This is a genomic window from Nonomuraea sp. NPDC049421, assembly GCF_040677005.1.
Taxonomy (GTDB): Bacteria; Actinomycetota; Actinomycetes; order Streptosporangiales; family Streptosporangiaceae; genus Nonomuraea; species Nonomuraea salmonea.
The window spans coordinates 55,550-112,600 of sequence record NZ_JBFAQA010000030.1 but is presented as its reverse complement, the minus strand read 5'-3'; the positions used below and the strand labels follow the sequence as shown (position 1 = coordinate 112,600).

General features: G+C 72.5%; 49 protein-coding genes and 1 riboswitch (2 of these 50 only partly in view). Of the genes, 32 read left to right on the top strand and 17 right to left on the bottom strand.

From position 1 onward, the window contains the following. Together AB0K18_RS39025 and AB0K18_RS39020 are read left to right on the top strand one after the other, a co-directional pair. Positions 1-1,807, top strand: the 3' portion of a protein-coding gene (locus AB0K18_RS39025) for a glycoside hydrolase family 15 protein (RefSeq protein ID WP_364925266.1). It extends 11 nt beyond the left edge of the window; only the last 1,807 of its 1,818 coding nucleotides appear in the window; its start codon lies beyond the left edge, outside the window; the stop codon is at positions 1,805-1,807. A gap of 110 nt (positions 1,808-1,917) precedes the next feature. Then, positions 1,918-3,942, top strand: coding sequence for a SpoIIE family protein phosphatase (locus AB0K18_RS39020; protein WP_364925263.1), 2,025 nt, complete (start codon positions 1,918-1,920; stop codon positions 3,940-3,942). 48 nt (positions 3,943-3,990) lie between these two features. On the opposite strand, the gene AB0K18_RS39015 is transcribed toward AB0K18_RS39020, so the two are convergent. Further along, complete coding sequence (locus tag AB0K18_RS39015; protein WP_364925261.1) at positions 3,991-4,605, bottom strand: PadR family transcriptional regulator; 615 nt, start codon at positions 4,603-4,605, stop codon at positions 3,991-3,993. A 207-nt stretch (positions 4,606-4,812) separates the two neighbouring features. Between AB0K18_RS39015 and AB0K18_RS39010 the strand changes: the two genes are divergently transcribed. From AB0K18_RS39010 to AB0K18_RS38970, 9 genes are all read left to right on the top strand, one after another. Next, a complete protein-coding gene (locus AB0K18_RS39010; protein WP_364925259.1) occupies positions 4,813-5,955 on the top strand; it encodes an inositol-3-phosphate synthase in 1,143 nt (380 codons plus the stop codon). A gap of 128 nt (positions 5,956-6,083) precedes the next feature. Continuing rightward, positions 6,084-7,031 carry an SCO3242 family prenyltransferase gene (locus tag AB0K18_RS39005; protein ID WP_364925256.1) on the top strand — a complete coding sequence of 316 codons (948 nt, stop codon included), beginning with the start codon at positions 6,084-6,086 and terminating at the stop codon, positions 7,029-7,031. Beyond that, positions 7,028-7,885: a sugar phosphate isomerase/epimerase family protein gene (locus AB0K18_RS39000; protein WP_364925253.1), complete on the top strand. Its 858-nt coding sequence runs from the start codon at positions 7,028-7,030 to the stop codon at positions 7,883-7,885. Before AB0K18_RS39005 ends, AB0K18_RS39000 begins: the two co-directional genes overlap by 4 nt. Next, entirely contained in the window at positions 7,882-8,475 is a 594-nt protein-coding gene (locus AB0K18_RS38995; protein WP_364925250.1) for an EboA domain-containing protein, read from the top strand. The genes AB0K18_RS39000 and AB0K18_RS38995 overlap by 4 nt, the downstream gene beginning before the upstream one ends. After that, positions 8,475-9,329, top strand: coding sequence for a TatD family hydrolase (locus AB0K18_RS38990; RefSeq protein ID WP_364925247.1), 855 nt, complete (start codon positions 8,475-8,477; stop codon positions 9,327-9,329). Before AB0K18_RS38995 ends, AB0K18_RS38990 begins: the two co-directional genes overlap by 1 nt. Then, complete coding sequence (gene eboE, locus AB0K18_RS38985; RefSeq protein WP_364925244.1) at positions 9,329-10,456, top strand: metabolite traffic protein EboE; 1,128 nt, start codon at positions 9,329-9,331, stop codon at positions 10,454-10,456. The genes AB0K18_RS38990 and eboE overlap by 1 nt, the downstream gene beginning before the upstream one ends. Then, a complete protein-coding gene (locus AB0K18_RS38980) occupies positions 10,453-11,820 on the top strand; it encodes a nucleotide pyrophosphatase/phosphodiesterase family protein (RefSeq protein ID WP_364925241.1) in 1,368 nt (455 codons plus the stop codon). The genes eboE and AB0K18_RS38980 overlap by 4 nt, the downstream gene beginning before the upstream one ends. 134 nt (positions 11,821-11,954) lie before the next feature. Continuing rightward, positions 11,955-12,407 carry a hypothetical protein gene (locus AB0K18_RS38975; protein WP_364925239.1) on the top strand — a complete coding sequence of 151 codons (453 nt, stop codon included), beginning with the start codon at positions 11,955-11,957 and terminating at the stop codon, positions 12,405-12,407. After that, complete coding sequence (locus AB0K18_RS38970; protein WP_364925236.1) at positions 12,404-12,979, top strand: TetR family transcriptional regulator; 576 nt, start codon at positions 12,404-12,406, stop codon at positions 12,977-12,979. The genes AB0K18_RS38975 and AB0K18_RS38970 overlap by 4 nt, the downstream gene beginning before the upstream one ends. A gap of 12 nt (positions 12,980-12,991) precedes the next feature. On the opposite strand, the gene AB0K18_RS38965 is transcribed toward AB0K18_RS38970, so the two are convergent. From AB0K18_RS38965 to AB0K18_RS38950, 4 genes are read right to left on the bottom strand one after another with little or no spacing between them, the layout of a single operon-like run. Further along, positions 12,992-13,996, bottom strand: coding sequence for a phosphotransferase family protein (locus AB0K18_RS38965; RefSeq protein ID WP_364925233.1), 1,005 nt, complete (start codon positions 13,994-13,996; stop codon positions 12,992-12,994). Then, a complete protein-coding gene (locus tag AB0K18_RS38960) occupies positions 13,993-14,727 on the bottom strand; it encodes an acyl-CoA dehydrogenase family protein (RefSeq protein WP_364925230.1) in 735 nt (244 codons plus the stop codon). The genes AB0K18_RS38965 and AB0K18_RS38960 overlap by 4 nt, the downstream gene beginning before the upstream one ends. Continuing rightward, positions 14,724-15,182: an acyl-CoA dehydrogenase family protein gene (locus tag AB0K18_RS38955; RefSeq protein ID WP_364925227.1), complete on the bottom strand. Its 459-nt coding sequence runs from the start codon at positions 15,180-15,182 to the stop codon at positions 14,724-14,726. The genes AB0K18_RS38960 and AB0K18_RS38955 overlap by 4 nt, the downstream gene beginning before the upstream one ends. A 40-nt stretch (positions 15,183-15,222) precedes the next feature. Beyond that, a complete protein-coding gene (locus AB0K18_RS38950) occupies positions 15,223-16,005 on the bottom strand; it encodes a CPBP family intramembrane glutamic endopeptidase (protein WP_364925223.1) in 783 nt (260 codons plus the stop codon). 314 nt (positions 16,006-16,319) lie between these two features. Here AB0K18_RS38950 and AB0K18_RS38945 point away from each other — a divergent pair, with 314 nt between their 5' ends. Then, complete coding sequence (locus AB0K18_RS38945; RefSeq protein ID WP_364925220.1) at positions 16,320-16,670, top strand: DUF6285 domain-containing protein; 351 nt, start codon at positions 16,320-16,322, stop codon at positions 16,668-16,670. A 50-nt stretch (positions 16,671-16,720) separates the two neighbouring features. Here the strand turns inward: AB0K18_RS38945 and mctP are convergent, their stop codons facing one another. The 7 genes from mctP to AB0K18_RS38910 form a co-directional block, all read right to left on the bottom strand. Next, positions 16,721-18,328 (bottom strand): monocarboxylate uptake permease MctP, encoded by a 1,608-nt coding sequence (mctP, locus tag AB0K18_RS38940; RefSeq protein ID WP_364925217.1) that lies wholly within the window; start codon positions 18,326-18,328, stop codon positions 16,721-16,723. Further along, positions 18,325-18,534 (bottom strand): DUF3311 domain-containing protein, encoded by a 210-nt coding sequence (locus tag AB0K18_RS38935; protein ID WP_345403479.1) that lies wholly within the window; start codon positions 18,532-18,534, stop codon positions 18,325-18,327. Before AB0K18_RS38935 ends, mctP begins: the two co-directional genes overlap by 4 nt. Positions 18,535-18,812: 278 nt before the next feature. Continuing rightward, a complete protein-coding gene (locus AB0K18_RS38930; RefSeq protein WP_364925214.1) occupies positions 18,813-19,769 on the bottom strand; it encodes a WYL domain-containing protein in 957 nt (318 codons plus the stop codon). Next, positions 19,751-21,340: a CocE/NonD family hydrolase gene (locus tag AB0K18_RS38925; protein ID WP_364925211.1), complete on the bottom strand. Its 1,590-nt coding sequence runs from the start codon at positions 21,338-21,340 to the stop codon at positions 19,751-19,753. The genes AB0K18_RS38930 and AB0K18_RS38925 overlap by 19 nt, the downstream gene beginning before the upstream one ends. Before the next feature lie 78 nt (positions 21,341-21,418). Continuing rightward, positions 21,419-24,916 carry a S8 family serine peptidase gene (locus tag AB0K18_RS38920; RefSeq protein ID WP_364925209.1) on the bottom strand — a complete coding sequence of 1,166 codons (3,498 nt, stop codon included), beginning with the start codon at positions 24,914-24,916 and terminating at the stop codon, positions 21,419-21,421. Positions 24,917-25,070: 154 nt separating this feature from the next. Beyond that, positions 25,071-25,670 (bottom strand): TetR/AcrR family transcriptional regulator, encoded by a 600-nt coding sequence (locus AB0K18_RS38915; protein WP_364925206.1) that lies wholly within the window; start codon positions 25,668-25,670, stop codon positions 25,071-25,073. Between the two features lie 36 nt (positions 25,671-25,706). Further along, the gene (locus AB0K18_RS38910) at positions 25,707-26,885 is read right to left on the bottom strand and encodes a cytochrome P450 (RefSeq protein ID WP_364925203.1); all 1,179 of its coding nucleotides are present in this window, start codon (positions 26,883-26,885) and stop codon (positions 25,707-25,709) included. Positions 26,886-27,169: 284 nt separating this feature from the next. Between AB0K18_RS38910 and AB0K18_RS38905 the strand changes: the two genes are divergently transcribed. The 4 genes from AB0K18_RS38905 (at position 27,170) to thyX (ending at position 34,717) form a co-directional block, all read left to right on the top strand. Next, a complete protein-coding gene (locus tag AB0K18_RS38905) occupies positions 27,170-29,296 on the top strand; it encodes an anthranilate synthase component I (RefSeq protein WP_364925200.1) in 2,127 nt (708 codons plus the stop codon). 45 nt (positions 29,297-29,341) lie between these two features. Next, positions 29,342-30,712 carry an amidohydrolase gene (locus AB0K18_RS38900; protein ID WP_364925197.1) on the top strand — a complete coding sequence of 457 codons (1,371 nt, stop codon included), beginning with the start codon at positions 29,342-29,344 and terminating at the stop codon, positions 30,710-30,712. A 455-nt stretch (positions 30,713-31,167) separates the two neighbouring features. After that, the gene (locus AB0K18_RS38895) at positions 31,168-33,795 is read left to right on the top strand and encodes a M4 family metallopeptidase (protein ID WP_364925195.1); all 2,628 of its coding nucleotides are present in this window, start codon (positions 31,168-31,170) and stop codon (positions 33,793-33,795) included. Between the two features lie 139 nt (positions 33,796-33,934). Then, positions 33,935-34,717: an FAD-dependent thymidylate synthase gene (thyX, locus tag AB0K18_RS38890; protein WP_364925192.1), complete on the top strand. Its 783-nt coding sequence runs from the start codon at positions 33,935-33,937 to the stop codon at positions 34,715-34,717. Positions 34,718-34,725: 8 nt separating this feature from the next. Here thyX and AB0K18_RS38885 read toward each other — a convergent pair whose 3' ends face one another. Beyond that, positions 34,726-35,034 (bottom strand): molybdopterin synthase sulfur carrier subunit, encoded by a 309-nt coding sequence (locus tag AB0K18_RS38885; protein WP_345403508.1) that lies wholly within the window; start codon positions 35,032-35,034, stop codon positions 34,726-34,728. Positions 35,035-35,037: 3 nt separating this feature from the next. Beyond that, the gene (locus AB0K18_RS38880; protein WP_364925190.1) at positions 35,038-36,117 is read right to left on the bottom strand and encodes an exo-alpha-sialidase; all 1,080 of its coding nucleotides are present in this window, start codon (positions 36,115-36,117) and stop codon (positions 35,038-35,040) included. 141 nt (positions 36,118-36,258) lie between these two features. On the opposite strand from AB0K18_RS38880, the gene AB0K18_RS38875 reads away from it, so the two are divergent. Then, complete coding sequence (locus AB0K18_RS38875; protein WP_364925188.1) at positions 36,259-37,071, top strand: helix-turn-helix transcriptional regulator; 813 nt, start codon at positions 36,259-36,261, stop codon at positions 37,069-37,071. Here AB0K18_RS38875 and AB0K18_RS38870 read toward each other — a convergent pair. Both AB0K18_RS38870 and AB0K18_RS38865 read right to left on the bottom strand, forming a co-directional pair. After that, on the bottom strand, positions 37,058-38,515 hold the full coding sequence (locus AB0K18_RS38870; protein ID WP_364925186.1) for a sialidase family protein: 1,458 nt from the start codon (positions 38,513-38,515) through the stop codon (positions 37,058-37,060). The genes AB0K18_RS38875 and AB0K18_RS38870 overlap by 14 nt on opposite strands. 76 nt (positions 38,516-38,591) lie before the next feature. Continuing rightward, positions 38,592-39,710: a globin domain-containing protein gene (locus AB0K18_RS38865; protein WP_364925184.1), complete on the bottom strand. Its 1,119-nt coding sequence runs from the start codon at positions 39,708-39,710 to the stop codon at positions 38,592-38,594. 497 nt (positions 39,711-40,207) lie between these two features. Between AB0K18_RS38865 and AB0K18_RS38860 the strand changes: the two genes are divergently transcribed. Genes AB0K18_RS38860 through AB0K18_RS38850 form a run of 3 tightly spaced genes read left to right on the top strand, consistent with a single transcriptional unit; the run spans position 40,208 to position 42,604 of the window. Beyond that, entirely contained in the window at positions 40,208-40,894 is a 687-nt protein-coding gene (locus AB0K18_RS38860; RefSeq protein WP_364925181.1) for a gamma-glutamyl-gamma-aminobutyrate hydrolase family protein, read from the top strand. A 10-nt stretch (positions 40,895-40,904) separates the two neighbouring features. Beyond that, a complete protein-coding gene (locus tag AB0K18_RS38855) occupies positions 40,905-41,822 on the top strand; it encodes an alpha/beta hydrolase (RefSeq protein ID WP_364925178.1) in 918 nt (305 codons plus the stop codon). Then, entirely contained in the window at positions 41,819-42,604 is a 786-nt protein-coding gene (locus tag AB0K18_RS38850; protein ID WP_364925175.1) for an enoyl-CoA hydratase/isomerase family protein, read from the top strand. The genes AB0K18_RS38855 and AB0K18_RS38850 overlap by 4 nt, the downstream gene beginning before the upstream one ends. A 495-nt stretch (positions 42,605-43,099) precedes the next feature. Here the strand turns inward: AB0K18_RS38850 and AB0K18_RS38845 are convergent, their stop codons facing one another. Further along, complete coding sequence (locus AB0K18_RS38845) at positions 43,100-43,687, bottom strand: SAM-dependent methyltransferase (RefSeq protein WP_364925173.1); 588 nt, start codon at positions 43,685-43,687, stop codon at positions 43,100-43,102. 128 nt (positions 43,688-43,815) lie between these two features. Here AB0K18_RS38845 and AB0K18_RS38840 point away from each other — a divergent pair, with 128 nt between their 5' ends. The 12 genes from AB0K18_RS38840 to gcvP all read left to right on the top strand — a co-directional run. Continuing rightward, complete coding sequence (locus AB0K18_RS38840; RefSeq protein WP_364925169.1) at positions 43,816-45,420, top strand: histidine kinase; 1,605 nt, start codon at positions 43,816-43,818, stop codon at positions 45,418-45,420. Continuing rightward, the gene (locus tag AB0K18_RS38835; protein WP_355422561.1) at positions 45,417-46,091 is read left to right on the top strand and encodes a response regulator transcription factor; all 675 of its coding nucleotides are present in this window, start codon (positions 45,417-45,419) and stop codon (positions 46,089-46,091) included. The genes AB0K18_RS38840 and AB0K18_RS38835 overlap by 4 nt, the downstream gene beginning before the upstream one ends. A gap of 127 nt (positions 46,092-46,218) precedes the next feature. Further along, positions 46,219-46,638 carry a hypothetical protein gene (locus tag AB0K18_RS38830; protein WP_364925166.1) on the top strand — a complete coding sequence of 140 codons (420 nt, stop codon included), beginning with the start codon at positions 46,219-46,221 and terminating at the stop codon, positions 46,636-46,638. A gap of 10 nt (positions 46,639-46,648) precedes the next feature. Further along, positions 46,649-47,245 (top strand): phosphoribosylanthranilate isomerase, encoded by a 597-nt coding sequence (locus AB0K18_RS38825; RefSeq protein ID WP_364925164.1) that lies wholly within the window; start codon positions 46,649-46,651, stop codon positions 47,243-47,245. Beyond that, the gene (locus AB0K18_RS38820) at positions 47,238-48,203 is read left to right on the top strand and encodes a hypothetical protein (protein ID WP_364925162.1); all 966 of its coding nucleotides are present in this window, start codon (positions 47,238-47,240) and stop codon (positions 48,201-48,203) included. The genes AB0K18_RS38825 and AB0K18_RS38820 overlap by 8 nt, the downstream gene beginning before the upstream one ends. Positions 48,204-48,287: 84 nt before the next feature. Further along, on the top strand, positions 48,288-48,869 hold the full coding sequence (locus AB0K18_RS38815) for a CDP-alcohol phosphatidyltransferase family protein (protein ID WP_364375929.1): 582 nt from the start codon (positions 48,288-48,290) through the stop codon (positions 48,867-48,869). A 4-nt stretch (positions 48,870-48,873) separates the two neighbouring features. Then, positions 48,874-51,378 (top strand): mannose-1-phosphate guanyltransferase, encoded by a 2,505-nt coding sequence (locus tag AB0K18_RS38810; RefSeq protein ID WP_364925159.1) that lies wholly within the window; start codon positions 48,874-48,876, stop codon positions 51,376-51,378. Positions 51,379-51,645: 267 nt separating this feature from the next. Continuing rightward, entirely contained in the window at positions 51,646-52,158 is a 513-nt protein-coding gene (locus tag AB0K18_RS38805; RefSeq protein ID WP_345403567.1) for an FHA domain-containing protein, read from the top strand. 23 nt (positions 52,159-52,181) lie between these two features. Beyond that, entirely contained in the window at positions 52,182-52,808 is a 627-nt protein-coding gene (locus AB0K18_RS38800) for a MerR family transcriptional regulator (protein ID WP_364925157.1), read from the top strand. Between the two features lie 128 nt (positions 52,809-52,936). Then, positions 52,937-53,407 (top strand): bifunctional nuclease family protein, encoded by a 471-nt coding sequence (locus AB0K18_RS38795; RefSeq protein WP_090771501.1) that lies wholly within the window; start codon positions 52,937-52,939, stop codon positions 53,405-53,407. Between the two features lie 147 nt (positions 53,408-53,554). After that, positions 53,555-54,175 (top strand): MerR family transcriptional regulator, encoded by a 621-nt coding sequence (locus AB0K18_RS38790; RefSeq protein ID WP_345403573.1) that lies wholly within the window; start codon positions 53,555-53,557, stop codon positions 54,173-54,175. A gap of 194 nt (positions 54,176-54,369) precedes the next feature. Next, a riboswitch (glycine riboswitch) is annotated at positions 54,370-54,467 on the top strand. Between the two features lie 176 nt (positions 54,468-54,643). Continuing rightward, on the top strand, positions 54,644-57,051 hold the 5' portion of the coding sequence (gene gcvP / locus AB0K18_RS38785; RefSeq protein WP_364925155.1) for an aminomethyl-transferring glycine dehydrogenase. Its footprint extends 421 nt past the window's final position; only the first 2,408 of its 2,829 coding nucleotides appear in the window; its start codon is at positions 54,644-54,646; the stop codon falls past the right edge of the window.

Sequence of the window (57,051 nt, the reverse complement as noted above, 5' to 3'; positions counted from 1 at the left end):
CGGCGGCGACGCCCGCTACCTGCCGATCGGTGAGCACGGGCTGATCGGCGACCTGCGGACGGTCGCGCTCGTGGGCACCGACGGCACGATCGACTGGTACTGCTGCCCCAGCTTCGACGCCCCCAGCGTCTTCGCCTCGATCCTGGACGCCGACCGGGGCGGCTCCTTCGACCTGTGCGCCGACGTGCGGGCCACGACCAAGCAGTTCTACTTCCCCGACACCAACGTGCTGATCACCCGGTTCTTCGCCGACGACGGCGTGGGGGAGATCCAGGACTTCATGCCCGTGGCCGACGGCTCGGGCGAGGCCGACCGGCACCGGCTGATCCGCCGGGTCTCCTGCGTACGCGGCCGCATCCCGTTCCGCGCCCGGGTGTCGCCCCGCTTCGACTACGCCAGGCAGCCCCACGTCGTCACCCGCGAGGCGGGCGTCGTCACGTTCGCCGCGCCGTCGCTGGCGCTCTCGCTGACCTCCAGCGTGCCGCTCGAGACCGACGAGCGCGACGCCTGGGCGGCCTTCGAGCTGAGCGAGGGCGAGCACGCCGTCTTCGCCCTCGACAACATGACGCCGGGGGTCGCGCCGCGCGGCTGCCCGCTCAGTGAGGCGGAGGCCGAGTTCACCGCCACCGTGCGGTTCTGGCGCCGCTGGCTGTCGGCCTCGCGCTACCGTGGCCGCTGGCGCGAGGTGGTGCACCGCTCGGCGCTGACGCTCAAGCTCCTCACGTACGCGCCGACCGGCGGCATCGTCGCCGCCCCCACGACCAGCCTGCCGGAGCGCATCGGCGGCGGGCGCAACTGGGACTACCGCTACGTGTGGATCCGCGACGCGGCGTTCTGCGTCTACGCCCTGCTCAGGCTCGGTTTCACCGAGGAGGCGGAGGCGTTCATGAGCTTCCTGTCCGAGCACATAAAGGCGAGCCCCGACCGCCGCACGGGCCCCCTGCAGATCATGTACGGCATCGACGGCCGCGCCGACCTGCCCGAGGAGGAGCTGCACCACCTGGAGGGCCACCGCGGCTCGGCCCCCGTGCGCATCGGCAACGCCGCCGCCGAGCAGCTCCAGCTCGACATCTACGGCGCCCTCATCGACTCCGTCTACCTCTACAACAAGTGGGGCGACCCGATCTCCAGCGACCGCTGGGAGGAGGTGTGCAGGCTCGTCGACTGGGTGTGCGACAACTGGGACCAGCCGGACGAGGGCATCTGGGAGACGCGCGGCGGGCGCAAGAACTTCGTCTACTCGCGGCTCATGTGCTGGGTGGCGATCGAGCGGGCGATGCGCATGGCCGCCCAGCGCGGCCTGCCCGCCGACACGCCGCGCTGGCGACGCACCCGCGACACCATCTACCGCGACATCATGCGGCACGGCTGGCGGCCCGACCTGGGCGCCTTCGTGCAGCACTTCGACGAGGACGTGCTGGACGCCTCGATCCTGATGATGCCGCTGGCCAAGTTCGTCTCGCCGACCGACCCCAAGTGGCTGTCCACGCTCGACGCGCTCGGCAGCGGGCTGGTCTCCGACTCGCTGGTCTACCGCTACGACCCCGAGGTCAGCCCCGACGGGCTGGAAGGGCCCGAGGGCACGTTCTCGATCTGCTCGTTCTGGTACGTCGAGGCGCTGTCGCGGGCCGGCCGCCTCGACGAGGCCAGGCTGGCGTTCGAGAAGATGCTCACCTACGCCAACCACCTGGGCCTGTACGCCGAGGAGATCGGCCACAACGGCGAGCAGCTCGGCAACTTCCCGCAGGCCATCACCCATCTCGCGCTCATCAGCGCGGCCTTCAACCTCGACCACGCGCTCGGCTGACCCAGGGTGCGCAAAGCGTCGGCCAAGAACGCGTCATCCCAGGTCAGCGTGGCTATGCTGGGCGTTTGGGGCGTTTTGGGCGGTTCACGGCGGGCCGGACGGGGAGGGACATGGCGGCATCGGGCACCATCCTGGGAGCGGGCGCGAAGAAGTCGCCGGCCCTGTTCGTGGTCGACGTCGCGGGCACCGTGATCGGATGGACGGCGGCCGCCGAGGAGCTCACCGGCTACCGGGCGGAGGAGATCGTGGGCCGGTCGGGCCGGTCGCTGCTGATGCCCGGCAGGGACAACCTGTGGAGCGGCCGGCTCCACGACAAGGAGCGCTGGCACGGCCTGGCGGAGCTGCGCCACCGCGACGGCGACCGGCTGCTCGTCCGGGTCGAGGGCGCGCGGCTGGCGACCAGGCTGGCCGGGCAGGCGTGGCTGCTGTCGGCGGTGCCGGCCGACCAGGACCTGTCGGGCAAGACGGGTTCGCTGCTGGAGTCACTGATCAACAGCTTCCCCGTGGCGATGGCCATCTGGGACCGCGACCTGCGCTGCGTGTGGCGCAACGCCGAGGCGGAGCGGCTCACCGAGGGCTTTCCCTACTACCGCATCGGCCAGTCGATGGCCGACCCGGTCCCGGGGGCGGACGCCAGCAACCTCCTGGAGGTCATGCGCCGGGTGCTCAAGGACGGGGTGCCCGTCATCGATCGCGAGTCCCGCTGGACCTCGGTCGACCGGAGCGAGGAACGGACGCTGTCGTCGTCCATCTCCCGGATCGACGGCGTCGACGGCCGGCCGCTCGGCGTGTGCACGCTGGTGCTCGACATCACCAACAGCCGCGCCCGCGACCGCCTGCACCTGCTGCGCGAGGCGAGCATCAGGGTCGGCACCACGCTCGACGTGCGCAGGACCGCTCAGGAGCTGGCCGAGCTGGCCGTACCCGCGCTGGCCGACTTCGTCGCCGTGGACCTCGGCGAGTCGGTGCTGCCCGACACCATGCCGCTGCAGCGGCTGGCCGCCGAGCCGGAGCCGGTGCGGATCCCCGCCTTCCGCCGCGCCGGCCTCGCCTCGGTGCACGAAGACCTCCCCGAGGCGCGGTGGCTCCTGAACGACGCGGTCTTCATCCGGCCGGCGTCGCCGTTCTCGCACGTCGTGGCCACGGGCCGGACGCACTACGAGCCCGTCATCGACTTCTCGCCCGGCTCCTGGCTCGACCACGACCCCGAGCGGGCCGGGCTCATGCGCGCGACGGGCATGCACACGCTGCTCATCGTGCCGCTCAAGGCGCGCGGCGACGTCCTGGGCGTGACCGTGTTCGCCCGCACCGACAACAAGCAGCCGTTCATCAGGGACGACCTCGTGCTCGCCGAGGAACTGGCCGCCAGGGCGGCGCTCAGCCTCGACAACGCCCGCCGGTACACCCGCGAGCGCAACACCGCGCTCGCGCTGCAGCGCGACCTGCTGCCGCGCGTGCTGAGCGGCGGCGACGCGCTGGACGTGGCCTCCCGCTACCTGCCGTCCGACGTGCACGAGGGCGTCGGCGGCGACTGGTTCGACGTCATCCGGCTGCCGGACGGCCGCGTCGCGCTGGTCGTCGGCGACGTGACGGGGCACGGCATCAACGCCGCCGCCACCATGGGCCGCATGCGGACGGCCGTGCGCACGCTGGCGTACGTGGGGCTGCGCCCGCACGAGGTGCTCACGCACCTCGACCAGCTCATCGTCCGGCTGACCGAGGAGGACGACAGCCCCACCGACCCCACGGGCGCCACCTGCCTGTACGCCGTGTACGACCCGGCCACCCGCCGCTGCCTCATCTCCCGGGCCGGGCATCCGCCGCCCGCGCTGCTGCTCCCGTCGGGCGAGGTGACCTTTCCCGACATTCCTGGCGGCACCCCGATCGGCGTCGGGCTCGGCTCCTTCGAGTCGCTGGAGCTGGAGCTGGAGCCGGGCACCGTGCTCGCCCTCTACACCGACGGCCTCATCGAGACGCGCGACGACGACCTGGAGGCGGGCATGCACCGGCTCGGCGCCGCGCTGGCCGCCGCGCCGCCGCCGCTGGAGCGGCTGTGCGCGTCGGTGATCTCCTCGACGCTCGGCGACACCCCGGCCGAGGACGACATCGCCCTGCTGGTGGCTCGGACCCGCTGACCCCGCCGCCCGGCCCCAGGCCCCGCCGCCCGGCCCCGCCGCTCGGCCTCAGGCCGCGCCGCCCTGCTCGTCGAGCACGTCGGCGAGCAGGTCCTGATTGAGGGTGGCAGACCAGGTCAGCTCGCCCGACTCCAGCCGGGCGACGAGCCGCCTGACCCAGGCCAGCTCGGCCTCGCTGAGCGTGCGCTCGTAATCGAGCTCGACGCTCAGGACCTCGGGCAGGCCGGACGCTCGCAGCGCGTCGAGGTGGGCGTTGAGACCGGCCAGCGCGCCCTCCAGGGACGCCGCTCGCGTCCGCAGGGACTGCAGCGCGTCGGGCACCGGTAGCACGCCCATGAGGGAGACGGCCGCGGTGAAGGTGCGGCGTTCGGCGCCCGGGCTCTCCAGCAGGGCGCGCAGCCGGGTGGCCAGCTCGCGGCGGCCCTCGCCGGTGATCTGGTAGACCGTGCGCTCGGGGCGGCGGCCCTGCCTGCTGGTCTCGACGGGGACGATCAGCTCCTGGCCGGCCAGCTTCTCGACCGCGTGGTAGAGGCTTCTCGGCAGGCCCGTCACATAGTCCTTGTGCGTGTCGACGATGAAGCGGTGAAGCTCGTAGGGGTGGGCGGGGCGCAGTGAGAGCATGGCCAGCACGGTCAGGCCGACCAGGTCGGGACGTCGTGCCATGCTTCCCCCTCGCTTCCCCCTCGCGTCATCATGCGATGAGCACTTTAGCCGAGGCCCCACCTGATACTGCGCGTTGCCATATGGGATGACCGCAGGAAAACTGAACAAGCTTCGGTTTCTGCTTGATCGGCGGCGCATTACGGCGCATTCTCATCACGGGAGCCCGATCATCCCCACGCGAACCGATGCCACGCCGGAGGAGAGCGCATGAGAACGGGAGCATGGCTGATCGGAGCACGCGGCTCGGTCGCCGTCACCAGCATGATCGGCGCCCTGGGCGTCAGGGCGGGCCTGACCGGGCCCACCGGATGCGTCCTCGAATCGCCCGCGCTGCGCGACCGGATCCGCCCGGGGATCGGCGACCTGGTGTTCGGCGGGCACGACGTCACCTCGGTGCCGCTCGACAAGAAGGCCGCCGAGCTGGCCGCCGCGGGCGTGGTGCCCGCGGCGCTCGTCGCGGCCGTGCAGGAGGAGCTGTCGGTCATCGAGCAGCAGGTACGGCCGCTGCCCACGGCCGCCACCCAGGCCGAGACCGCCGCCGCCATCGGCGCCGACCTCGACCGCTTCCGCCGCCGCCACGACCTCGACCGGGTCGTCGTCGTCAACGTCTCCACCACCGAGCCCGCCCCGCCGCCGCACCCCGCGCACGCCGGCCTGCCGGAGTTGCGCGCCGCGCTCGGACAGCCCGGCGCCGTCCTGCCGCCCAGCGCGCTGGCCGCCTACGCCGCCTTCCAGGCCGGCAGCCCGTACGTCGACTTCACCCCGTCCACCGGGGCCCGCCTGCCCGCGCTCGACGCCCTCGCCCGCGAGCGCGGCCTGCCGTACGGCGGGCACGACGGCAAGACGGGGGAGACGCTCGTCAAGTCCGTGCTGGCGCCCATGTTCGCCCAGCGCAACCTGAAGGTGCGCACCTGGTCCGGCGTCAACCTGCTGGGCGGCGGCGACGGGGCCAACCTCGCCCGCCCCGGCGCCAACGCCGCGAAGGCCGCGAGCAAGCAGCGCGTCCTCGCCGAGACCCTCGGCTACCAGCCGCAGGGCGAGACCCGCATCGACTACCTGGAGGACCTGGGCGACTTCAAGACCGCCTGGGACCTCGTCACGTTCGAGGGCTTCCTCGGGACCGCCATGCGGATGGAGTTCACCTGGCACGGCTGCGACTCCGCGCTCGCCGCGCCGCTCATCCTCGACCTGACCCGGCTCACCGCCGCCGCCCACCGGAGCGGGCGGACGGGCGCGCTGCCCGAGCTGGCCTTCTTCTTCAAGGATCCGCTGGGTGACGTCCCGCACGGGCTGGCCGAGCAGTGGCAGGCCCTGTGCGCCTTCATCGACGCCCTGGACTCCGGCCGGTGACCTTGCCTCGGCGGGGAGGCGGGTGTGAGCCTGGCGTATCGGCGGGGCCGGTGAAAGGGCCGGTGAAAGGGCCGGTGGAAGGGCCGGTGGAAGGGCCGGTGAAAGGGGCCGGCGAAAGGGGCTTGACGATGGTGAGACTCCGGGACCTGGCCGAGCTCGTCCGCGCGCCCGCCGCGCTGTCGGTGCCGGGCGACGTGATCGCCGGAGCCGCCGCCGGCCGGGCGCTGGGCCCCGGCACGGCCGGGCTGGCCTGCTCGTCGGTCTGCCTGTACTGGGCGGGGATGGCGGCCAACGACTGGGCCGACCGTGACCTCGACGCGGCCGAGCGCCCCGAGCGGCCGATCCCGTCCGGCCGGGTGCGTCCGGGGGAGGCGCTGGCCGTCGCCGCCGGCCTCACGGCCGCGGGCCTCGCCGTGGCGGGTCTCACCGGCGGCCGCCGCGCGCTGGCGATCGCCGCCCCGCTGGCGGCAGCGGTCTGGACGTACGACCTCGCCGCCAAGAACACCCGCGCGGGCCCCCTGCTGATGGCCGTGTGCCGCGGCCTGGACGTCCTCCTGGGCGCCACATCGAGCCCCGTACCGGCCCGTGCGCCCGCGCCACCGGGCCGCTCACCCACCATCCCGGCCCGTGCGCCCGCGCCGCCGGGCGGCTCGCCCGCGCTGCCGGGGCGTTCGCTGGTCGGGGCGCTGCCGGCCGCTTTGACGATCGCCGCGCACACGTACCTGCTCACCGAGTTGTCGCGCGCCGAGACCACCGGCACCACCCCCGCCCGCCCCGCGACCACCCTGGCCGCCACCCTCGCCCTGGCCACCACGGTCGCCGTCCCGCCGGCGTCGGGGCCGGCGCAGGGGGCGCTGGCGGGCTGGTACGCCGTGCAGTTCGGCAGGTCGCAGGCCCGGGCGGTGGCGGAGCCGTCGGCGGCGCGGGTGCGGGACGCCGTGGCGGCCGGGATCGTCAGCCTGCCCGCGCTCCAGGGCGCGCTGGCCGCGCGGTCAGGGGCGCCGCGCGCCGGGGTCGTGCTCGCCGCGCTGGTGCCGCTGGCCCGCCGCCTGGCCAGGAAGGTGTCACCCACATGATCAGGTTCGGCTACGGCACGAACGGCTTCGCCAACCACCGTCTCACCGACGCGCTCGACGTCATCGCCGAGCTGGGTTACGAAGGCGTCGCCCTCACCCTCGACCATCACCACCTCGACCCCTACGCCGACGGCCTCGCGCACCGGGTGGCCAAGGCCGCCGACCGCCTCCGTACGCTGAATCTGGCCGTCGTGATCGAGACCGGCGCCCGCTACCTGCTCGACCCGCGCCGCAAGCACGCGCCCACCCTCCTCGACGACGACCGGGACAAGCGCGTCGACTTCCTGCGCCGCGCCGTCGCGGTGGGCGATGACCTGGGGGCGGAGGCGGTGTCGTTCTGGTCGGGGGTGCGCCCGGCGCACGTCCCGCCCGCCCTCGCCCGGGACCGCCTGGTGGACGGCTGCGCGCAGGTCCTGGAGAGCACGCAGACCATGAGGCTGGGGTTCGAGCCGGAGCCCGGCATGCTGGTGGACACGATCGCCGGCTGGCGCGGGCTGCGCGAGGCCCTGGGCGCGCCCGAGCGGTTCGGCCTCACGCTCGACATCGGGCACTGCCGCTGCAACGAGCCCGGCCCGGTGCCCGGCTGCGTGACGTCCGTGGCGGGTCACGTGGTGAACGTCCAGATCGACGACATGCGGCGAGGGACGCACGAGCACCTGGAGTTCGGCGAGGGGGAGATCGACTTCCCGCCGGTGCTGCGCGCGCTGGCCGCCTCCGGCTACCGGGGCCTGGTCGCCGTCGAGCTGCCCAGGCACTCGCACGCCGCCCCGGAGGTGGCGGCCCGTTCCCTCGCCTTCCTGCGCCGCGCCGAAGAAGAGTCTCGCCGCCTCGCCTCTGAGGGAGGGAGCACGTGATCACCACCGACCGGCTGCGCAAGGCGCTCGCCGCCACCCCCGCATGGCCCTGGCTGGAGGAGGCGCTGGCCGCCGCCGCGGACCGCCCGGACAGCGCCGTGCGGTCGTTCGCCGCCGCCGGGAGAAGGGCGGGACGCGCGGAGCTGGCCGACGCCCCCGGCTGGACGGCCGACGAGGCCGCCAGGGCGCTGCTGCTCGCCGCGCTGCCACCCGGCCAGGTCAGCGCCTACTACGAGCACGGCGACGCCGACGAGAAACGCGCGGTGCTCAAGGCCCTGCCGCTGCTGAACGCCGGCACGGACGCGATCCCGCTGCTGCAGGACGCCATCCGCACGAACGACGCCCGCCTGCTGGCCGCCGCGCTCGGCCCGTACGCCCGCCACCTCGACCAGCCATCCTGGCGGCAGGCGGTGCTGAAGTGCGTGTTCATGGGCGTGCCGCTCGACGCCGTGCACGACCTCGACCGGCGCGCGGACGCCGAGCTGGCGGCGATGCTGGCCGCGTTCGCCGAGGAACGGGCCGCGGCCGGCCGCCCCATGCCCGCCGACGCCGCGGCCCTGCTGCACCGGCTCACCAGCGAGGAGACCTGATGCGCATCTTCGACCCCCACATCCACATGACCTCGCGCACCACCGACGACTACGCCAGGATGGCTGCCTCGGGGGTGCTGGCCGTGGTCGAGCCGGCCTTCTGGCTCGGCCAGCCGCGTACGAACCCCGGCTCGTTCAGCGACTACTTCGACTCGCTGCTGGGCTGGGAGCCGTACCGGGCGGCGCAGTTCGGCGTGGTGCACCACGCCACGATCGCGCTCAACCCCAAGGAGGCGAACGACCCGCGCTGCCGTCCCGTCCTCGACCTGCTGCCCCGCTACCTCGACAAGGACCGGGTGGTCGCGGTCGGCGAGATCGGCTACGACTCGATGACCCCGGAGGAGGACGACGCGTTCGAACGCCAGCTCGCCCTCGCCGTCGAGCACGACCTGCCCGCGCTCGTGCACACCCCGCACCGCGACAAGGCCCGCGGCACCAGGCGCACGCTGGAGGTCGTGGCGGCCTCCGGCATCGCGCCCGAGCGGGTCGCGATCGACCATCTGAACGAGGTGACGATCGAGGTGGTGCACGGCTCGGGCTGCTGGGCCGGGTTCTCGATCTACCCGGAGACGAAGATGTCGCCGCCGCGCATGGTGGCGATCCTGCGCGAGTACGGCCTGGAGCGCATGCTGGTCAACTCGGCCGCCGACTGGGGGGTCTCCGACCCGCTGCTCACGCTGGCGACGGCCGAGGCGATGCTGGCCGACGGGTTCGATGAGGACGACGTGGAGCAGGTGTTCTGGCGCAACCCGATCGCGTTCTACAGCCAGTCGGGGCGGCTCGACCTGACGGCGGTCACCGGCGCGGCCGAGCCGACGTTCGCCGGCAGCTCGATCAAGCGCGGCGGCGAGTGATGCGGCTGCGGCATCCGTCGGGCACGCCGCTGCACCTCGGCTACTGCACCAACGTGCACCCCGCCGAGGACGTCGCCGGCATCGTGGCCCAGCTCGACGCGTACGCGGTCCCCATCCGCGACCGCCTCGGCACCGGCGTGCTCGGGCTCGGCCTCTGGCTGGCCGCGCCCGCCGCCGCCGAGCTGGCCGCCGACCCGGCCGCGCTCGGGCGGCTGCGCGGAGAGCTGGACGCGCGGGGGCTGGAGGTGGTGACGCTCAACGGCTTCCCGTACGCGGCCTTCCAGGACCCGGTCGTCAAGCACGCCGTCTACCGGCCGGACTGGACCACGCGGGAGCGGCTGGCGTACACGCTGGACCTGGCGCGCGTCCTGGCCGGGCTGCTGCCCGGCGACGCGGCGCGCGGCTCGATCTCCACGCTGCCGCTCGGCTGGCGCGACCCCTGGGACGCCGCCATGGCCGGCGCCGCCGCCCGCCACCTCGACGAGCTGGCCGCCGGGCTGGCGGAGGTGGAGGCGGCGACCGGGCGGACGATCCGGGTCGGGTTCGAGCCCGAGCCGGGCTGCGTCGTGGAGACCACCGAGCAGGCCGTCGCGCACCTGTCCGGCGTGGACACCGACCGGCTCGGCGTCTGCCTCGACCTCGCGCACCTCGCCTGCGCCTGGGAGCAGCCCGCCGCCGCGCTCAAGGCGCTGGCCGCGGCCGGGCTGCCGATCGTCAAGGTGCAGCTGTCGGCCGCGCTGGAGACGGCGGAGCCGCGGGCGCTGCGCGAGTACGCCGAGCCGCGCTTCCTCCACCAGACCCGCACCAGGGCGGGCGAGCAGGCCGACGACCTGGACGAGGCGCTCGCCCGCGGGCTGCCCGGCACGTGGCGGGTCCACTACCACGTGCCGCTGCACGCCGCCCCCGCCGCGCCGCTGGCCACCACGGCGCCCGTGCTGCGGGACGCGCTCGCCGAGCTGGTGGGCGGGCCCGAGCCTCTGTGCGACCACTTCGACGTCGAGACCTACACCTGGAACGTGCTGCCCGCCGCGCTCCGCCCCGGCACCCCCGCCGAGCTGGCCGCGGGCATCGCGGGGGAGCTGGACTTCGCCCGTACGCAAATGCTCGAGGCAGGAGTGACGGCATGACTTCGCTACTGGTCCTGGACGTGGTGGGGCTGACCCCCCGGCTGCTGGCCCACATGCCGCGCCTGCGCGCCGTCGGCGAGCGCGGGTTCCAGGCCGGGCTCGGCACCGTGCTGCCGGCCGTGACGTGCAGCGTGCAGTCCACGTTCCTCACCGGCCTGCCGCCGTCGGGGCACGGGATCGTCGGCAACGGCTGGTACTTCCGCGACCTCGGCGAGGTGCTGCTGTGGCGCCAGCACAACGCCCTGGTCGAGGGGGAGAAGCTGTGGCAGGCCGCGCGCCGCGAGCGCCCCGGCTACACGGTCGCCAACGTCTGCTGGTGGTACGCCATGGGCGCCGACGTCGACTGGACGGTCACCCCCAGGCCGATCTACCGCGCCGACGGCCGCAAGGACCCCGACTGCTACACCGACCCGCCCGGCCTGCACGACGAGCTGACGGCGGAGCTGGGGACGTTCCCGCTGTTCACCTACTGGGGCCCGGGCGCCGGCATCGCATCGTCCCGCTGGATCGCCCGCGCCACCCGGCACGTCATGACCGCGCACAACCCCGACCTCACCCTCGCCTACCTGCCGCACCTCGACTACGACCTGCAGCGTTTCGGCCCCGGCCACCCGCAGGCCGCCGCGGCCGCCGCCGAGCTGGACGCCGAGCTGGGGCCGCTGCTCGACGCGGCCGGCGACAGGACCGTGGTGGTGCTGTCGGAGTACGGCATCACCGACGTCGCCCGCCCCGTGGACGTCAACCGGCTGCTGCGGTCCGAAGGGCTGCTGCGCGTGCACACCCAGGACGGCATGGAGTACCTCGACCCGTGGACGTCCAGGGCGTTCGCCGTCGCCGACCACCAGGTGGCGCACATCTACGTCCGCGACCCCGCCGACGTGCCCGCCGTGGCCAAGCTCTGCGCCGCGCTGCCCGGCGTCGGAGCCGTGCTCGACCAGGACGGCAAGGCCGCCCACGGCCTCGACCACCCCCGCTCGGGCGAGCTGGTCCTGCTCGCCGAGCCCGACGCCTGGTTCACCTACTACTACTGGCTGGACGACGCCCGCGCCCCCGACTTCGCCCGCCTGGTCGAGATCCACCGCAAGCCCGGCTACGACCCGGCCGAGCTGTTCTTCGACCCGGCCGCGCCGGGCGCCGCCAAGCGGCGGGCGGGCCTCGCGCTGCTGCGCAAGAAGCTGGGGATGCGCTACCTCATGAGCGTCGTGGGGCTGGACGCGGGCGCGCGCGCCGTACGGGGCTCGCACGGGCTGCTGCCCGCCGACCCCGCCGACGCGCCCGTCCTGCTCTGCTCGGACCCGGCGCAGGCGAGGGACCGGTACGCGGCCACCGAGGTCAAGGACCTGCTGCTGCGCCTGGCCCGCTGACGCTAACTCCGCCGGGCACACCGTGCCGGGCCCTGACGGGCGGCGCGAAGGCAGGTCTGTTTTCGCAGGTGGGCAGCGCGAAGGGGCGTGCGGCGGCTAGGGTTGCCACGACCGTGACGGGGGAGGGGTGGCACGTGGGGCGAGGCGGGCACGCACTGGCTGCCGTCGCAGGGCTGGCCGCCGCGATCCCCGTCTACTACCTCACCGACGCCGCCGCCAGGGCGCTGCGCGGCGGCACCGTGGCCTTCGCCCCCGCTCCGGCCGCGCTCGCGTACGTGGCGGGCGTCGCCGTCCTCATCAGGGTCCTGACGGTGTGGCCGGCCGCCGCCCTGGCCTGCGGCGTGCCGCTGACGGCGGCCGGCGTGCTGTTCGCCCTCGACCTCGACGCCGCCGTCGGCGTGGCCGCCACGCTGCCGTGGGCGCGGGCCGGCGGCCTGCCGTGGCCGACCGGCCCGGTCCCGTGGGCGGCGCCGGGCGAGCCGCCCGGCACGCTGGCCGGGATGACCGGCCTGTACGCGCTCACCGGCGCCTTCCTCGTGCTCTCCGCGCTGCTCCCGGCCCGCAGGCGATCTATCCTGGGCGGGTGAGCGGGCGGGATCCTGATCGGCGCAGGGCGCTGCTCGACGCCGCCGACCGCGCCATCGCCGCCGAGGGCCCCGGCGTCTCGATGGCCGCCATCGCCGCCGCGGCCGGCATCACCAAGCCCGTCCTCTACCGCCACTTCGGCGACCGTCACGGCCTCTACCAGGCGCTGGCCGACCGCCACGCCGGCACGGTCGTCGCGCAGCTCAAGCCCCGGTTCGCCGAGGCCGGCACGGACCTGCGCGGCCGCGCCACGGCGGCAATCGACCTCTACTTCGACCTGGTCTCGGCCAACCTCAACCTCTACCGCTTCCTGTTCCACCGTGCGGGCGCCGAGGACAGCCGGGTGCGCTCGCAGATGACCTCCCTGGTCCGCAGCCTGGGCGAGGAGCTGGGCGCGGTGCTGGCCGCGGAACGGGTGGTGCCCGACCCGGTGCGGGCGCAGGTGCTCGGGCACGCGTTCGTCGGCATGGTGCAGTCCACCTGCGACTGGTGGCTGGACCACCCCGAGGTCCCGCGCGACCGCGTCGTCCAGAGCCTCGTGGACGCCGTCACCGCCGCGGTGACCCCGCCTTGAGCACGCGGGCGGTCACTTCTCGCGGAGCAGGCCCAGCAGGTCCCACTCCGTCTCGCACACGCGCCGGCCGATCGCGGCCAGTTCCACCGAACGGGCGCCGCCGCGCAGGTGCCGCATCGTCTGCATGACGCAGATGACGCCCCACTTCAGCACCCCGAACGTCTCCCACCACCGCAGCGACTCCCGGTCCACCGGCCGCCCGCCGGCCTCCTCGTACGCGCGGATCAGCTCGTCGTACCCGCCGAACCCGCCCACCGGCAGTGGCGAGCCGAACCGCCACGCCTTGACGCACAGCCACCCCAGGTCCTCAAGGGGGTCGCCGGCATGGGCCAGCTCCCAGTCGAGCACCGCCCTGATGCCCTCGGGACCGACGATGAGGTTGCCGTTGCGGAAGTCGCCGTGCACCAGCGCGGGCGGGCGCGCGGGCGGCCGGCCCGCCGCCAGCCGGCGCAGCGCCAGCTCGAACACCGGATGCGGCTCCCCCAGCTGATCAAGCACCGCCCGCCAGCGCACCAACGGATCCTCCGGCCCGGCGGGAGGCCCGGTGGGAGGCCCGGCAGGAGGCCCGGCGGGCGGCACGTCGGGTGGCGCCACCGACAGCGGCATGCGGTGGATCGCCGCCAGCGCCTGCCCGCACTGCCGGGCCAGCAGCGGCCGGGCCGCCGCGAAGGCGTCGTCCCGGAGGATCCTGCGCGGGATCGTCTCGCCCGCCACGCGCGTCATCAGGATGTACGACGGCCCGCACGCGACGATCTCCGGCACCGGCACCCCGGCCTCGGCGGCCGCCCGCATCAACCGCGCCTCCACCGCCAGCCCCAGCCCCACACCCCCCGCTGAGTCGTGTGCGGGCAGGCCGGGGGAGTCGAGGCGGAGGATCAGGTCGTGTCGTTCGCCGGTCCCCGTGACCACGTCGAGGGCCCAGGTCTCGCGGGACGCGCCGCCGGGCAGGCGGGTGCACGTCACCACCTCGGCCCCCGCCCCGAACGCCGCCTCGACGATCGCGTACGGGTCGCTCATCGCAGGCCGAACTCCCAGGTGCCGCCCGCCGCGTACACGCCCAGGATGCGCCGCCCCACCGAGTCGGCGTGCACCTCGTCAGGCCCGTCGTAGACCCGCCCGGCGCGCGCGTGCCGGTACATCCGCTCCAGCGGCGTGTCCGGGGTGAGGCCCGCCGCCCCGTACACCTGGATGGCCCGGTCGATGACGTTGTGCAGCATCCGCGCCCCTACCACCTTGATCGCCCCGATCTCGACCCGCGCCTGCGAGCCGGCGTCGATCGCCTCGGCGGCGTGCAGCGTGAGCAGCCGCGCCGACTGGATCTCGGTGTAGGAGTCGAACACGTGCTGCCGCATGAGCTGCTTGGCCGCCAGCGGCTCGCCGAACGCGCGCCGCTCGTGCAGCCGCCGGCACATCAGGTCGAAGGCCCGCTGCGCCTGGCCGAGCCAGCGCATGCAGTGGAAGATCCGCCCGGGGCCGAGCCGCTTCTGGGCGATGACGAAGCCCTGCCCGCGCGGCCCGAGCAGGTTGGCGGCCGGTACGCGGACGTCCTCGTACCGCACCTCGCAGTGCGCCCCGTCGAGCCCCAGCACCGGCGTCTCGCGCACGATCGTGTACCCCGGCGTGTCCGTCGGCACCAGGATCATGGAGAAGGCGAGGTGCGGCGGCGCGCCGGGTTCGGTGCGGCACATCACGGTCGTGTACGCCGCCCGCGACGCCCCCGTCGTGAACCACTTGTGCCCGTTGATCACCCATTCGTCCCGTCGAGCACGGCGGTGGTGGCGAGCTGGATGGGGTCACTGCTGGAGACGGCCGGCTCGGTCATCGCGAAGCTCGGCGAGATGTCGCCGCGCACCAGCGGCTCCAGGTAGCGTTCGCGCTGCTCGGGCGAGGCGTGCTCGTGCAGCATCAGCGAGTCCTGCAGCGTGTACGTCCCCAGCGCGAGCTGCCCGTACTCGCTGCGCCCCTGCACCTCGTTGACGTACACGTAGTCGAGGAACGGCAGCCCGCCCCCGCCCAGCTCGCGCGGATGGCCGAGCGCCCACAGGCCCTCCTTCCCGGCCTGTTCGCGCAGCTCGCCGAGCACCGCCGCCGCCTCGGGCCCGCCCCGGTGGAGCACGGGCTCGGCGGGTTCGACCCGCTCGGTCATGAACGCGTGCACCGCCTCACGCACCGGCCGGACACTGTCGGGCACCGCGAAGGTCATGCACCGACCCAACAACAGAACGTCGTTCTGGTCAACGGTCTCAGGGCAGCCAGCTCACCTTGTCGCGCAGGAACGCGTACCCGACGAAGGCGACCGCGTCGATCAGCGTGTGGGCCACGATCAGCGGCATCGCACGTCCCCACCGCTGGTAGAGCCGCCCGAACACCAGCCCCATCACCACGTTCCCGACGAACCCCCCGAAACCCTGATACAGGTGGTACGACCCGCGCAGCAGGGACGACACCACGACCGCCTTCCACGGCGTCCACCCGGCCTGCCCCAGCCGGTGCAGCAGGTACCCGGCGACCACGACCTCCTCCAGCACTCCGTTCTGCGCGGCGGCCAGCAGCAGCACCGGCACCTGCCACCACACCTCCGGCAGCGCTCCCGGCACGACGGTCAGGTTCACCCCCGCCGCCCAGACCGCGAGGTAGAACGCCAGCCCCGACCCGCCGATCGCCGCCGCGAGCGCCGCGCCGCGCAGCAGGTCGCCGCCCGGACGGCGGAAGTCGGCGCCGATCGTCCGCAGCGACTCGTTCGAGCGCACCATCAGGTACGCCACCAGCCCCACCGGCGCCACCGCCACCGCGATCTGCACCAGCTGCAGCGTCAGGTCCAGCCACGGCCGGCCGGGCGCCATCGACCCGACCAGCACGGCCTGCTGCCCCTTCAGCTCCCGAGGCGCGGTCAGCGCCCCGACCAGCCGGACGAACGCCACCAGCGCACTCGCCCCGAGCGACACCGACAACACGACGAAGATCTCGGCCCGGATGAGCCTCGGCGTGAGCAAGGGGGATGGAGCAAGGGGGGACTGTGTCTGCATGGCCGCAGACTAACCCCAACATGATCGGACCCTGATAAAGGGAGATATTTCCGGTATGTCGGGCGGCGTCCAGGGATCGGGCACGCGGTATGCAAGAGCCCGCCTTGAGATCCATGTGTGCGCCGGGCCAGGCAGCCCTCCGGGCGGTGCGGTCTCGTGCCGACCACCCGACACCCGCGATCCCGACACCTGCATCACCACCACACCCAGCCGATCCCGGGGCCTGTGTGCTGGTGATGTGGATGTGGGGGCGGGTGGCCGTCGTGGTGGAGCGGGGCTTGGGATCGGGCCGGGGACGTGTTAGGCAAGAGAGTGTGACAGGCACTGATCCGCATGACGTCCCGAGCGCGGCGCAGCTGGTGGCGGCCGTCCGCGAGTTCCTTCAGGCCGACGTGCTTCCGGCCGCCGAGGGCCGGGTCCGGTTCCACACCCGGGTGGCCGTCAACGTGCTGGCCATGGTCGAGCGGGAGATCGAGCTGGGCCCCGCCCAGGCCGATCGGCACGCGGCCCGCCTGGCAGGGCTGGGCGTCGCGGACGAAGCCGAGCTGGCGGAAGCCATCCGCGCGGGCCGCCTCCCGGACGACGAGCGCCTGCTCGCCGCCCTGGAGGAGTCCGTACGCGCGAAGCTGGAGGTCGCCAACCCCGCCTACCTCCAGACGCAATGAGTAGCGGCCCGCCCCCCGTACGGGAAGCGGGCCGCGAAAAACCCCTGGGATCAGTGGGAGCCGGTGAGGTCCAGGTCCTTGACCTTCGGGTCGCCCTCGTCGGCGAAGTAGTCGTCCTGCTTGGTGGCGTCGCCGCCGTCGGCGACCTTGGCCGCCTTCAGGATGACCGTGCCGAGCACCGCCACCACCAGGTTGACGATCAGCGCCAGGAACCCGGCGTAGATCGTCATCTTGGTGTCGAAGCCGAAGTTCGCCAGCGGGAACGCCGACCCGCCGAAGTGCGCCTTGCCGTTGGCCGGGTTGGGGATGAGGTACAGCATCCACATGCCGGCCCCGAGGCCGAGCGCCCAGCCGGCGATGAGCCCGCCCTTGTGGAACCAGCGCGTGTAGAGGCCGAGCGCCACCGACGGCAGCGTCTGCAGGATGATCACGCCGCCGATGAGCTGCAGGTCGATCGAGAACTGCGGGTCGAGCAGCAGGATGCACAGCACCGCGCCCACCTTGACCAGCAGCGACACGATTTTGGAGACGTTGGCCTCCTGGGCGTCGGTGGCGGTCTTGTTGATGTACTCGCGGTAGATGTTGCGGGTGAACAGATTGGCCGCCGCGATCGACATGATGGCGGCCGGCACGAGCGCGCCGATGCCGACGGCGGCGTACGCGACGCCCGCGAACCAGTCGGGGAACATGTCGTTGAACAGCTGCGGCACGATCGTGTTGGCGTCGGCCTTGCCGTCGGTGACGACCGGCTTGGTGCCGGCCGCGATGGCCATGAAGCCGAGCAGCGCGATCAGGCCGAGCACGAAGCTGTAGGCGGGCAGCGCCGACATGTTCCGCTTGATGACGTTGCGGTTCTTGGAGGCGAGCACGCCGGTGAGGCTGTGCGGGTAGAGGAACAGCGCCAGCGCCGAGCCGAAGGCCAGCGTCACGTACTGGAGCTGGTTGTTGGCGTTGAGGATGAACCCGTCGCCGGGAGCCGGGGTGGCGTCGAACTTGGCCTTGGCCGCGTCGAAGATCGAGTCCCAGCCGCCCAGCCTGGCCGGGATGTAGATGACCGCGGCCAGGATCACGATGTAGATGAGCGAGTCCTTGACGAACGCGATCAGCGCGGGCGCCCGCAGGCCGGACTGATAGGTGTAGGCGGCCAGGATCGCGAACGCGATGATGATCGGCAGGTGCCCGGTGATGCCCATCGTCTTCAGCACGGCCTCGATGCCGACGAGCTGCAGCGCGATGTACGGCATCGTGGCGATGAGCCCGGTGATCGCGATGGCCAGCGCCAGCGTGGGCGAGCCGAAGCGGGCCCTGACGAAGTCGGCGGGCGTGACGAACCCGTGCACGTGCGAGACCGACCACATGCGGGCCAGCACCAGGAACACCAGCGGGTAGACGACCACGGTGTACGGCAGCGCGTAGAACCCGAGCGCGCCGGAGCTGAACACCAGCGCGGGCACCGCGACGAAGGTGTAGGCGGTGTAGAGGTCGCCGCCGACGAGGAACCAGGTGACCCAGGAGCCGAAGCTGCGCCCGCCGAGCCCCCACTCGTTGAGGCTGGCGAGGTCGGTGGGGCGGCGCCAGCGGGCGGCGACGAAGCCCATGCCGCTGACGATGAGGAACAGCAGGATGAAGACGACCAGCTCGGTCGTGTGAGCGCTCACTTCGTCATCCTGTAGACGAGAGTGGTGGTGCCCACGCCGACGATGATGAAGGCGATCTGCAGCCAGTAGAACAACGGGAAGCCGAACAGGCGCGGCTCGTCGAAGTTGTACAGGAATGTCAGCAACGGCAGCACGATGGGCACGATCAGCAGCCAGTTCCAGGGGCTGCGGTCGGTGCGTGGCTGCCCGGGATCCCCGGTAGTCATCCGGCCCTCCGATGGGTAGATCAGGCGCTGGCGGTGACCATGCTCCTGACTTTGCGTCAACGGAGGGAGATTAGCTTTTCATGGGGATTAATCCCAATGAACGGCATGTTACGGTTTGGCCTAAATGCCGAATTGATATCTCGGCATATGAGACGACCACGCGGGCGCGACGTTCAGCACCATAACTCCGCCCCGGTGGGGAGTGCCGCCATTGATCGGCGAGTGGTCGGTTGCCCGCGACGAGCGGTCATCCGTCCACACCGGACAGTGAGGTCCTGTCAGGACGGATGGTCAGGGTCGTACAGACGGGCCATGCGCGCGGCGGCGTCGGCGACCATCGCCCGCAACTCGGGCGGCCCGAGCACCTCCGCCTCCGGCCCGAACCGCAGCACCTGCGAGAACGCCACCGGCAGCGACTCCACCGCCAGCCGCACGGTCCCGTCCTCCCGCAGCGAGGCCATCGCGTCCTCGACCGCCGCCGGGTCGGCCACGTGCCGCAGCATCCGCAAGCCGCGCCCGGTCAGCCGCAGCGTGATCTCCTCCCGCAGCAGCGACCTGGCGAACAGCGCCGCCTGCCCCGCCCAGAAGGCCGCGAGATCGAAGTCCTGGTCCCGGTCGAACGTCTCCCCCAGCACCGACACCTCGCCGAACCGGTGCAATCGGAAGATCAGGAACCGGCCCCTGTGCCGCGCCGCCAGGTACCAGACCCCGGCCTTGAGCACCAGCCCGTACGGCTCGAGCACCCGCAGCACGTCCTTGTAGACCGCCGAGACCCGCCGGTCCCGCCACACCGCCCTGGCCAGCGGCGCCAGCGCGGCGGGCGGCGGGTCACCGCCCGCGAACCAGCCCGGCGCGTCGAGGTGGAAGCGCTGCGCGGCCGTCGCGGGCGCGTCGCGCAGCGCGGGGGACAGCGCCGCCGCCGCCTTCAGCCGGGCCGCCGCCGCGACGTCCTGCAACCCCATCTCGCGCAGCGCCGCCGGCACGCCCGACAGGAACAGCGCCTCGGCCTCGGCCCTGTCCAGCCCGGTCAGCCGGGTACGGTACCCGTCGAGCAGCCGGTACCCCCCGCCGCGCCCCCGATCGGCGTAGACCGGCACGCCCGCCTCCGACAGCGCCAGCACGTCGCGGTGCACCGTGCGCTCGGAGACCTCCAGCTCCTTGGCCAGCTCGGCCGCCGTCATCCCGCCCCTGGCCTGCAGCAGCAGGACCAGCGACATCAGCCGCGCGGCGCGCACAGCGGCAGCACCACGGCCGACGGCCGCTCGGGCGAACGGAACACCTCGACGTCGGCCGGCACCATCCGGCCGCCCCCTGAGCCGAGCGGCTCGCCGGTGCCGGGGTTGCGGGCGATCGTCGGGTACGCCCCCGCCGCCACGTGCACCCGGATCCGGTGCTCGCGCCGGAACCGGTGCCCGATCGGCCACAGGTCCACCTCGACCCGCCGCACGCCGTCCTCGTCGGTGGCCCCAGGTCCCAGCCGCCTGACCCCCTCGCACACGTTGTACGACCGCCCGTCCGGATGCACGTCGCACATCCGCACCACCACGTCCACGTACGGCGTGCTGGAGCGGACGTACAGCTCGGCGCGCACCGGCCCGATCGCCTCCACGGCCGAGCGCAGCGCGGGGGAGCTGTAGACCAGCACGTCGCGCCGCTCCTCCAGCCGCCGCTGGTCGCGCGGCCTGGAGTCGCCCAGCAGCACGGGCCCGCCGATGCGCGGCGTCGGGTGGTCCGGGTGGTAGCGGAACCGGTCGGGCCCGCCCTCCAGCGGCCCGTCCGGCCCGAGTCCGAACCCCTCACGCAGGTGCCAGCGCGTCTCCCGCATGCCGGGCACCGGCCAGTCGGGGTAGTCGCGCCACTCGCCCGCCCCCGTCACGTGGATCCGCACCGGGTCGGGCCGCAGCCGCGACCGGTCGCCGAGCAGGTGGGCGCGGAACCAGGCCGACGCCTCCTCCATGGTGGCGCGGCCGTGCCTGGCGTCGATGTGGTACCAGGGGCCGATCGTCAGGTAGGGCCGCCGCCCGGCCGCCCGCAGCGCCGCGTAGTCCTTGAGCTGCCACGGCAGGAACACGTCGTACCAGCCGCCGAGCATCGTCACCGCCGCCTCCACCTCGCCCACCTTGGCGGAGAAATCCCGCTTGTGCCAATACGGGACCGCCGGGTCGGCGTGGTGGGCGAGCAGGTCCTGGTAGAAGCGGAGCGGCCGGCCCGCCGAGACCAGGTCGAGCTCCGCCACCGGCCGCCCCGACAGCACCGCGCGGCGGGTCAGGCGGGGCGCGGTCAGCACCGAGGCGCCGCCGAACCTGCGCGCCATGCCGTCGGTGAGCGTGGTCCAGCTCAGCGTCGACTCCAGCGCGAACGCGCCGCCCACGTACGCGGCGTCCCTGAACTGGGAGGCGGTGATCTGCGTGGCCATCGCCTTCAGCTCGGGTCCCGCGAAGGGCGCGACGGCCCACTGCGTGTAGCCGAGGTAGGAGGGGCCGAACATGGCGAACGAGCCGCCGTACCAGGGCTGCTCGCGCAACCAGGCGATGGTGGCCAGGCCGTCGTCGTGCTCGTCGCCGAGCGGGTCGAGCAGGCCGCCCGAGCCGAAGCCGCCGCGGCAGCTCTGGATGACGACGTGCAGGCCCTGCCGGGCGAAGCCGCGCCCGTAGTACCAGCCGAGCATGCCGCGCCGCCCGTACGGGGAGCGCATGAGCACGACGGGGGCGGGACCGCCGTGCGGCGGCGCGTAGTGGTCGGCGAGCAGGGTCACGCCGTCGGGCATCGGCACGGGAAGGTCGCGTCTGATCCGCACGCGTCTCATATACCAACCAGTAACATACGCCGCCCCGGGCGAGTAGCCCGGGGCGGCGCACATCAGGGTCATCTCAGGGCTGCACCACTAGGGCGTCGTCCTGTCGGGACGCTCCGAGATGCGCAGCCCGTTGACGAGCGTCGAGCCCTGCCGGGCCGCGAACCGCACGTTGAGCTGCCCGTCGGTCACCCGCACCGTGTACTGCCTGCTCACCGCCGTGTACGTGCCCGCCTCCAGGGCCAGGTCGAGCGCCGGGATCGCCAGCTCTCCCTCGACCAGCACGTCGAACACCCGCCTGCCCATCTGCGTGCGCTCGAGGTCGGCGAAGTTCAGCTCGACGGTGTACGTCCCGTTCGGCACGTTGTCGAAGCGGTACTCCAGCATGTCCTCCCGCGCCGTCTTGAACAGCGTCTGGTCGGTGGTGCCGGAGATGCTCTTGGACGTGCTCAGCGTCTTGTTCTTGCCGGCCACGTAGCCGTGAGCGCCGGTGCTGTACTTCCTGTCGGGCGTCCAGGTGTCACCCGCGGCGTCCACCGTGTTCTTCTTCGCGCCGACGTCCACGGCGACCTGCAGCTTGGGCACCACGACGGTCACCGCGACCTCGATGGTCGGCTGCCGCCCGCTGGCCGACTTCACCAGCAGCGTGCCCGAGCGGTACGTGCCCGCGGCCACCCCGGCGCTCGACACCTCCACGGTCAGCTTCGCCTTCTGCCCCTTGGCGAGCTGCCCGGACGCCGGCGACACCGTGAACCACGAGTCGCCGGTCACCGTGTACGGCGTCGCCGCCCCGAGGTTGGTCAGCTCGATCGTGCGCTTGCGGGTGGTGTTGGCCGGCTGCACCACGGTCAGCTCCGCCGACGACGCGCTCACCCGGCCGGTGACCAGCGCCGTGTCCACCCGCGTCACCGTGGTCGGCGCCAGCGTGACGGGCTGGGTGAAGGTGCCGTAGTGCTCCTTGGACACCTCGACGTCGTAGTCGCCGGCCAGCACCTGCCCGTAGAACGTGCCGTTCTCGCCGGTCGTGAACGTGGCCACGTCGCCCACCTTCACCGTCGCCCCGGCGATGGGCTCGCCGTCGTTGGCGTCGGTGACGGCGCCGGTGACCAGGCCGTGCCGGCTGGCCGTGAAGGTCAGGCCCTGCCCGGTCGCGACCACCGGCTCCTGGTAGGAGTACTGCAGCGCGTCGTCACCCGCGGCGTTCTCGACGCCGATGGTGGCGCTCAGGCCCTTGTCGCGCTCGCTCTCGATGTCCTTGTACCGGAACGCGATCGAGCCGTCCTCACCGAGCAGCGCCTCGAACGACACCCGCTGCGCGGTCTCGTTGTAGAAGGTGACGTTGCGCCACTCGACCACGAACTGCCGGTGCGGCGCCGTGCCCGTCACACCCGTGTAGACGCCGCCTTGGGCGTCCACGATGAGGTCGTCCCAGTACGGGTAGACCGCGTTGTTCGGCGTGCCGCTCGCCGGCAGCCGGACGTTGCCCGCGGCGGTGGCCCGGTCGGTGGCGAAGGTGAGGAAGCCGTTGGTGGCGACCCACGCCCGGCTCTGGCCGGTTCCGTAGAACGGCACCTGGAACGGCAGCGTGACCTGCACGGCCTCGTCGTCACCGGTCAGCGCCAGCTTCTCGGTGCCCTCGACGTACGCCTGCGCCCCGTAGGCGCAGGTGTAGCCGAAGTTGTCGCCGCGCAGCGGCAGCTCGATGTCCTCGGTCAGGTCACCGTCCAGGGTGATCTCCGCGGTCGCGGTGCTGGAGCAGCGCGAGGAGGGCGTGACGGTCAGCTCGTACGAGCCGTGCGGCAGCGTCAGGCTGTAGCGGCCCGCCTCGTCGGTCACCGTGCTCACCGGCGTGCCCGCGGCCGCGACGGTCGCGCCCGCCTCGGGCGCGCCCGCCGTGCTGACCGTGCCCGACACCACGGCGTTAGCCTGGGCCGTCATGGTCAGGTCGGAGGTGGTCGCCTGCTCGGCGGTGATCGTCACGTCCGCCTCGGCCTCGGCGTAGCCGAACTTGGCGGCGGTCAGCCGGTAGTCGCCGGGCAGCAGGCGGGGCAGCGCGTACGTGCCGTCGGCGCCGGTCGTGACCGTGCGGGTCAGCGGGCCCGTGACGGTGACCGTCACGCCGGACAGCGGCTCGCCGCCGGCCGTGATCGTGCCGGACAGGTCGCCGAGGCCCTCCTTGGGCGCGGCCTGGACGGCGGCGTAGGAGTCGAGCTTGCCCTCGCCCCACACGTTGTTGTCGGCCGCGGTGCCGCCGCAGCTGGTGTCGGCGGTGTCCACGGCGGTGCCGTCGAGCAGCGACCTGGTGGTCTCGATCTCGCCGGTCAGGCCCGGCGCCGCCGACCAGATCAGCGCCACCGTGGCGGCCACGTGCGGCGATGCCATCGAGGTGCCGGTGTAGGAGTCGTAGCCGTTGCCGGGCACCGAGGAGCGCACGTTGACGCCGGGGGCGGCGATGTTCGGCTTGATCTCGCCGTTCTCGCCCTCGCCCTTGCTGGAGCGGGCGTACAGCGCGTTGTTCACGTCGAAGGCGCCGGCGCTGTAGGCGCTCACGTACTGGCCGGGCGAGCCGCTGGTGCGGCAGGACGGGCCCTCGTTGCCGTTGGAGAAGGCGGGGAAGATGCCCGCGGCGATCCAGGAGTCGACGACCTCCTTGTACCAGGGGTCGAAGCCGTCACCGCCCCAGGAGTTGTTGACGATGTCCGGCGCGAGGTCGGGGCGCGGGTTGTCGCCGTTCAGGTCGGTCGGCCGCACGATCCACTGGCCGGCCGCGAGCAGCGAGGCGTCGGTGCAGGTGTTGAGCTCGCAGCCCTTGGCCGCGATCCACTGCGCGCCCGGAGCCACGCCGATGCCGTTCGCGCCGACCATCGTGCCCATCGTGTGGGTGCCGTGGCCGTTGTTGTCGCACGGCGCGGTCGAGGGGCACACGCGGGCCGGGTCGAACCAGTTGTAGTCGTGCGTGTGGCTGCCGTCGGGGTTCCTGCCCCGGTAGGTGGCGGCCAGGTCGGGGTGGTCGAACTGCACGCCGGTGTCGATGTTGGCCACCACGATGCCCTCACCGCGGTCGCCCAGCTCCTCCCAGACACGCGGGGCGTTCACCCGGTCGATGTTCCACTCGACGGCGTTCACCCGGTTCTGCGCCTGGCCTTCGTCCGGCTTCGGCACGTTCAGCACGCGGATCGGCTGGATGCGCTCGACCTCGGGCAGCTTGGCGATCTCGCCGGCCAGCTTCTCGTCGGCGGTCACCTTGACCGCGTTGACGATCCAGTAGGGGGTGTACTCGGCCTTGCGGGCGTCGAGTAACTTGCGTAAGCCCTCCTGGGAGGACTTCGCCCGCTCGCTCTTGGCCTCGTAGACGGCTTCGGCCTTCAGCTCCTTGGTCGCGGCCCTGCGGGCGCCGCTGAGGTCGGCGGAGCCCTTCATCCTGACCCAGAAGGTGGCCTTGTCGTCCTGCGCCAGCCGCGCCTGCACGGCGGCGTCTATCTTGTCGGACTCTGGCGCCGCCTGTGCCGCGGTCTGCGGGACCAGCAGACCGGTGGCGGCCACGACGATCCCCGTGAGGATCATCCGCCAGCGGGGGGTTTGGGGCACGTGCTCTCCTTCTCGACGGGCGAAGGCGTGATCTTTACGCCTCTGTCGAGAAGAGTGAATTGATCATGTCGGGAAAGCAATAGGTGTCGCAAAAAGTTACTTTGCGGACAGAAATGTAATCTGGTCAGGCGAACTGCCCATAGCCCCAGCCGTCTCACGCGGAACGGTGGCCGAACTGCGCCATGATGGCCATGAAGTGCGCCGCGATCCGCTCCGGGTCCTCGTCGTCCGGGCCCAGGCCCACGTGCAGCATGACCGCCGCGGTCAGCACCTCCTGCACGACGTCCACGTCCAGGGTGGCCGGCAGGCGGCCGCGGTCGCGGGCGCGCGTCAGCACCTCGCGCACCGCCGCCGCCCGCCGCCCGCCGTTGACCTTCCTGTAGGTGTCCAGCAGCTCCGGGTAGTCGTCGCGGCTGCCGTACAGGCGGCGCAGCAGCCGCCTGTTACGGGGGACCGCGAGGTAGCGGCCCCAGTCGGCGAACATCGCCTCAAGGCCGGGCCAGCCGGTCAGCGCCGGGTCGTCGTCGTGGTTGGCCCACTCCAGCGTGCGCACCAGCAGCGCCGTCTTGTCGGCGAACCTGCGGTAGACCGTCGCCCTGGTCACCCCGGCCCGCCGCGCCACCTGCTCGATGCTGGTCTGCTGGGCGCCCTGCTCGATCAGCAGGTCGAGCGCGGCCGCCAGGATGGCCAGGTCGGCCTCCTGGCTGCGCGGCCGGCCCGCCGCCCGCACCCGCGGCGCCTGGTCGTCGATCATGCTCCTCCGGTCAGCGTCCCGTCGTCCCGCAGGAGTCTATTGAGGCGCGTCCCAGGCGACGGGCAGCCGGTGCACGCCGTAGATCGCCATGTCCGTACGCAGGGGCACCTCCGCCGCCGGCACCGCGAGCCGCAGCGAGGGGAACCTGGCGAACAGCGCGGGGAAGGCCACCCGCATCTCCACCCGCGCCAGCTGCTGGCCCAGGCACTGGTGCACGCCGTGCCCGAAGGCCACGTGACTCCCGGAGCGCCGGGCCAGGTCGAGCAGATCAGGGGAGTGGAAGCGGCCGGGGTCGCGGTCGGCCGCCGCCAGCGAGACGGTCACCGACTCGCCCTTGGCGACCCGTACGCCGCCCAGGTCGACGTCCTCCAGCGGGGTGCGGACGAGGAACGGCACGATGCTGAGGTAGCGCAGCAGCTCCTCCACCGCCTGGTCCACGTCGCCGAGCAGCGCGGCCGCCGCGCCCGGATGCTCCAGCAGCGCGAACGTGCCGAGCGCCAGCATGTTCGCGGTGGTGTCCAGGCCCGCGCCCAGCAGCATGAACCCGATCGTGGCCAGCTCGTCGTCGTCGAGGTCGCCGCGGGTCAGCCCGCTCAGCAGGTCGTCGGAGGGCGCCGCCCGCTTGGCCGTCACCAGCTCCTTGATCTGCCCCTGGACGGCGGCGAACGCGGCGTACTTCTCCTCGACCGTCAGCTCAGGACCGCTCAACCTGGTCATCTGCGCGATGAAGGCAGGCCGGTCGGCCTCGGGCACGCCGAGCAGCTCGCAGATCACCACCGCGGGGATCGGCGCGGCGAAGGCCGCCACCAGGTCGGCCGGTGGCCCCTGCCGCTCCATCGCGTCGAGGCACGTCCGCGTGACCTCCTCGATCCGCTCGGTCAGCCGGCGCATCCTGCGTACGGTGAACTCGCCGGTGAGCAGGTGGCGGTAGCGGGTGTGCTCCGGCGGATCCATCGCGACGAACAGCCCGGGCGGCGCGGGCCGCCCCCGCGGCGCCTCCGACGCGGTGGGCAGGTGCCGCAGCTCGGAACGGGCGCTGAAACGCGGGTCGGCCAGCACCTCGCGGGCCAGGGCGTGGCCGGTGACCAGCCACCCCTGGTGCCCGTCGGGATAGGCGAGGGGAACGATGGGGCCGCGCTCGCGCAGCAGGGCCAGCTCGGCCGGCGGGTCGAACGGCGTGGGCCGCCCGATGGGCATGGTGATCGTCTCGGTCATGGGGTCTCCCTTCACCGAGAAACGATACAGTACTGCTCTGTATTGAAATAGGGGGCCGTCCAGTGGGAGAGGGTAGTGTGCCCAGGTGCGCCACACCGGTAGTGGGCGCGTTGCGCGATCATGGTCGGGGGGTTAACCTTGACCACATGCGAAATCACGCTCAGCTCCAGTGGTGGCGCCGCTTCTAGGCGGCGCGTGTTTCGCATTCCACAACGGACGGCCGCCCCGGATGGCGGCCTTTCTCGTGTCCGCCCCCGGGGCTCGATCATTTGAAGGGGCAGGAAGTGGAGAAGAGCGGATATACCACTGCCGGGGGCATCGGTGTCGAGCGCGAGACACGCGAGGTGGACGAGGCCGCACTAGAAGAGATCGTGACGGCCCTGTCGGAGCGGCGCGGCGGCGCCTTCTCCTCCGGCATGGACTACCCGGGCCGCTACAGCCGATGGGCGTTCGGTTACGTCGATCCGTGCCTCGAGATCGTCGCCAAGGGCCGGACGATCTCGGCGACCGCGCTCAACGAGCGTGGCCGCGTCGTGCTGCCCGCGATCACCACGTGCCTGCTGGCCGCCGGCAAGCCCGTCACCGAGCCCACCGCCGACCGGGTCGAGGTCCACGTCCCCGAGTCCGAGGACCTGCTGCCCGAGGAGATGCGCAGCCGCAGGCCCACCGTGTTCACCGCCATCCGCGAGGTGATCGCCGCCTTCAAGGGCGACGACCCGCACCTCGGCCTCTACGGCGCCTTCGGCTACGACCTGGCCTTCCAGTTCGAGCCCATCAGGCAGGAGCTCGTCCGCCCCGACGACCAGCGCGACCTCGTGCTGCACCTGCCCGACCGGCTCGTGGTCATCGACCGGCAGCGCGAGACCAGCGTCGAGCACCGCTACGAGTTCACCGTCGACGGCGCCACCACCCGCGGCCTCGAGCGCACCGGCGACACCGCGCCGCCCGTCACGCCCGCCGAGGTGCCGCCCAACCCGCCGAAGGGCGAATACGCCAAGGTCGTGGCCGCCGCCAAGGAGAAGTTCAAGCGCGGCGACCTGTTCGAGGTCGTGCCAGGCCAGGTCTTCCACGCCACCTGCACCGACCCGTCCGCCTTCTACCGCGGCCTGCGCACCAGCAACCCCGCCCCGTACGAGTTCATCATCAGCCTCGGCGAGGGCGAGCACCTCGTCGGCGCCTCACCCGAGATGTACGTCCGCGTCACCGGCGACCGCGTCGAGACCTGCCCCATCTCCGGCACCATCGCCCGCGGCCGCAACCCGGTCGAGGACGCCGAGGCCATCCGCACCCTCCTGTCCAGCGTGAAGGAGGAGTCGGAGCTGACCATGTGCACCGACGTCGACCGCAACGACAAGTCGCGCATCTGCGTCCCCGGCACGGTCAAGGTCATCGGCCGCCGCCAGATCGAGCTCTACTCCCGGCTCATCCACACCGTCGACCACATCGAGGGCCGGCTGCGCCCCGAGTTCGACGCCCTCGACGCCTTCCTCACCCACATGTGGGCCGTCACCGTCACCGGCGCCCCCAAGACGTGGGCCATGCAGTTCATCGAGGACCACGAGGCCACCACCCGCCGCTGGTACGGCGGCGCCATCGGCTTCATCGGCTTCGACGGGTCCATGAACACCGGGCTCACCCTGCGTACCGCGCAGGTCAAGAACGGCGTCGCCGCCGTCAGGGCAGGGGCGACGCTGCTGTTCGACTCCGACCCCGAGTCCGAGGAGCGCGAGACCGAGCTCAAGGCCAGCGCCCTGCTCGGCGCGCTCGCCACCGTCAACCAGCCCGGCGCCGTGCCGGTCGCCGAGACCAGGGAGCAGCCTGGCCTCGGCATGAAGGTGCTGCTCGTCGACCACGAGGACTCCTTCGTCAACACCCTGGCCGACTACTTCCGCCAGGAGGGCGCCGACGTCGTCACGCTGCGCCACGGCTTCCCGACCCACATGATGGACGAGATCGCGCCCGACCTGGTCGTGCTCTCGCCCGGCCCCGGCTGGCCGACCGACTTCGGCATGTCGGCGCTGCTCGACGAGGTCTACGCCCGCGACCTGCCCGTCTTCGGCGTCTGCCTGGGCCTGCAGGCCATGGTCGAGCAGGCCGGCGGCACCCTCGAACTGCTCGACTACCCCGAGCACGGCAAGCGCGGCCGGGTCTCCAGGGTGTCCGGGAGCGCGCTGCTGGAGGGGCTGCCCGACGAGTTCACCGCGGCCCGCTACCACTCGCTGCACGCCAAGCGGCCCGGCGTGGTCGGCTTCACCCCGACCGCGCTCACGCCCGACGGCAACGTCATGGCCATCGAGGACACCGCGCGGCGGCGCTTCGCCGTGCAGTTCCACCCCGAGTCGATCCTCACCCAGGAGGGCAACGCGGGTGCCAAGATCATCTCGAACGTCCTGCGGCTCGCCCGCAGATGAGTAAAACCCGGGCGGGGGCGTGCGGGGCTCCCCTAGAGTCTCCGCATGCTCCCCGTAGACCTGCCCGGCACGGTGCGTGACGCGCTGCTCGCCCCGCTCGTCGACCACCACTGCCACGGGGTGCGGCGCGACGACCTCGGCAGGGCCGGCTTCGAGCTGCTCATCAGCGGGGCCGGCAGCCCGGCGCCGCCCGGCACCACCCACTTCGACACGCCGCTCGGCGTCGCCGTACGGCGGTGGTGCGGGCCGCTGCTCGGCCTGGAGCCGCACGCGCCGCCCGCCGTCTACCTGGCCCGCCGCGAGGAGCTGGGCGCCGGCGAGGTCAACCGGCGGCTGCTGGCCGGGGCCGGGGTGGTGGCGTTCCTCGTCGACTCCGCCTCGCAGGACGGCGAGCTGCTGAGCGCCACCGAGATGGGCCGCCACGGCGGGGCCGCCGCCGACGAGCTGGTCCGCGTCGAGCACATCGAACGCGACGTCGCCGCCTCCGCCCAGCTCGCCGTCGACTACCTCGACGACCTGGGCGAGCAGCTCACCGCCAGGGCGGCGCGCGCGGTCGGGCTCAAGACCGTCGCGGGCGCGCTGTGCGGCCTCGACCTGGAGCCGTCCAGGCCCGCCCGGGGCGCCGTGATCGCCGCCGCCAACCGCCGCCTCGCCGACCCCAAGCCCCCGCTCACCGACCCGGTCCTGCTCCACTACCTGGTCTTGAGCGCCGTGGACGTGGCCAGAGAACGCGGCCTCCCCCTGCAGTTCCACTGCGGCCTCGGAAGCGGCCCCGGAAACGGCTTCGGAAGCGGTCCCGGATACGGCCCTGGAAGCGGCTTCGGAAGCGGCTTCGGAAGCGGCTTCGGAAGCGGCTTCGGAAGCGGCCTCGCCGGAGGTTACGAGAGCGGCCTCGGCGGCGTCCTCACCGGTGAGCCTGGAGGCGGCCTCGAATCCTGGCCCGGGGGCGGGCTCGGGGGCGGGCCCAGCGGTGGGTTTAGTGGTGGGCTCGGCGGACCGCTCGGCGAGCCGCATCGGGCGGACCCGGCCAGGCTGAGCGCGTTCGCGGCCGCGCTGCAGCCGCTCGGCGTCCCGATGATCCTGCTGCACACCTACCCGTTCCACCGCCAGGCCGCCTACCTGGCGGCGGCCTTCCCGCACGTGTACGTGGACGTCGGCCTCGCCCCGCCGCACACCGCCGCCGCGGCCCGCGTCATCGACGAGCTGCTGGAGCTGGCCCCGTTCCACAAGCAGCTGTTCAGCTCCGGCGCCTGCGGCCTGGCCGAAACCGCCTACCTGGGCGCGCTCACTTACCGCCGGGCCCTGTCCCGAGCCCTGGCCACCCGAATCGACTCAGGCGAGTGGAGCACCGCCGACGCCGCCAGAATCGCCCACATGATCGGCTCAGGTAACGCCCGCCGTATCTACCGCCTCTAACGGCTGCGCACGCACCACCCACCCCCCGCCCCCTGAGCAGCTTCCACCGCACGTCATCCGGCGCTCAGCGAAGCCACGTTCCGCAGCACTTCGCGCTGTCAGGCGCATTGCCGCATGGCGGTCTCTTCGCCGGCTTCCGCCGTGCGCCGCCTGGCGCTCGGCGAGGTAGCGTTTCGCAGTGCCTCTGACTCTCGTTTCGGGGCATTCCTGCACGGCCGTATCTCCGTTGGCCCTGCCGCGCCCCGGCGGGCGCCTGTGCGGCCTTGTCCTCAGCCCCGCCGATCGTTTGAGCAGGTCGTCGGCCTTCTTCGTGCGCGGTGCCGGCTCTAGGGGTGAAATACCCGAATAAAAATCCAAATTTCCCGTTTTTCAAACAGCCCGATCGTTTCTTGTCGATTTGTCAATATCGCTGTCATGATCGGTGGCGCCAGACAAACCTACCCCTTGGAGGTGCCGTGTCCTGGCGTCCCATCACCCTCGTGGCCGCGTTATGCCTCGCGCTCACCGTGCCCGGCACCGCGGCGGCCGACGACCCGCCGCCCGAGGTGGAGCAGCGGGCGGGCACCCGCGCCCCGGCAGAGGTGCACGGCCTCTCCGAGCCCGCGCAGGCGGGCGACCCGGTGGCCGCCGCCAAGGCGCACCTGGCCGACCCCCGCTACCACCTCGACCCCGCCGACCTGGCCCCGCTCAGGACGGTCGTGGACGGCGCCGACGAGACGGTCAGGTTCGCCCAGCGCCACCGAGGCGTGCCCGTCTTCGGCGCCCACTACCTGGTGCACTTCCGTAAGGACGGCGACCGGCGCGAGGTGGTCGGCGCGGGCGGCCGGTTCCTCACCGAGCTGACCGTCTCCACCACCCCCACCGTCACCGAAAAGACCGCCGCGCGGATCGCCCACGCCACCATGATCCGCGACCACCGGTCCCGCGAGCGCGTCACCGCCCAGGCCGCGGGGCTCGTCGTGGTGCCGGGCGGCACCGGCCAGCTGGCCTGGCACGTGGTGCTCACCGGCCGCGACGCGGTCGCCAAGAAGCCGCTGCTGCTCGACGCGTACGTGGACGCACACTCAGGCCGCCCCCTGTTCGCCGTGGACCGCCTGCGCATGGAGGGCCCGGTGACCGGCAGCGGGCAGACCGCGCACGGCCGTACCGTGGAGCTGAACGCCTACGAGCGCCCCGACGGCGGCTACGAGCTGCGCGACCGCACCCGCCCCATGTGGGACGGCACCGACGGCGAGATCCTCACCTACGACGCCGCCGGCCGCACCTTCTTCGACTTCTTCACCCCCGGCATCCCGGAGGGCACCGAGCTGGTCCGTTCCGCCACCCCCGTCTTCGGCCCCGAGCACACCGAGACCGGCGCCGTGGACGCCCACTGGAGCGCCGGGCGGGTCTACGAGTACTACCGCGGGCTCGGCCGCGACGGGCTCGACGGGCAGGGCGGCACCATGTACTCGGTGGTCAACGTCACGGCGGACGGCGAGCCGTACACCAACGCCTTCTGGGACGGCACCAAGATGGTCTACGGCGGAGGCGGCGACTACCACTCCTTCGCCGCCGCGCTCGACGTCGTCGGCCACGAGATGACCCACGGCGTCATCACGCACAGCGCCGACCTGGTCTACCTCGGCCAGTCCGGCGCGATCAACGAGGGCTTGGCCGACTACTTCGGCAACGCCATCCAGGTGGACACGTACGGCATCCCGATGAGCGACCCGAACGCGAGCCTGCTCGGCGAGACGCTGTGCAAGACCGCCCCGCCGGAGGAGTGCGCCGGCCGTGACCTCGGCGACGGTCGCGTGGCCGGCGAGGACTACCTCGGCTTCACCGTCGGCTACGACAACGGCGGCGTGCACTACAACTCCACGATCTTCTCCGGCGCCCTCTGGGAGGTCAGGGAGACGCTGGGCGGCGCCGTCGCCGACCGGCTCGTCTACAAGGCGCTCACCGAGTACATGACGCCGCTGGACGACTTCGTGGACGGCCGCCGCGCCGTCGAGTCGGCGGCCCGCGCGCTCGGCATGTCCGCCCGCGACAAGCTGACCGTCGCCCGCGCGTTCGACCGGCACGGCATCAGGCCGGGCTGGGAGCGCGCGCTGCGCACCGACTCGCGCGTGCTGATCGACGGCATCACCGACCGCCTGGCGCGCCCCGACGTGGCCGGCGACCGGTACGTCATCTCCAACACCTCGCCCGACGCCCTGTCGCCGAGCGTGATCCTCACCGGCCGGATCGGCGGCGGCAAGCCGGTGCGCCTGTCGGAGGGCGAGCGGTGGAACTCCGTCCCGGCCACCGACGGAAGGCGGGCCGCGTGGACCTCGTTCGACGCCGCGCAGGAGCACTACCAGGTCCACGTCCGCCCGCTCGACCGCAGCTCGCCGCCCGAGCTGGTCTTCGACGCCCCGAGCCTCGTCGACTCGGTGGCGATCGACGGCGACACGATCGTGTGGGACGGCGTCGGCGCCGACGGCGAGCACGGGGTCTGGGTCAAGCGCGGCTCCGCGGCGCCCGTCGAGGTCACCGCCGAGGCCGCCGTGCACGGGTTCTCGCCGTCGCTCAAGGGCGGCAGGCTCGCCTACGAGCGGTACTGGACGGAGGACGGCGCACTGCGCAGCGCACCCGCCGTCGTCGACCTCAGGACCGGCGCCGAGACCGTCATTCCCATGCCGGCCGGCTCGTGGACCGCGAAGCCGATCCTGACCGGCCGTCACCTCGTCTGGACGTACGACGAGGACGACGACGGCCGCTACGGCATCATGCGGGCCGCACCCGACGGCACCCGCAGGGCCGTCGTCGTGCGGGACGGCCCGCAGGCGCCCGGGCCGAACTGGTTCGACGCCAACGACGAGGTCGCCACCATCGGCGTGTGGCCCGACGGCAGCGGGATCTCGAACGCGATCCTGGCGAAGATCCACCAGGTGCCGCTCGGCGGCGGGACCCCGCAGCGCTACTCGTGCAACCGGGGATTGCAGGACTACTTCGCCGCCGGAAAGGGCACAACCGTCGTCTGGCTCGACGGCACCGACGGGAACACCGACCTGGTGACCCGCGACCGGCCCGCGCCGCGCTGCCGTACCGGCTCGTGACGCCGGGCCGGGTGACCGCCGGGCGACGGCCCGCGCAAGCGGGTTGACCTGGGCAGGCGCCCGCCGCACCATGCGAGGGGGGCGGCGGGCGCCGAGCCCTGGTCAGGCGTCTCACTGCGGAAACCGAGCGGGGGCTCCCATGCGCACTGCCGAACCCGAGGTCTTCATCGTCGCCCGCCCGGCGCTCGACTACGACGAGCTGGCCCGCTACCTCGCCGAGGTCGGCGGGGCGAGGTGGCTGGAGCGGCTCGACCGCGGCGACCTCGACGCGCAGAACCTCGCGGAGTTCGCCGGCCGGCTCTGCTACCGCTCGTTCGAGCCGGGACTCAACCCCAACGTGACGAAGATCAGGGAGAACCAGGACGACTACCTGCGCAACATCCTGGCCAGCGCCCACGGCTCGGTCCTGGAGCACGTGAGCTTCAGCTTCGTGCTGCACGACGTCAGCCGGGTGCTGACCCACGAGCTGGTACGCCACCGGCCCGGCGTGGCCATCTCGCAGGAGTCACTGCGCTTCGTCCGCCTCGACGAACTGCCGTTCTGGTTCCCGGAGTGGGCGCGCGAGGACGACGAGCTGATGCGGCGGGCCACGGCCGTGCTGGAGGAGCTGGAGCGGTTCCAGGTCTGGATGGCCGGCCACTTCGGGCTCGATGAGGAGGGCGTGCCGTTCTCCGAGAAGAAGCACCGCACGTCGTTCATGCGGCGCTTCGCCCCCGAAGGCGTGGCGACCGGCCTGGTGTGGACCGCGAACGTGCGCACCCTGCGGCACACCATCGAGGCCCGCACCGCGACCGGGGCGGAGGAGGAGATCCGCCTGGTGTTCCAGCGCATCGGCGAGCTGATGCGCGAGGAGGCGCCCGCCCTCTTCGGCGACTACGTCGTCGAGGACGGGGCCTGGATCCCCGGCTGGCGCAAGGTCTGACCCCTGGATCAGGCGAGGGCGGGCAGCACGTAGACCTCGGCGCCCGGCGGCATGGCGCAGTCGAGGCCGCCGAGCCCCCGGGAGTTCTCGCCGCACACGAACATGCTGATGTGGCGGCGGATGCGGCCGTATTCGTCGCGCAGCCGCTCCTCCAGCATGGGGTGGGTGCGCCGCAGCATGTCGAGCGCCGAGCGCAGGGTGGGCGGCGAGTCGCGGTCGTCGCCCACGGCGAAGACCGCGACCTCCTGGCGCCCGCTCACCCACCGCCGCAGCGAGCTGGGCAGCACGAACACGACCATCGTCACCGGTCTGGCCATGATCTAGAGCACCGCCGCACGCACGGTGAGCACGTCGGGCAGGTGGCGGGCGACCGTGGACCACGTCTCGCCGTCGTCGCGCGAGCCGTAGACCTCGCCTGAGCGGGTGCCGAAGAACACCCCGGCGTCGGAGGCGGTCATCGCGTCGCGCAGCACGGTGGAGTAGACGGGCTCGTCGGGCAGCCCCTGGGAGGAGGCCTGCCAGGTGGCGCCGCCGTCGTCGCTGCGGTGGACGCGGTAGCGGTGGCCGACCGGCGTGCGGTCCATGTCGGCGTGGAGCGGCAGCACGTAGACCGTGTCGGGCCGCGACGGGTGCACCGCGATGGGGAAGCCGAAGTCGGACGGCAGCGAGGTGCCGATGTCGCGCCAGCTGGCCCCGAAGTCGTCGCTGCGGTAGACGCCGAAGTGGTGCTGGAGGTAGAGCCGCTCGGGCCGGGACGGGTGCATCGACACCTTGTGGACGCACTGCCCGAACTCAGGATATTGCTGGCCCTCCGGCATGAACGGGGCCCTGATGTTCTTGTTGGCCGCCTCCCACGACAGCCCGCCGTCGCGGGTGCGGTAGAAGCCGGCCGCCGAGACGGCGACGGCCATGATCTCGGGGTCGGTGGGGTGGTTGACGATCGTGTGCAGGCACAGCCCGCCGCCGCCCGGCTCCCACCGCTCGCGGTGCGGATGCTCCCACAGACCCTCGACCAGCCGATAGGTGACGCCGCGGTCTTCCGAGCGGAACAGCGCGGCCGGCTCGGCCCCCGCCCAGACGACGTCGGGCTCGGACGGCGACGGCGCGAGCTGCCAGACCTTGGCGAGCGTCGCCCCGGTCTTCTCCGGGAAGGCGACGGGCGGGTGGTCGGCCTCGTGCCAGGTGGCGCCGAGGTCGTCGGAGTACATCACCGACGGGCCGAAGTGGCCGTATTCGATGCCGGCCAGCAGCCGGGGCGTGGCGCCCCTGGTGTCGATCGCCACCGCGTGCACGGCGACCGTGGAGAACTGGATCGGCTGGACCTCGAACGGGCCGCCGCCCGTCGAGCGGGCCAGGAACAGGCCCTTACGGGTGCCGACCGCGAGCATTGCGTCACTCATGACTTCGCTCCCATGTTCGCTTGCGGTCATCGTGCCACGCGCCACCGACAGTTACCGAGGACTGGGCGATTCCGCTCGCAAGCATCTCGCTTACCTGGGGGGTAATCGAGACGCTTCCCTCTGATCGCTACCGTGAGGGGCATGGAAGCGGTCGCCGTACATGAGGAGTCCTTCGGTTCGCTGCTGCGCTCGTGGCGGCAGCGGCGCCGGGTGAGCCAGCTCGACCTGGCCATCGAGGCGGGGGTGTCGGCCCGCCACGTCAGTTTCCTGGAGACCGGGCGGGCCAGGCCGAGCCGCGAGATGGTGACGCGGCTGGCCGAGGAGCTGGACGTGCCGCTGCGGCACCGCAACCGGCTGCTGGTGGCCGCCGGGTTCGCCCCGGTCTATCCGGAACGCGAGGTGCGCGCGCCCGAGCTGCAGGCCGTCCGGCAGGCGCTGGACACGATCCTGGCGGGGCACGAGCCATATCCGGCGGTCGTGGTGGACGTGGCGTGGAACCTGGTGGCGGCCAACGCGGCGGCTGGGATGTTCCTGGAGGGCGTGCCCGATGAGCTGCTGAAGGAGCCGGTCAACGTGATGCGGCTGTCGCTGCACCCCGACGCGATGGGCGGGCGGCTGCTCAACCTGGCCGAGGTACGCGGCCACCTGCTGCGCCAGCTGCGCCGCCAGGCCGAGTCGTCGGGCGACGGGCGGCTGGCCGAGCTGCACGACGAGCTGGCCGCGTACACCTACAAGGACGGGGCCGGCGTCGAGGCCAATGTGGCGCACCTGACGGGGCCGTCCGACCTCCTCATCCCGCTGCGCATCGCCGCGGGCGACCGGGTGCTGTCGCTGTTCACCACGATCGCGACGTTCGGCACGCCGATGGACGTCACGGTCTCCGAGCTGGCCATCGAGACGTTCTGGCCGGCCGACGAGGAGACGGCGGCGGCCTTCCGCGTCAGCGGGCGGTGAGGGGGAGCGCGGGCGGCGGCTCGCCGGCGGCGACCGCGGCCTCGATCGAGGCCAGGGGCGCGGGACCTGGCACGATCGGCAGGCCGCCGGTGACGGTGTGCGTGCGCACGTCGGGCAGGCCCTCGGCGGGCGGCGCGGCGACGGCGAAGACGGGGAAGGCGTGGCCGCCCGGCACGACGGAGACGGAGATGTAGTCGCCCACCGTCCTGCCCTGGCCGGTGACCGGCAGCCAGCCGACCGCCATCGGCCCGTGCAGCTCCAGCGGCGCCGACCAGCTCGCCCCGCCGTTGGCCGAGGAGGTGTGGCCGACGGTGAGGCGGCAGGTGGCGGGCACGCAGGCGGCGTCGGCGTAGCGGTAGTACGTCACCGCGAGCCGCGCCCGCTCGCCCTTGCTCGCGCGGTCCACGCCGAGCCCCGGGATGACGTGGTCGCCGCCGTCGTCGGTCACCCGCAGCACGTCGCCCCACCGCTCGCCGGTGGCCGACGTGCTGAGCACGATGTCGTTGCCGGCGCAGCCGTGCTGGAAGCGGCAGTCGTGCCAGGCGACGTAGACGGTGCCGGCGGCGTCGGTCTCGGCCGAGGGCAGCGGTAACGCCCGCAGCCCGCCCGCCGGCGTGTGCCGCTCCACCCGCGAGACCAGCGTGCTCTCGCTCCAGCTCGCCCCGCCGTCGCGGGACCGGAACGAGCGGATCTCTCCGTCGTTGCTCAGGTACGGCACCACGACGGTCCCGTTGGGCCGCACCACCGGCTGCCCGCCCAGCCCGCTCGCTCTGGTGACCGCGACGGTCCAGGACAGGCCGCCGTCGACCGAGCGGGCCACCCTCATCGCGTTCGCCACGGCGTGGTCGTCGAACACGGCGTAGCACTGCCCCCGGTACGGGCTGCCGTCCCCGTTGTCGCAGACCACCCAGCTCTTGTCCAGGTCGCCGCCCACGGCGGTGACCACCGGCGGCGACCACGCCACCCCGTCGGTGGAGCGGCTGGTCAGCACGGCCGCCCCGGTCACCCCGCCGGTCACCCCGCCGGTGTCGGACAGCCCGATCGAGGTGATCAGCCACACGCCGTGCAGGGCGTCGTAGGCCACCGAGGGGTCGGCGGTGCGCGCGTGCACGCCGCCCGCCGCCGTGGTGAGGCCGGGCAGCGTCCCCCTGCTCCAGGTGGCGCCGCCGTCGCCGGACATCGCGTACGCGATGCCGGCCGCGCCTCCGTCGGACAACCGGCCCGTCTGGTGCGCCGCCACGACCACGTCGCCCCACTGGTAGGTGTCGGCGCCGCCCTGCGGGCCGGGCCGCGGCGCGGTGGTGCCGATCTCGGGGCCGATCTCGGTGAGGGGGACCGCCTCGGACGCTGTGGCGGGTGCCTGCGCGATCAGCGACGCCGCGGCCACGAGGGTGACGAGGGCGACGAGCCCGCCGATCGTACGGCGCCGGGCGGGAAGGGGCACGCTCCACCTCCGCGTGGGGGGTCACCCTCCAGATGGCCTCTTCCCCGCCCGATTGTCAACCTTTCGATCACTGTTGTCAGCGTTCGCCGTGCACGGTGTCCCTGTGGATGCGGGCCGGCGGGACGCCGTCGCCCTGGAGGCGGCGCACGGTCTCGTTGACCATGCTGGAGGGGCCGCACACGTACACGTCGTGCTCCGACCAGGAGTGGAAGCGCTGGGTCACCTCGGGCAGGTGGCCGCGCATGCCCTCGTAGCCCGGCTCGTCCGACACCACGGGCAGCACCCGCAGCCACGGGAACGACGACTGCATCCTGATCAGGTCCGGCAGGTCGTACAGCTCGCCCGAGGTGCGGGCGCCGTACAGCAGGTGGATGTTGGGGCGGCGGCCCGAGGCGATGATGGACTCCACGATCGCCTTCAGCGGCGCGAGTCCCGTGCCGCCCGCCACGCACAGCACGTCGCGCGCGCTGTGCTCGCGCGGCGTCATCGAGCCCATGGGCGGGCCCAGCATGAGCGTGTCGCCGATGCGGGTGTGCCTGATCAGCGTGGTCGAGACCCAGCCGCCGGGCACCGAGCGCACGTGCAGTTTGATCATGTTGTCCGGGCGCGGCGCGTTGGCGATGGAGAACGTCCGCCACACGCGCGGCCAGCGCGCGGTCTGCACGGTGACGTACTGTCCCGGCGTGTACGGCAGCCGCTGCGTCGGCCGCAACGTGATGACCGCGATGTCGCGGTGGCGCAGCTCGTGGTCGACGACCTCGGCCAGCCACCACGCGGGGGACACCCCGGCGTCGGACTCGGCCGAGCCGATCATGAGATTGGCGGCCGCCGAGTACGCCGCCACCCAGGCCGCCTCGATCTCGTCGTTCCAGACGTCGGCCGCGAAGCGGCGGATCGTGGCCAGCAGGGCGTTGCCCACGGCCGTGTAGTGCTCGGCGACGACGCCGTACTTGCGGTGGTCGCGGCCGAGCTGGCCGAGGTAGGCCGCCATGCCGTCCGGGCTGTCCAGGCTCCACACGATCCTGGTCAACGCGCTGAACAGCCGGTCCCGCTGCACGTTCATCGCGGGCGGGAACATGCTCCGCAAGTGCGGGTTCTCGGCGAACAAGCGGCCGTAGAAGTAGGCCGTGGCCTTGGCGGCCACGGGTTCGACGAGGGAGAAACTCTCCTTCACCAGGCGCGGATTCAACGACATGAAAACAACCCCACCCCTTGACCGGAAACGCATTCCGGTCTCGCCGTTCACCTCCCTGACGTTCCGGGTCGTGAGCGCGGGACCCCTCCCCGGCATGTCCGTACGCTCGAAATCGAGTCTTACACCCGCGATGACCCGCCACAACCGTTTCCCCCCAATACGGTGCGAAGCAGAACTATCAGTGATGGCTCCGTGATTCTCCGCACTCGGGATCTCTGGAATTTCGGTCGTCGAATATGAAAACAACTAATTTTCATATTGAGCAACGAAAAATGCGCGTATGGCGGGATGATCGTCGCCCTTCCGGCGGGATACGCCCGGCTAACCGGACAACCCGGGAAGAGGGTGTCGGACGGGAGGCAAGCCGCACGAGGGGATCTTCAGGAAGGGTGACATATCGGAAAGACTGTGCGCCATGATGGGGGAGTGCATGGGGCCGCCTTCGCACCTCGGCGGAGGGCGGCCGTACGAACTCCACCATGCCCTTGGGAGATCGCATGTCCCGACCGCTGATCGGCGTCACCGCCTACTTCGAGGCCGCCCGCTGGGGCGACTGGGTACGCGAGGCCGTGCTGTCTCCCCCCTCCTACGCCAAGATGGTCGGCCGGGCGGGCGGCGCGCCCGTCGTCCTGCCGCCCATCGCCCCCAGCGCTGTCGACGACTACGTCAGCGGGCTGCGCGGCGTCGTCCTGGCCGGCGGCGCCGAGCTGGCCGCCGACGCCTACAACGGCGAGCAGGACCCCAGGGCCGACGAGCCGCAGCCCCACCGCGACCGCTTCGAGCTGGCCCTGGCCCGGGCCGCCATCCGGGCCGACGTGCCCGTCCTCGCCATCGGCCGCGGCATGCACGTGCTCAACGTCGCCCAGGGCGGCACCCTCATCCCGTGGCTGCCCGACGTCCTCGACAGCGACCGCCACGCGGAGCCCGACGGCGGCCACGTCATCCAGGTCAGCGTCACCAGCAAGCTCGGCAAGGCCGTCGGCGACCGCGTCGAGGTCAGCGCGCCCCACCGCCAGTCCGTACGCAGGCTCGGCACGGGCCTGCTGGCCGTGGCCTGGGCGGAGGACCAGATCGTCGAGGGCATCGAGCTGCAGGGGCACCGCTTCGGCGTGGGCGTCCAATGGCACCCGGAACGCGGCACCGACACCCGGCTCTTCGATGCGTTCATCGAGGCGGCCCGCTAGGCTGCTGATCATGCCGCTGCACCCCCAGGCGCGGGATTACGTCGCCCAGTTCCTAGCCGGCTCCGACGACGAGGGGCTGGCCGGTCTCGACCTGGCCGCCATCCAGGAGATGCGCGCGAGCGACCCCATGGCCGTCCACCGGGGGCCGCTGACCAAGCTGCCGTTCGTCCGCGACGAGCTGGCCGAGGGCGTGCCCATCCGCATCTACCGCGCCGACCCGGGCGACGCGCCCCTGCCGGTCCTGGTCTACTTCCACGGCGGCGGCTGGGTCTTCGGCAGCGTCAAGCGCAATGACGCGATCGGCCGCGACCTCGCCATCCGCACCGGCGCCGTGGTGGTCTCCGTCGACTACCGGCTGGCGCCCGAGCACCCCTTCCCGGCCGCCGCCGACGACGCCTGGACGGTCGTGCGCGACCTGTTCGCCCGCCCGGCCTTCTACCAGAGCAACGGCAGCGTCGCCGTCATCGGCGACAGCGCCGGCGCCAACCTGGCCGCCGTGGCCGCCTGGCAGGCCCGCGACGCCGGCCTGCGCCTGGCCCACCAGGTGCTCGTCTATCCGGTGCTCGACGCCGCCATGGACACCCCCAGCTACACCGCGAACGCCAAGGGCTACGGCCTCGACGCCGCCGACATGGCCTGGTTCGTCAGCCGATACGCCGGCGACGTCGACCCCGCCGACCCGCGCCTGTCGCCGCTGCGCCTGCCCGACGTCTCAGACCTGGCCCCCGCCACCGTGGTCACCGCCGAGTACGACGTCCTGAGAGACGAGGGCGAGCACTACGCCGCCCGCCTCGCCGACGCGGGCGTCCCCGCCGAGCTGCGCAGGTACGACGGCGCCGTCCACGGCTTCTTCGTCCTGCCCGGCCTGTTCGACCAGGCCGTCGAGGCCCGCGACTACGTGGCGCAGCGGCTGCGGGAGCACCTGTGAAAGACGCCTACATCAAGCTGCGGCTCGACACCCCCGCCGACGGCGTGCTGCGCGTCACGATCAGCGAGCCCGCCAGGCTCAACGCCGTCGACGCCACCGCGCACCGCGAGCTGGGCGAGATCTGGCGCGACGCCGACCGCGACGCGTCCGTACGCGCGATCGTGGTCAGGGGAGAGGGCGCCGCGTTCTCCGCCGGCGGCGACCTGTCCATGATCGAGGACATGATGCGCGACCACGACACCCGGATGCGGGTGTTCACCGAGGCCCGCGACATCGTCTACAACGTGCTCAACTGCTCCAAGCCCATCGTCTCCGCCATCCAGGGCCCCGCCGTCGGCGCCGGGCTCGCGGTCGCGCTGCTGGCCGATATCTCCGTGGCCGGCCGCACCGCCCGCATCATCGACGGCCACACCAGGCTCGGCGTCGCGGCAGGCGACCACGCCGCCATCGTCTGGCCGCTGCTGTGCGGCATGGCCAAGGCGAAATACCACCTGCTGCTCTGCGAGCCGGTCACCGGCGAGCAGGCCGAGCGCATGGGCCTGGTGAGCCTGTGCGTCGAGGACGACGAGGTGCACGAGAAGGCGATGGAGATCGCGGTCAGGCTCGCCGCCGGCGCCCAAGACGCGATCAGGCTGACGAAATACTCGCTCAACAACTGGCTGCGCCTGGCCGGTCCGTCCTTCGACGCCTCGCTGGCCATGGAGTTCCTCGGCTTCACCGGGCCCGACGCCGCCGAGGGCGTGCGCGCCCTGCGCGGGAAGCGGCCGCCCGCGTTCGGCTGACCTCGGCTTTCACCGTCCTGGTGTGCTTCCCCCGCCCTCGGGTAGTCGGGGCGCGTGGACGTCGAAGGGCCGCTTTCCGCCGAGGCCGAGAACGCCGCCCCGGCACCCGGAGCCCGGGCGTCCATCGCACAGGGGGAGGAGGTCATCCAGCCGTCGTGATCATCTCACGGCGACCAGCCCACCGGCCGGTCCACCCTTCGCCTCATGGCGGGACCAGGGACGTGATCCGTACGGCGATGGGCACGCCGGCCGGCAGGCCGGCGGGAAACCGCGGGGGCGGTCCGGACGCTCGCGCCGCCAGGGGTTGAGCAGGCAGCTCCCGGCCGAAGGCGTGGCCCGTCCGATCCTGGCGCCGATCGGGCGGCCGGACACCCCGCGCTCCTCCCTACCGTCGCCCGTTCCAGCAGGTCGTCGGCCCGGTCGTCGGCCCGGTCGTCGGCCCGGCCGTCGGCCCGGTCGTCGGCCCGGCCGTCGGCCCGGCCGTCAATGAGGCCCTCAGCGGGGCCTGCGGGCGTGGAAGACGAAGGCGGGAGGCGTGTTGCGCCACACAGTACGGCCCGGCACGACCTCCTCGAACCGCTCGGCCAGCAGCGCGCGGAAGCGCCGCGCCGAGCTGAGCGGGATCGCGTGGATGTAGGAGAACGTGGTGAACGCCGCCCCCGGGCTCATCGCCCCCGTCACCGCGCCGAGCAGCTCCCGCTGCACGTCATCGGGGAACGCCGCCCACGGCAGCCCGCTCACCACCACGTCCGCCATCCGCAGCCCGCGCTCGCCGAGCAGCTCGCCCAGCCGCGTCGCGTCGGCGTGCGCCACGTCCACCGCCGGATAACGCTCGGCCAGCAGCCGCGCCAGCTGCTCGTTCAGCTCCACCGCCAGATGGTGACCCCGGCCGTCCAGCCGCTGCTGGATCTCCGCGGTGAACGCGCCCGTGCCGGGCCCGAGTTCGACCACGATCGGCTCGCCCCGCTCGGGGATCGGCGCGCAGACGGCCGCCGCCAGCCGCCGCGAGCTGGGCGCGACCGCGCCGATCGTGGCGGGGGAGCGCAGGAACTGTCCGATGAACAGTGCGGTGTCGTTGGGCATGCCCTGAATGTAGGCGCTGGTCGCCGCCGATCGCTCCGCCCTCCGGGCGGACCTGCGGCCACTTGGAGGAGGCGGGGTCCTCCGCGCGGAGGATCAGCCGGTGGAGCGGTGCGGATACGGTGTGGTGCATGCGTTGGCGTGGTGTGCCGCTCGATGTCCTGCTCGCGGCCTCGGGGGTGGCCCTCGACCTGCTGACCACGGCACACGCGGGCGACACCGACGTCCTGCCCGCCGAGGCGAACATCCCCATGGCGCTGCTGGTCGGCCTGCCCATGGGGCTCGTCCGCCACCGGCCGGTCCTCGTCACCCTCTACCTGGCGGCCATGCTCGCCACCACCGACCAGCTCGGCTCGTTCACCTCCAACACCGCGCAGATCCTGCTCTGCGTGGCGCTCGGCGTGGCCGGATACCTCGCCCGCGCCCGCGCCACCGCCCTCGCCGTCGTCGCCGCCATCGTCGCCACCGCCTTCAACATCGCCGACCCCGGCATCGCGCTCACCGGCAACACGTGGATGTACTCCGTGCTGCTGCCTGTCTTCCCCGCCGTGCTCGGCGGCTACCTGCGCAGCTCGGCCGAGCGGCTCGACGAGCGCGACGTCACCCCCGACGCGCTGCTCGCCGCCGGCGGCGTCGCCATCACCGTGCTCAGCACGTGGACGTCCTGGCACTCCGGCGCCCAGCCCGTCTGGGTCGTCGGGCTGCTCGCCGTGGTCGGCGGCCTGTCGCTCGGCGTCGCCAGGCGGCTGCCCGGGCTGGTCTTCCTGCTGCAGGGCGTGCTGCTCGTCTCCGCCGACGCCTACCTCAACCAGGCGGTCAACACCTGCGTGATCCTCACCCTGATCGCGATCGGCGTGTTCGCGATGCGGGTGGTGTCGTGGGCCTGGACGGTGGCCGCGTACCTGACCGGCTGCCTGCTCACCGCCATCGCCGTCGTCGGCGACGACACCTCCATCACCGGCTTCCGCGTCGGCGTGCTCATGACGCTCGTCGCCACGCCCATCGCGATCGGCCGTTACCTCGGCATGCGCCGTGCCGCCGCCGCGTCCGAGCGGCTGCGCGCCGAGGAGGCCGCCCGCGCCGCCGTCGCCCAGGTGCGCGCCGACCAGCTCGCCGAGCGCGAGCGCATCGCCCGCGACGTGCACGACATCGTCGCCCACCACGTCGGCGCCATGGTGCTGCGGGCCAGCGCCGCCCGCTACACCGCGCCCGACGGCCCCGTCGCCGACGCGCTCAACGACATCCGCGAGACGGGACACCAGGTGCTGCAGGACCTGCGCGACCTGCTCGACCTGCTGCGCGACCCCGAGCGCCAGCCCGACCTGCTGGCCAACCCGGCCGACGTCGTCCGCGAGTCCGCCGAACGCATGGCCGCCGCCGGCCTCGTCGTGGACCTCGACCTCGACCCGGCCACCGACCAGACCCCGCTCATCGCCCGCGCCTCCGCGGCCAGAATCGTCCAGGAAGGACTCACCAACGTGCTCAAACACGCCGGCCCAGGCACCCGGGTCCGCGTATCCGTGACCCCCTCGGAAGAGGGGCTCGCCGTCGAGGTCCGCAACGGCCGCCCGCCGACCGCCATCGAGCGCCTGCCCTCCTCCGGCCGGGGTCTGGCGGGCATGCGCGAGCGGGTCCGCACCCTCGGCGGCACCCTCAGCGCCGGGCCCGACGGCGAGGGCGGCTGGCTGCTCGCCGTCCACCTGCCCACCCGCCTGTCCCCGGGGAGCGCCGCGTGATCCGCGTGCTGGTGGCCGACGACCAGGCGCTCGTCCGCGCGGGCGTGCGCATGCTGCTGCAGGCCACGGGCGACATGGAGGTCGTGGGCGAGGCCGAGGACGGCGCCGAGGCCGTCCGCCTGGCGGAGCGCCACCTGCCCGACGTCATCCTCATGGACCTGCGCATGCCCAGAGTCGACGGGCTGGAGGCCATCAGGCGGGTGCTCGCCGCCCGGCCGGGCGCCAGGATCGTCGTGCTGACCACGTTCGCCGAGGACGGCAACGTCTACGCCGCCCTGCGCGCCGGCGCCGTCGGCTTCCTCGTCAAGGACGACGACCCCGAGCGCATGGTCGAGGCCGTGCGCAGGGCCGCGGCGGGCGAGCAGCTCCTCGCCCCCTCGGTGCTGCGCCGGGTCGTCGAACGCTTCCTCGCCGCCGAGGAGCAGGCCGCGCCCGCCGCACCGCCCGGACTGACCGAGCGCGAGCTGGAGGTGCTCGCCCTGGTCGGGACCGGCCTGTCCAACGCGGAGATCGCCGAGGAGCTGCACGTCGGCGTCACCACGGTCAAGACCCACATCGCGGCCGCGATGGAGAAACTCGGCCTGCGCAACCGCATCCAGGCCGCCGTCATCGCCCACCGCACCGGCCTGGTGGACGCCTCCTTCCGCCCGGTCCGCCACCCCCGCCCCTGACCCCGTCCCTCGCGTGGGCGTCCGCCTGTGGGTGGACGCCCGCGTCACCCGGTGGGCGGACGACCGGGCCGGGGGTGGTCCGGGAGCATGTGGTCGCACATTGATCGCAGGAGCGGAAGGACCCCCCATGCAGGAGACCCTCAGTTCACAGGAGCGGCGCAGCGGCGGCGCGGACCGGATCTCCGGTGGCCTGCTCTACGGGCTGCGGCTGGCCGTCACCGGGCAGGGCGTCGCGCTCGTCGTCGCGGCGTCGTTCGCCGGGCAGGCCGTCGAGACGGCGTCGATGGGGGAGAGCCACGTCATGGCCGGCATGGTCGTCCACCTCGTGGCGCTCGTCCAGATCGTGCTGGCGGTGCTGTTCTGGCGGCCGGGACGCGGCGCGGGCTGGCCCGCCCTGGCGAGCGTGGCGCTGTTCGTCGTCGGCCTGGCCCAGCACGTCACCTGGCTGTGGCTGGGCGCCCACCTGCCCAACGGCGTGATCCTGTTCGGCCTCATCACCGCGCTGCTCATCTGGGTCTGGTCACCGGCGGCCGCCCGCCGCCGCTAAGGTCGAAGGCGTGTACGTGAAGATCTGCGGGCTGAGCGAGCCGGAACACGTCGCCACCGCCGTCGAGGCCGGCGCCGACGCCATCGGGTTCGTCATGACCAGGAGCCCGCGCCGCATCACGCCCGAGCGGGCCGCCGAGCTGGCCGCGGCGGTCCCGCCCCACGTCCTCACCGTCGGCGTCTTCCGCGGCGAGGACCCGCAGGCCGTGCGCGAGGCCGCGCTGACCTCCGGCGTACGCGCCGTCCAGCTGCACGGCAAGCACCCCCACGGCGACTTCACCGCGCTCAAGGACCTCGGGGTGCGCCTGGTCAGGGCCGTGGACGCGCAGGCCGACCTGCGCTGCGGCGCCTACGACGAAGACCTGCTCATCGTCGATGCGCCCCACGCCGGCTCCGGGCAGCCGTGGGACTGGGCGGCGGTCCGCGGCCGCCCCTCCGGTCAGTGGATGCTGGCGGGCGGCCTGGCCCCTGCCAACGTCGCCGAGGCGGTCGCCGCCGCCCGTCCGTGGGGCGTCGACGTCTCCAGCGGCGTCGAGACCGCCCCCGGCAAGAAGGACTCCACCCTCATCAGGTCCTTTCTCAAGGCGGCCCGCAGTCTCGATGTCTGACCTCCCTCCCACCCCCACTGCCCAACGCGACCCGGGCGCGCCTGAACAACCGCCCGCCGTCACCGGCGACCTGGCGCGGGTGCTCGGCTTCCTGCACGGGTTCGCCCGCCGCCGCGCGCCCCGCGTGCTGCCCGCACCGGGCGGTTTCGCCGTGCTCGACGACCGTTTCCCCGGCTCGTACGACGACAACAAGCTGATCGTCACCGAGGACGCGGACCCGGCGCTCCTGCTGAAGGCGGCCGACGACCTCCTGGCCACCAGGGGCCACCGCCTGATCTGCGTGGACGACGACCACCTCGGCACCGCCTACGCGCCCGCGTTCACCGCCGCCGGCTACGAGCGGGAGACCACGCTCGTCATGACCTTCACCGGCGGCCTCCCCCAGGCGCCGCCCCCTGCCGAGCGCCTGGAGCCGGACGAGCTGCTCCCCGTGCTGCGCCGCGGCTGGCGCCACACGCTCCCCGAGGCTCCGGAAGAGGTGATCGAGGGCCTCGCCCGCCGCGTCGAGGCTCGCGCGGCCGGCGCCGGCGTGGTGCGCTTCTACGGCGTACGCACTCCGTACGGCGAGATCGCCGCCCGCGCCGACCTGTACGTCCACGACGGCGTCGCCCAGATCGAGAACGTCTTCACCGGCCACCTCCACCGGGGCGCCGGCCACGCCCGCAACCTCATGACCGCCCTCCTCGCCGAAGCCGCGGCCCTGCTCGCCGAAAGCAGGAACGGGGGCGCGGGCGGTGCGGCCGATCGGCCCGCGGGCGGAACCGCAGGGGGAGGAACCGGCGGGAGAGAGACCACAGGGGGAGGAACCGGCGGGAGAGAGACCGCAGGGGGAGAGTCCGGCGGGGGAGAGAGCGGCCTGATCTTCCTGCTGGCCGACGCCGACGACTGGCCCCACCGCTTCTACCGCCGGCTGGGCTTCACCGAGCTGGGTCGCACCCACGCCTTCCTCCGCACCTGACGGGCCGCCGGGATCCCCTGGGGCCGATGAGACGGGGGAAGCGCGGGCCGCTGCGAGGGAGTTCCACGCAGTAGGGTCTCCTGCGTGAGCGAAACTTCCGCCGAGGACCGGATCTGGACGGTTCCTAACCTGCTGAGCTTCCTGCGCCTCCTGGGCGTGCCCGTGTTCTTCTGGCTGGTTCTCGGGCCCAAGGCCGACGGGTGGGCCATCGGGATCCTCGCGGTCGCCGGTTTCACGGACTGGCTCGACGGGAAGATCGCACGGGCGTTCAACCAGACGAGCAGGCTGGGCCGGATCATCGACCCCGCCGCGGACAAGCTCTACGTGTTCGCCACCATCATCGCCCTGCTGCTGCGCGACGTGATCCCGTGGTGGCTGGTCGTGGTCGTCCTGGGCCGCGACGTCTTTGTCGCCTGTTTCGCCCCAGTTCTTCGCAAATATGGCTATAAGGCACTTCAAGTGCATTTCCTGGGCAAGGCAGCCATGTTCAACCTCATGTACGCCTTCCCCCTGCTCTTCCTTGCCTCGCACTCCGGGTGGTATGCCGAAATAGCACGCATTGTCGGGTGGGCGTTCGCTCTGTGGGGAACGGGCCTGTACTGGTGGGCGGGGGCGCTGTATGTCGTACAGGTGCGTCAACTGGTAACGGCGGCCAGAAGGGGATGATCGGGTGAAGGCGGTCGTCATGGCGGGCGGGGAGGGCACTCGGCTGCGTCCGATGACCGCCAACCAGCCCAAGCCCCTGCTCCCTGTCGTCAACCGCCCGATCATGGAACACGTCCTGCGCCTGCTCAGGCGGCACGGCGTGACCGAGACCGTGGTGACCCTGCAGTTCCTCGCCGCCCTCGTCCGCAACTACTTCGGCGACGGCGACGAGCTGGGCATGAGCCTGCAGTACGCCACCGAGGACGTCCCGCTCGGCACGGCGGGCAGCGTCAAGAACGCCGCCGACCGCCTGCGCGACGACCGTTTCCTGGTCATCTCCGGAGATGCCCTGACGGACATCGACTTATCGGACATGATCCGTTTTCATCGTGAAAAAGGCGCGCTTGTCACGATCGGCCTGAAAAGGGTCCCCAACCCGCTCGAATTCGGGATCATCATCGTGGACGAGGAGGGCCGGGTCCAGCGCTTCCTGGAGAAGCCCACCTGGGGCCAGGTCTTCTCCGACACCGTCAACACCGGCATCTACGTCATGGAACCCGAGATCCTCGACGCCGTCGCCACCGGCGAGCCCGTCGACTGGTCCTCGGACGTCTTCCCCGCCCTCCTCCGCTCCGGCGCCGCCATCTACGGCTACGTCGCCGACGGCTACTGGGAGGACGTCGGCACCCACGACAGCTACCTCAAGGCCCAGGCCGACGCCCTGTCCGGCCGGGTCGCCCTCGACATCGGCGGCTTCGAGCTCTCACCCGGCGTGTGGGTCGCCGACTCCGCCTCCGTCGACCCCGACGCCGTGCTCAAGGGCCCGCTGCTCATCGGCGACTACGCCAAGGTCGAGGCGGGGGCCGAGCTGCGCGAGTACACCGTGCTCGGCAACAACGCCGTCGTCCGCGAGGGCGCCTTCCTGCACCGCGCGATCGTCCACGACAACGTCTACCTGGGGCCGGGCGCCCACCTGCGCGGCTGCGTCATCGGCAAGAGCACCGACGTGATGGCCGGCGCCCGCATCGAGGAGAACGCGATCATCGGCGACGAGTGCGTCATCGAAGCCGAGGCGTACGTCTCCAGCGGTGTCCGCGTCTACCCGTTCAAGACCATCGAGGCCGGCGCGGTGGTCAACACCAGCGTCATCTGGGAGTCGCGCGGCCAGCGCAACCTGTTCGGCCCGCGCGGCGTGAGCGGCCTGGTCAACGTCGAGATCACCGCCGAGCTGTGCGTCCGCCTGGCCAGCGCGTACGCCACCACCCTGAAGAAGGGCGAGTACGTCGTCACCTCCCGCGACTGCTCGCTGGCGGCCAGGGCGCTCAAGCGGGCCGTCATCGGCGCGCTCACCGCGGGCGCCATCAACGTCCTCGACCTGGAGGCCGCGCCGCTGCCCGTGACCCGCTTCCACACGGCGAGGGTGTCGGCGGCGGGCGGCATCGCGCTGCGCACCACCCCGGGCGACCCGCAGAGCGTGGACATCGTCATCATGGACGACCGCGGCGCGGACCTGCCGCCGGCCGCCCAGCGCAAGCTGGAGCGGGTCTTCTCCCGCCAGGAGTTCCGCCGCGCCTTCCCCGGTGAGATCGCCGAGCTGGCCTACCCGGCGCGGGCGGTCGAGGACTACACCCACGAGCTGCTGCGCCACGTCGGCGTGAGCGGCGTCAGGGACATGAAGGTCGTCGTCGACTGCGCGGGCGGCACCTCCTCGCTGGTGCTGCCCACGCTGCTGGCCAGGGTCGGCGTCGAGGTGCTCACGGTCAACGCCAGGCTCGACGACGTCTCGCCCACCGAGACGCTGGCCGAGCGCCGCCGCGACCTGCAACGTCTGTCGGAGCTGGTCAGCTCCTCAAGGGCGGCGTTCGGGGTGCGGTTCGACCCCGTGGGTGAGCGCATCGCCCTGGTGGACGAGAAGGGCCAGCTCATCAGCGAGGAACGCGCCCTGCTCGTCGTGCTCGACCTGGTGGCCGCCGAGCGGCGGGGCGGACAGGTGGCGCTGCCGGTCACCACGACCAGGGTCGCCGAGCAGGTCTGCCGCTTCCACGGCGTCCAGGTGCGGTGGACCCCCACCGCGCTCGACGCGCTCACCTCGGCCGCCGCGGGGCCCGACATGATCTTCGCAGCCGACGGGCGCGGCGGGTTCGTGGTGCCCGAGTTCAGCCCGGCCATCGACGGGCTGGCCGCGTTCATGCGGCTGCTCGGGCTGGTGGCCCGCACCCGGCTGTCGCTCAGCCAGATCGACGCGCGCATCCCGGAGGTCAGGCTGCTCAGGCGGACGGTGCCGACGCCGTGGGCGGCCAAGGGCGCGGTCATGCGCTCGGTCATCGAGGCGGCCGAGGCCGAGCCCGACGGACACCGCGTCGACACCACCGACGGGGTGCGCGTGGCGCGCGACGACGGGAGCTGGGTGCTGGTGCTGCCCGCCGCCGCCGAGCCGGTCACCGACCTGTGGGCCGAGGCGGGCGACATGGACGGCGCCCAGGCCCTGCTCGAACGCTGGGCCCGCGTCGTCGAGCAGGCGGCCGGGTGACACCCGCACGCAGAGTGATCGGAAAGTGTTCGCCGATGACGTGCCCAGAGAGTGCCGCAAGATCGTAATGTAGAAACGCGCGGCGGCATGGACCACGGGGCGGGGGCGGCGGTAACTTTATCTGCGTCCGAACCACAGTGCAGCGCCCCGCCTTGACCTTTGCCGCTGATCAGCGTAAGTTGCGGCATTCGCAAACGTGAAAAAGCGAAGCGAGGCGCGCCCAGAGCACCGTCGCCGCGTCTTCGCGGTAGGAGGCCGAGCCGATCGATGCCGAGCGTCTACTGCACGCAGTGCGGGCACGCCAACCCCGAGGATGCCCGTTTCTGTTCCCGTTGTGGGTCGCCGCTGACCAGACCCGAGGTCGCCGGGGACACCACCTCGACGATCTCCATAGCGGGAATCGAGGCGTACGAGGCTGAGACCGGTGACATGCTTCTGGCCGAGCGGGCGATCGTCGAGCAGCTCCCGCCCGGCGCGGCGTTGCTCACGGTGACCAGGGGCCCCAATCAGGGGAGCCGCTTCCGGCTGGACAAAGACCTCACCACGACGGGGCGCCATCCCGAGAGCGACATCTTCCTCGACGACATCACGGTCTCGCGCCGCCACGTCGAGTTCTACCGCCATCGCGGCGGCCAGTTCTCGGTGCGCGACGTGGGCAGCCTCAACGGCACCTATGTCAATCGGGAACGCATCGAGGAGGTTCCTTTGCACTCGGGAGACGAGGTGCAGATCGGCAAGTTCCGCCTTCTCTTCCTGATGCGGGGCAACTCCGGCGTATGACTTCTCAGGCGGCACGCTCGCACATGAGCATCGGGGAAGTGCTCGCGCTCCTGCAGGGCGAGTTCCCCGATGTGACGATCTCCAAGATCAGGTTCTTGGAGGGCGAAGGGCTGATCGAGCCCGAGCGCAGCCCCTCCGGCTACCGTAAGTTCACGCATCTGCACGTCGAGCAGCTGCGCTTCATCCTGACCGAGCAGCGCGACCACTACCTGCCGCTGCGCGTGATCAAGGACAAGATGGCCGAGAGCTTCGGCCGCCCGCGCGCGGTGCAGCAGGCGCAGGAGGTCAAGCTCAGCAGGGCCGAGCTGCTCGAGGCGGCGGGCATCGACGACGAGACGCTCACCGAGCTGGAGGACTACGGCCTGCTGGTCCCGGTGGCCAGGCGCTACGACGAAGAGGCGCTCAAGGTGGCCCGCACCGTGGGCGCCCTGGCCAGGTTCGGTCTGCACGCCCGTCATCTGCGGGCGGTCAAGGCGGCGGCCGAGCGCGAGGCGGGACTGGTCGAGCAGACCGTCGCCCCGATACTCAAACGGCGCCGCCCCGGAGCCATCGGCGAGGCCGACGAGGTGGCCCGCGAACTGTCCACTCTCCTGCTCGACCTGCACGCATCCCTTGTGCGCACGGGGGTCCGGTCGGCCCTGGGTCGTTGATACCGGAGCGAGCTGGGAGGCGAGGGCACATTCCAGGCCCACTGGGTGTTACGTTGAATTAAACCAGTCAGCAGAAGCGATGTTCGAAGAGCTGTGCCGGGTGACCGGTCAGGAATACGGAGCAGCCCGTGTTGCAGATGGAGGTCGTGGGCGTTCGAGTTGAAATGCCCACAAATCAGCCGATCGTCTTGCTCAAGGAGGCACACGGGGAGCGGTTCCTTCCTATATGGATCGGCATGACCGAGGCCACGGCCATCGCCCTGGCCCAGGCGGAGGAGCCGCCGCCGCGGCCGCTCACCCATGATCTCTTCCGAGACGTGCTGAGCGCCTTGGGCGTCGGCCTGCGCGCGGTCAACATCGTCGCCCTGCGCGACGGCATCTTCTTCGCCGATCTGGTCTTCTCCAACGGCGTGGAGGTGAGCGCGCGGCCGTCCGACTCGATCGCGCTCGCCCTGCGCACGGGGGCGCGCATCTTCGCCAGCGAAGAGGTCGTCCAGGAGGCCGGGGTGATCATCCCCGACGACCAGGAGGACGAGGTGGAGAAGTTCAGGGAGTTCCTTGACACGATCACTCCCGAGGACTTCGGCAGGGCGGGGTAGGTATTTCAGTGCATTTACGCTTCACGACGCGCCGAGCCGGATCGTTGACTGAGCATGGTCACAGTCCTACGGTGCAAGTGAAACCCGTGGCCGCCCTTTACGAACCCCCAGATCAGGCCACGGGATGAGAGAAAGCCGGAGGTCCGCGTGGCGGTCAGCAGCGGCGAGGGAAAGACGGCCGGCCAGGAAGATCCGGTGCGGCGCGAGAGCGCGCGGCAGCGTGCCGGGGAGCAGGGCCTGCTCTTCGACGAGCAGCCGACGGCGCTGCCGGACGACATCGGATACCGCGGGCCCACGGCCTGCGCCGCGGCCGGCATCACCTACAGGCAGCTCGACTACTGGGCGCGCACGGGCCTGGTGGAGCCCACGATCAGGGCCGCGCACGGCTCGGGCTCGCAGCGGCTCTACAGCTTCCGCGACATCCTGGTGCTCAAGGTCGTCAAGCGGCTCCTCGACACCGGGGTGTCGCTGCAGCAGATCCGTACGGCAGTCCAGCACCTGCGTGATCGCGGGGTCGCCGACCTCGCCCAGATCACGCTCATGAGCGACGGCGTCAGCGTCTACGAGTGCACCTCGGCGGACGAGGTCATAGATCTTCTCCAGGGCGGGCAGGGCGTGTTCGGCATCGCGCTCGGCCGGGTCTGGCGGGAGGTCGAGGGCTCCCTCGCGGAGCTGCCGGGGGAACGCGCGGCGGTCGAGGACACCGTCCCGGCCGACCACCCCGCTGACGAACTGGCCCGCAGGCGGCGCGCCCGCCGCATCGGCTGACCTGATCCCGCCTCTCACGTTCGCGCCGGGTTCCACGCTGCCCAGGACAGGGCACGCACCGGCGCGAAGCGGCGACGGAGCGTCACCAGCGGTCCGGCCCTCACCGCCGGACCTGCGGTGAAGTGCGCCCATAAGGGCGGGTCCGGTGCACGGCAATCCCGGCTTACCGTAGTAATCTAGGACAGCAAGGCTGACGACCCCGTGCGGGAGAGTCCCCGGTCCCTCCGGTCCGGGGCGCCGAAGGAGCAACCCTCCCCGGAATCTCTCAGGCAACCGGTACCGCTCGGGCGAGGCAACTCTGGAAAGCAGGCGCGCCCGCCAGGCGTGCCTCACCGACGGTGCAAGCCCTGCACAGGGGTGAAGCTCTCAGGTCGCGGCGCACCACGTGGGGCCGCGCTGACAGAGGGGGAGATCCGGCACTCGCCCGCGCCCCGGCGCCGGTCTCCGTAAGCCTCGGGAGGCACACCCATGACCGATCTGTCAGCTCCGCCGTTCTCGTCCAGGCATATCGGCCCCTCCGAGCCCGAGCAGCAGCGCATGCTCGAGGCCGTGGGCTTCGAGTCCGTCGCCGACCTCGTGGCCGTCGCCGTGCCCGAGTCGATCAGGGCCAAGGACCGGCTCAGGCTGCCCGCCGCCATCGGCGAGGCCGAGGCCATCGCCGAGCTGCGCGCCCTGGCCGGCCGCAACCAGGTGCTCACCTCCATGATCGGCCTGGGCTACTACGACACCGTCACCCCCGCCGTCATCCGCCGCAACCTGCTGGAGAACCCGGGCTGGTACACCGCCTACACGCCGTACCAGCCGGAGATCTCGCAGGGCCGGCTCGAGGCGCTGCTGAACTTCCAGACCGTCGTCTCCGACCTGACCGGCCTGCCCGTCGCCGGCGCGTCCCTGCTGGACGAGGGCACCGCCGCGGCCGAGGCCATGACGCTGGCCCGGCGGGCCGGCAAGAGCAAGAGCGACGTGTTCGTGGTGGACGCCGACGCGCTGCCGCAGACCAAGGCCGTGCTCGCCACCAGGGCGGAGCCGCTCGGCATCACGCTCGTCGAGCACTCCCTGGACGGCGAGCTGCCCGAGTGCTTCGGCGTCCTCGTGCAGTACCCGGGCGCCTCCGGGCGGCTGCGCGACTTCCGCGCCGTGGCCGCCGCCGCGCACGAGGCGGGCGCGCTCGTCGTGGCCGCCGCCGACCTGCTGGCCCTGACGCTGATCACGGCCCCGGGCGAGCTGGGCGCCGACATCGCCGTCGGGTCCTCGCAGCGCTTCGGCGTGCCGTTCGGGTTCGGCGGGCCGCACGCGGCGTACATGTCCGTACGCGAGGGGCTGCAGCGCCAGCTCCCCGGCCGCCTGGTCGGCGTGTCCTTGGACGCCGACGGCGACCCCGCGTACCGGCTGGCCCTGCAGACCCGCGAGCAGCACATCCGCCGCGAGAAGGCCACCAGCAACATCTGCACCGCCCAGGTGCTCCTGGCCGTCATCGCCGGCATGTACGCCGTCTACCACGGCCCCGAGGGCCTGCGCGGCATCGCCCGCCGCGTGCACCGCCACGCCACCGCCCTGGCCGAGAGCCTCAAGGGCGCCGGCGTCGAGGTCGTGCACGGCGAGTTCTTCGACACCGTGCTCGCCCGCGTGCCCGGCAGGGCCGCCGCGGTCGTCGCCGCCGCCGCCGAGCGGGGCGTCAACCTCTGGCAGGTGGACGCCGACCACGTCTCCGTCGCCTGCGACGAGAAGACCGGCGCCACCGAGCTGGCCGCCGTACGCGCCGCGTTCGGCGTGACCGGCGGCACGGAGCCCGAGCAGGCCCCCGACGCGCTGCCCGGCACGCTGCTGCGCGAGAGCGACTACCTCACCCACCCGGTCTTCCACCAGCACCGCTCCGAGACCGCGATGCTGCGCTACCTGCGCAGGCTCCAGGACAAGGACATCGCGCTCGACCGGTCGATGATCCCGCTCGGCTCCTGCACGATGAAGCTGAACGCGACCACCGAGATGGAGCCCATCACCTGGCCGGAGTTCGCGGCCGTGCACCCCTACGCCCCCGAGGCGCAGGTCGAGGGCTACCGCGAGCTGATCGGCACGCTGGAGAGCTGGCTGGCCGAGGTGACCGGTTACGACGCCGTCTCCATCCAGCCGAACGCCGGCTCCCAGGGCGAGTTCGCCGGGCTGCTGGCCATCCGCGCCTACCACCGCGCCAACGGCGAGGGCGAGCGCGACGTGTGCCTCATCCCGTCCTCCGCCCACGGCACCAACGCCGCCAGCGCCGTCATGGCCGGCATGCGGGTCGTCGTCGTGGCCTGCGACGACGACGGCAACGTGGACCTGACCGACCTCGACGCCAAGATCGGCAAGCACCGCGACGCGCTGGCCGCGATCATGGTGACGTACCCGTCCACGCACGGCGTGTACGAGGAGTCCATCACCGAGGTCTGCGCCAAGGTGCACGAGGCCGGCGGCCAGGTCTACGTCGACGGCGCCAACCTCAACGCCCTCGTCGGCCTGGCCAAGCCGGGCGAGTTCGGGGCCGACGTGTCCCACCTCAACCTGCACAAGACCTTCTGCATCCCGCACGGCGGCGGCGGCCCCGGCGTCGGGCCCGTCGCGGTCCGCGCCCACCTGGCCCCCTACCTGCCCGGCCACCCGCTGCGCGGCGGCACGCCGGTGGGGCCCGTCTCCGCGGCGCCGTACGGGTCGGCGGGCATCCTGCCCATCTCGTACGCGTACGTCAGGATGATGGGCGCCGACGGCCTCACCGCCGCCACGCAGCAGGCCATCCTGTCGGCGAACTACCTCGCCCGCCGGCTGGCCCCGCACTACCCGGTGCTCTACACCGGCCGCGGCGGCCTGGTCGCCCACGAGTGCATCATCGACCTGCGGCAGGT

Excerpts from the sequence above, each read along its gene's own strand:
- eboE (WP_364925244.1), top strand. The coding sequence starts at position 9,329 with ATGCGGCTGCGGCATCCGTCGGGCACGCCGCTGCACCTCGGCTACTGC.
- AB0K18_RS38805 (WP_345403567.1), top strand. The coding sequence starts at position 51,646 with ATGCCGAGCGTCTACTGCACGCAGTGCGGGCACGCCAACCCCGAGGAT.
- AB0K18_RS38910 (WP_364925203.1), bottom strand. The coding sequence starts at position 26,885 with ATGACCGAGACGATCACCATGCCCATCGGGCGGCCCACGCCGTTCGAC.
- AB0K18_RS38800 (WP_364925157.1), top strand. The coding sequence starts at position 52,182 with ATGAGCATCGGGGAAGTGCTCGCGCTCCTGCAGGGCGAGTTCCCCGAT.
- AB0K18_RS38915 (WP_364925206.1), bottom strand. The coding sequence starts at position 25,670 with ATGATCGACGACCAGGCGCCGCGGGTGCGGGCGGCGGGCCGGCCGCGC.
- AB0K18_RS38900 (WP_364925197.1), top strand. The coding sequence starts at position 29,342 with ATGCTCCCCGTAGACCTGCCCGGCACGGTGCGTGACGCGCTGCTCGCC.
- AB0K18_RS39010 (WP_364925259.1), top strand. The coding sequence starts at position 4,813 with ATGAGAACGGGAGCATGGCTGATCGGAGCACGCGGCTCGGTCGCCGTC.
- AB0K18_RS39000 (WP_364925253.1), top strand. The coding sequence starts at position 7,028 with ATGATCAGGTTCGGCTACGGCACGAACGGCTTCGCCAACCACCGTCTC.
- AB0K18_RS38965 (WP_364925233.1), bottom strand. The coding sequence starts at position 13,996 with ATGAGCGACCCGTACGCGATCGTCGAGGCGGCGTTCGGGGCGGGGGCC.
- AB0K18_RS38820 (WP_364925162.1), top strand. The coding sequence starts at position 47,238 with ATGTCTGACCTCCCTCCCACCCCCACTGCCCAACGCGACCCGGGCGCG.
- AB0K18_RS38875 (WP_364925188.1), top strand. The coding sequence starts at position 36,259 with ATGGAAGCGGTCGCCGTACATGAGGAGTCCTTCGGTTCGCTGCTGCGC.
- AB0K18_RS38840 (WP_364925169.1), top strand. The coding sequence starts at position 43,816 with ATGCGTTGGCGTGGTGTGCCGCTCGATGTCCTGCTCGCGGCCTCGGGG.
- AB0K18_RS38845 (WP_364925173.1), bottom strand. The coding sequence starts at position 43,687 with ATGCCCAACGACACCGCACTGTTCATCGGACAGTTCCTGCGCTCCCCC.
- AB0K18_RS38990 (WP_364925247.1), top strand. The coding sequence starts at position 8,475 with ATGCGCATCTTCGACCCCCACATCCACATGACCTCGCGCACCACCGAC.
- AB0K18_RS39020 (WP_364925263.1), top strand. The coding sequence starts at position 1,918 with ATGGCGGCATCGGGCACCATCCTGGGAGCGGGCGCGAAGAAGTCGCCG.
- AB0K18_RS38955 (WP_364925227.1), bottom strand. The coding sequence starts at position 15,182 with ATGACCTTCGCGGTGCCCGACAGTGTCCGGCCGGTGCGTGAGGCGGTG.
- AB0K18_RS39005 (WP_364925256.1), top strand. The coding sequence starts at position 6,084 with ATGGTGAGACTCCGGGACCTGGCCGAGCTCGTCCGCGCGCCCGCCGCG.
- AB0K18_RS38880 (WP_364925190.1), bottom strand. The coding sequence starts at position 36,117 with ATGAGTGACGCAATGCTCGCGGTCGGCACCCGTAAGGGCCTGTTCCTG.
- AB0K18_RS38935 (WP_345403479.1), bottom strand. The coding sequence starts at position 18,534 with ATGACTACCGGGGATCCCGGGCAGCCACGCACCGACCGCAGCCCCTGG.
- thyX (WP_364925192.1), top strand. The coding sequence starts at position 33,935 with ATGCGCACTGCCGAACCCGAGGTCTTCATCGTCGCCCGCCCGGCGCTC.
- AB0K18_RS38855 (WP_364925178.1), top strand. The coding sequence starts at position 40,905 with ATGCCGCTGCACCCCCAGGCGCGGGATTACGTCGCCCAGTTCCTAGCC.
- AB0K18_RS38860 (WP_364925181.1), top strand. The coding sequence starts at position 40,208 with ATGTCCCGACCGCTGATCGGCGTCACCGCCTACTTCGAGGCCGCCCGC.
- AB0K18_RS38925 (WP_364925211.1), bottom strand. The coding sequence starts at position 21,340 with ATGAGACGCGTGCGGATCAGACGCGACCTTCCCGTGCCGATGCCCGAC.
- AB0K18_RS38830 (WP_364925166.1), top strand. The coding sequence starts at position 46,219 with ATGCAGGAGACCCTCAGTTCACAGGAGCGGCGCAGCGGCGGCGCGGAC.
- AB0K18_RS38950 (WP_364925223.1), bottom strand. The coding sequence starts at position 16,005 with ATGCAGACACAGTCCCCCCTTGCTCCATCCCCCTTGCTCACGCCGAGG.
- AB0K18_RS38885 (WP_345403508.1), bottom strand. The coding sequence starts at position 35,034 with ATGGCCAGACCGGTGACGATGGTCGTGTTCGTGCTGCCCAGCTCGCTG.
- AB0K18_RS39015 (WP_364925261.1), bottom strand. The coding sequence starts at position 4,605 with ATGGCACGACGTCCCGACCTGGTCGGCCTGACCGTGCTGGCCATGCTC.
- AB0K18_RS38980 (WP_364925241.1), top strand. The coding sequence starts at position 10,453 with ATGACTTCGCTACTGGTCCTGGACGTGGTGGGGCTGACCCCCCGGCTG.
- AB0K18_RS38865 (WP_364925184.1), bottom strand. The coding sequence starts at position 39,710 with ATGTCGTTGAATCCGCGCCTGGTGAAGGAGAGTTTCTCCCTCGTCGAA.